This is a genomic window from Synechococcus sp. BS55D, assembly GCF_004332415.1.
Classification (GTDB): Bacteria; Cyanobacteriota; Cyanobacteriia; order PCC-6307; family Cyanobiaceae; genus Synechococcus_C.
Genome location: NZ_PHQT01000004.1, coordinates 162674 through 216301 on the forward strand (window position 1 = coordinate 162674; position 53628 = coordinate 216301).

Annotated in this window: 59 protein-coding genes and 3 tRNA genes (2 of these 62 only partly in view); 22 read left to right on the forward strand and 40 right to left on the reverse strand. The window is 62.1% G+C overall.

All coding sequences use genetic code 11. The features are described 5' to 3' along the window. A protein-coding gene (locus tag CWE16_RS10145; RefSeq protein WP_131595160.1) for an aminopeptidase P N-terminal domain-containing protein crosses the window boundary here: on the forward strand, positions 1–958 show its 3' portion. 404 nt of this gene lie to the left of the window's left edge; the window shows 958 of its 1362 coding nt (coding positions 405–1362); the start codon falls outside the window, past its left edge; the stop codon is at positions 956–958. On the opposite strand, the gene CWE16_RS10150 is transcribed toward CWE16_RS10145, so the two are convergent. Then, entirely contained in the window at positions 930–1838 is a 909-nt protein-coding gene (locus CWE16_RS10150) for a TIGR01548 family HAD-type hydrolase (protein WP_131595162.1), read from the reverse strand. The genes CWE16_RS10145 and CWE16_RS10150 overlap by 29 nt on opposite strands. Between CWE16_RS10150 and CWE16_RS10155 the strand changes: the two genes are divergently transcribed. Beyond that, positions 1837–2322, forward strand: coding sequence for a 30S ribosomal protein PSRP-3 (locus CWE16_RS10155; RefSeq protein ID WP_131595164.1), 486 nt, complete (start codon positions 1837–1839; stop codon positions 2320–2322). The genes CWE16_RS10150 and CWE16_RS10155 overlap by 2 nt on opposite strands. A gap of 190 nt (positions 2323–2512) precedes the next feature. Here the strand turns inward: CWE16_RS10155 and atpC are convergent, their stop codons facing one another. Beyond that, the gene (gene atpC / locus CWE16_RS10160; protein ID WP_131595166.1) at positions 2513–2914 is read right to left on the reverse strand and encodes an ATP synthase F1 subunit epsilon; all 402 of its coding nucleotides are present in this window, start codon (positions 2912–2914) and stop codon (positions 2513–2515) included. Between the two features lie 75 nt (positions 2915–2989). Next, positions 2990–4453: a F0F1 ATP synthase subunit beta gene (gene atpD / locus CWE16_RS10165; protein WP_131595168.1), complete on the reverse strand. Its 1464-nt coding sequence runs from the start codon at positions 4451–4453 to the stop codon at positions 2990–2992. A gap of 238 nt (positions 4454–4691) precedes the next feature. Here atpD and groES point away from each other — a divergent pair, with 238 nt between their 5' ends. The 3 genes from groES to CWE16_RS10180 all read left to right on the forward strand — a co-directional run bounded on the left by groES (position 4692) and on the right by CWE16_RS10180 (position 8247). Beyond that, complete coding sequence (gene groES / locus CWE16_RS10170) at positions 4692–5003, forward strand: co-chaperone GroES (RefSeq protein WP_131456874.1); 312 nt, start codon at positions 4692–4694, stop codon at positions 5001–5003. An 88-nt stretch (positions 5004–5091) separates the two neighbouring features. Then, positions 5092–6726: a chaperonin GroEL gene (gene groL, locus CWE16_RS10175; RefSeq protein ID WP_131595170.1), complete on the forward strand. Its 1635-nt coding sequence runs from the start codon at positions 5092–5094 to the stop codon at positions 6724–6726. A gap of 171 nt (positions 6727–6897) precedes the next feature. Then, a complete protein-coding gene (locus tag CWE16_RS10180) occupies positions 6898–8247 on the forward strand; it encodes an ammonium transporter (protein ID WP_236629685.1) in 1350 nt (449 codons plus the stop codon). A 28-nt stretch (positions 8248–8275) separates the two neighbouring features. Here CWE16_RS10180 and secG read toward each other — a convergent pair whose 3' ends face one another. Then, on the reverse strand, positions 8276–8506 hold the full coding sequence (gene secG / locus CWE16_RS10185) for a preprotein translocase subunit SecG (protein ID WP_131456878.1): 231 nt from the start codon (positions 8504–8506) through the stop codon (positions 8276–8278). Positions 8507–8515: 9 nt separating this feature from the next. Continuing rightward, positions 8516–10177 (reverse strand): 2,3-bisphosphoglycerate-independent phosphoglycerate mutase, encoded by a 1662-nt coding sequence (gpmI, locus tag CWE16_RS10190; RefSeq protein ID WP_131595172.1) that lies wholly within the window; start codon positions 10175–10177, stop codon positions 8516–8518. Positions 10178–10257: 80 nt separating this feature from the next. Here gpmI and pyrR point away from each other — a divergent pair, with 80 nt between their 5' ends. Then, the gene (pyrR, locus tag CWE16_RS10195; RefSeq protein ID WP_236629686.1) at positions 10258–10824 is read left to right on the forward strand and encodes a bifunctional pyr operon transcriptional regulator/uracil phosphoribosyltransferase PyrR; all 567 of its coding nucleotides are present in this window, start codon (positions 10258–10260) and stop codon (positions 10822–10824) included. Between the two features lie 10 nt (positions 10825–10834). Here the strand turns inward: pyrR and CWE16_RS10200 are convergent, their stop codons facing one another. The 3 genes from CWE16_RS10200 to CWE16_RS10210 all read right to left on the reverse strand — a co-directional run bounded on the left by CWE16_RS10200 (position 10835) and on the right by CWE16_RS10210 (position 13711). After that, positions 10835–11056, reverse strand: coding sequence for a ferredoxin-thioredoxin reductase variable chain (locus tag CWE16_RS10200; RefSeq protein WP_131595174.1), 222 nt, complete (start codon positions 11054–11056; stop codon positions 10835–10837). 54 nt (positions 11057–11110) lie between these two features. Further along, complete coding sequence (locus CWE16_RS10205; protein WP_131595176.1) at positions 11111–11953, reverse strand: hypothetical protein; 843 nt, start codon at positions 11951–11953, stop codon at positions 11111–11113. Positions 11954–12046: 93 nt separating this feature from the next. Beyond that, the gene (locus tag CWE16_RS10210; protein WP_131595178.1) at positions 12047–13711 is read right to left on the reverse strand and encodes an Hsp70 family protein; all 1665 of its coding nucleotides are present in this window, start codon (positions 13709–13711) and stop codon (positions 12047–12049) included. Between the two features lie 39 nt (positions 13712–13750). Between CWE16_RS10210 and CWE16_RS10215 the strand changes: the two genes are divergently transcribed. The 4 genes from CWE16_RS10215 to CWE16_RS10230 all read left to right on the forward strand — a co-directional run bounded on the left by CWE16_RS10215 (position 13751) and on the right by CWE16_RS10230 (position 15281). Further along, the gene (locus CWE16_RS10215) at positions 13751–14035 is read left to right on the forward strand and encodes a hypothetical protein (protein ID WP_131456890.1); all 285 of its coding nucleotides are present in this window, start codon (positions 13751–13753) and stop codon (positions 14033–14035) included. Between the two features lie 26 nt (positions 14036–14061). Continuing rightward, positions 14062–14289: a DNA-directed RNA polymerase subunit omega gene (locus CWE16_RS10220; RefSeq protein WP_131456892.1), complete on the forward strand. Its 228-nt coding sequence runs from the start codon at positions 14062–14064 to the stop codon at positions 14287–14289. After that, entirely contained in the window at positions 14286–14666 is a 381-nt protein-coding gene (locus tag CWE16_RS10225) for a DUF1818 family protein (protein WP_131595180.1), read from the forward strand. Before CWE16_RS10220 ends, CWE16_RS10225 begins: the two co-directional genes overlap by 4 nt. Positions 14667–15014: 348 nt before the next feature. After that, the gene (locus tag CWE16_RS10230; protein ID WP_201737995.1) at positions 15015–15281 is read left to right on the forward strand and encodes a DUF2811 domain-containing protein; all 267 of its coding nucleotides are present in this window, start codon (positions 15015–15017) and stop codon (positions 15279–15281) included. Here the strand turns inward: CWE16_RS10230 and CWE16_RS10235 are convergent. The 8 genes from CWE16_RS10235 to CWE16_RS10270 all read right to left on the reverse strand — a co-directional run bounded on the left by CWE16_RS10235 (position 15269) and on the right by CWE16_RS10270 (position 21245). Then, positions 15269–16018: a hypothetical protein gene (locus tag CWE16_RS10235; RefSeq protein ID WP_131595182.1), complete on the reverse strand. Its 750-nt coding sequence runs from the start codon at positions 16016–16018 to the stop codon at positions 15269–15271. The genes CWE16_RS10230 and CWE16_RS10235 overlap by 13 nt on opposite strands. Continuing rightward, on the reverse strand, positions 16002–16448 hold the full coding sequence (locus CWE16_RS10240) for an EVE domain-containing protein (RefSeq protein ID WP_131595184.1): 447 nt from the start codon (positions 16446–16448) through the stop codon (positions 16002–16004). Before CWE16_RS10240 ends, CWE16_RS10235 begins: the two co-directional genes overlap by 17 nt. Positions 16449–16490: 42 nt before the next feature. Beyond that, a complete protein-coding gene (gene murD, locus CWE16_RS10245) occupies positions 16491–17891 on the reverse strand; it encodes a UDP-N-acetylmuramoyl-L-alanine--D-glutamate ligase (protein WP_131595186.1) in 1401 nt (466 codons plus the stop codon). A gap of 28 nt (positions 17892–17919) precedes the next feature. After that, positions 17920–17991: transfer RNA gene (locus CWE16_RS10250), tRNA-Val, on the reverse strand. 88 nt (positions 17992–18079) lie between these two features. After that, positions 18080–18880 (reverse strand): photosystem II S4 domain protein, encoded by an 801-nt coding sequence (locus tag CWE16_RS10255; RefSeq protein WP_201737992.1) that lies wholly within the window; start codon positions 18878–18880, stop codon positions 18080–18082. After that, on the reverse strand, positions 18880–19431 hold the full coding sequence (locus CWE16_RS10260; protein WP_131595190.1) for a hypothetical protein: 552 nt from the start codon (positions 19429–19431) through the stop codon (positions 18880–18882). The genes CWE16_RS10255 and CWE16_RS10260 overlap by 1 nt, the downstream gene beginning before the upstream one ends. Before the next feature lie 65 nt (positions 19432–19496). Further along, positions 19497–19736 (reverse strand): DUF2839 domain-containing protein, encoded by a 240-nt coding sequence (locus CWE16_RS10265; protein WP_131456908.1) that lies wholly within the window; start codon positions 19734–19736, stop codon positions 19497–19499. A gap of 60 nt (positions 19737–19796) precedes the next feature. Continuing rightward, positions 19797–21245 (reverse strand): helicase, encoded by a 1449-nt coding sequence (locus tag CWE16_RS10270; protein WP_131595192.1) that lies wholly within the window; start codon positions 21243–21245, stop codon positions 19797–19799. An 82-nt stretch (positions 21246–21327) separates the two neighbouring features. On the opposite strand from CWE16_RS10270, the gene CWE16_RS10275 reads away from it, so the two are divergent. Further along, positions 21328–22227: a prephenate/arogenate dehydrogenase gene (locus CWE16_RS10275; protein WP_131595328.1), complete on the forward strand. Its 900-nt coding sequence runs from the start codon at positions 21328–21330 to the stop codon at positions 22225–22227. Here CWE16_RS10275 and crtD read toward each other — a convergent pair. After that, complete coding sequence (gene crtD, locus CWE16_RS10280; RefSeq protein ID WP_131595194.1) at positions 22217–23740, reverse strand: C-3',4' desaturase CrtD; 1524 nt, start codon at positions 23738–23740, stop codon at positions 22217–22219. The two genes, CWE16_RS10275 and crtD, sit on opposite strands and share 11 nt — an antisense overlap. Positions 23741–23775: 35 nt before the next feature. Here crtD and CWE16_RS10285 point away from each other — a divergent pair, with 35 nt between their 5' ends. After that, positions 23776–24660, forward strand: coding sequence for a fructosamine kinase family protein (locus CWE16_RS10285; protein WP_131595196.1), 885 nt, complete (start codon positions 23776–23778; stop codon positions 24658–24660). A gap of 4 nt (positions 24661–24664) precedes the next feature. On the opposite strand, the gene CWE16_RS10290 is transcribed toward CWE16_RS10285, so the two are convergent. Then, on the reverse strand, positions 24665–25051 hold the full coding sequence (locus tag CWE16_RS10290; protein WP_131456916.1) for a CAAD domain-containing protein: 387 nt from the start codon (positions 25049–25051) through the stop codon (positions 24665–24667). 20 nt (positions 25052–25071) lie between these two features. Between CWE16_RS10290 and CWE16_RS10295 the strand changes: the two genes are divergently transcribed. Continuing rightward, complete coding sequence (locus tag CWE16_RS10295; RefSeq protein ID WP_131595198.1) at positions 25072–25578, forward strand: M67 family metallopeptidase; 507 nt, start codon at positions 25072–25074, stop codon at positions 25576–25578. A 4-nt stretch (positions 25579–25582) separates the two neighbouring features. Next, positions 25583–26746 carry a molybdopterin-synthase adenylyltransferase MoeB gene (gene moeB / locus CWE16_RS10300; protein ID WP_131595200.1) on the forward strand — a complete coding sequence of 388 codons (1164 nt, stop codon included), beginning with the start codon at positions 25583–25585 and terminating at the stop codon, positions 26744–26746. Between the two features lie 6 nt (positions 26747–26752). Here the strand turns inward: moeB and CWE16_RS10305 are convergent, their stop codons facing one another. Further along, entirely contained in the window at positions 26753–27913 is a 1161-nt protein-coding gene (locus CWE16_RS10305; RefSeq protein ID WP_131456922.1) for a cob(I)yrinic acid a,c-diamide adenosyltransferase, read from the reverse strand. 86 nt (positions 27914–27999) lie between these two features. Here CWE16_RS10305 and larE point away from each other — a divergent pair, with 86 nt between their 5' ends. Further along, positions 28000–28842: an ATP-dependent sacrificial sulfur transferase LarE gene (gene larE / locus CWE16_RS10310; protein WP_236629687.1), complete on the forward strand. Its 843-nt coding sequence runs from the start codon at positions 28000–28002 to the stop codon at positions 28840–28842. A 106-nt stretch (positions 28843–28948) separates the two neighbouring features. Here larE and speD read toward each other — a convergent pair whose 3' ends face one another. Continuing rightward, positions 28949–29431: an adenosylmethionine decarboxylase gene (gene speD / locus CWE16_RS10315; RefSeq protein WP_131456924.1), complete on the reverse strand. Its 483-nt coding sequence runs from the start codon at positions 29429–29431 to the stop codon at positions 28949–28951. 30 nt (positions 29432–29461) lie between these two features. Continuing rightward, positions 29462–30553: a DNA replication/repair protein RecF gene (recF, locus tag CWE16_RS10320; protein ID WP_236629700.1), complete on the reverse strand. Its 1092-nt coding sequence runs from the start codon at positions 30551–30553 to the stop codon at positions 29462–29464. Between the two features lie 103 nt (positions 30554–30656). On the opposite strand from recF, the gene CWE16_RS10325 reads away from it, so the two are divergent. Continuing rightward, a tRNA-Arg gene (locus CWE16_RS10325) sits at positions 30657–30730 on the forward strand. A gap of 26 nt (positions 30731–30756) precedes the next feature. Here the strand turns inward: CWE16_RS10325 and CWE16_RS10330 are convergent. From CWE16_RS10330 to CWE16_RS10365, 8 genes are all read right to left on the reverse strand, one after another. Further along, the gene (locus tag CWE16_RS10330) at positions 30757–31218 is read right to left on the reverse strand and encodes an N-acetyltransferase (protein WP_131595204.1); all 462 of its coding nucleotides are present in this window, start codon (positions 31216–31218) and stop codon (positions 30757–30759) included. After that, a complete protein-coding gene (gene ppc / locus CWE16_RS10335) occupies positions 31219–34203 on the reverse strand; it encodes a phosphoenolpyruvate carboxylase (protein ID WP_236629688.1) in 2985 nt (994 codons plus the stop codon). 32 nt (positions 34204–34235) lie between these two features. After that, the gene (gene gshA, locus CWE16_RS10340) at positions 34236–35378 is read right to left on the reverse strand and encodes a glutamate--cysteine ligase (protein WP_131595208.1); all 1143 of its coding nucleotides are present in this window, start codon (positions 35376–35378) and stop codon (positions 34236–34238) included. Further along, complete coding sequence (locus tag CWE16_RS10345; RefSeq protein ID WP_131595210.1) at positions 35375–36907, reverse strand: anthranilate synthase component I family protein; 1533 nt, start codon at positions 36905–36907, stop codon at positions 35375–35377. The genes gshA and CWE16_RS10345 overlap by 4 nt, the downstream gene beginning before the upstream one ends. Before the next feature lie 36 nt (positions 36908–36943). Continuing rightward, positions 36944–37375: a photosystem I reaction center subunit II PsaD gene (locus CWE16_RS10350; RefSeq protein ID WP_131456936.1), complete on the reverse strand. Its 432-nt coding sequence runs from the start codon at positions 37373–37375 to the stop codon at positions 36944–36946. A 94-nt stretch (positions 37376–37469) separates the two neighbouring features. Further along, the gene (locus CWE16_RS10355) at positions 37470–38843 is read right to left on the reverse strand and encodes a sensor histidine kinase (RefSeq protein WP_236629689.1); all 1374 of its coding nucleotides are present in this window, start codon (positions 38841–38843) and stop codon (positions 37470–37472) included. After that, the gene (rodA, locus tag CWE16_RS10360) at positions 38840–40060 is read right to left on the reverse strand and encodes a rod shape-determining protein RodA (RefSeq protein ID WP_236629701.1); all 1221 of its coding nucleotides are present in this window, start codon (positions 40058–40060) and stop codon (positions 38840–38842) included. Before rodA ends, CWE16_RS10355 begins: the two co-directional genes overlap by 4 nt. 56 nt (positions 40061–40116) lie before the next feature. Beyond that, on the reverse strand, positions 40117–41211 hold the full coding sequence (locus tag CWE16_RS10365) for an Mrp/NBP35 family ATP-binding protein (RefSeq protein WP_131595214.1): 1095 nt from the start codon (positions 41209–41211) through the stop codon (positions 40117–40119). Between the two features lie 119 nt (positions 41212–41330). Between CWE16_RS10365 and hemF the strand changes: the two genes are divergently transcribed. Next, positions 41331–42458, forward strand: a complete 1128-nt coding sequence (hemF, locus tag CWE16_RS10370) for an oxygen-dependent coproporphyrinogen oxidase (protein WP_131595216.1) — start codon at positions 41331–41333, stop codon at positions 42456–42458. Here the strand turns inward: hemF and CWE16_RS10375 are convergent. The 3 genes from CWE16_RS10375 to CWE16_RS10385 are packed head-to-tail and all read right to left on the reverse strand — an operon-like array spanning position 42385 to position 44213. Beyond that, complete coding sequence (locus CWE16_RS10375) at positions 42385–43215, reverse strand: N-acetylmuramoyl-L-alanine amidase (RefSeq protein ID WP_131456944.1); 831 nt, start codon at positions 43213–43215, stop codon at positions 42385–42387. The genes hemF and CWE16_RS10375 overlap by 74 nt on opposite strands. Positions 43216–43226: 11 nt before the next feature. Then, positions 43227–43781: a cofactor assembly of complex C subunit B gene (locus CWE16_RS10380; protein ID WP_131595218.1), complete on the reverse strand. Its 555-nt coding sequence runs from the start codon at positions 43779–43781 to the stop codon at positions 43227–43229. A gap of 33 nt (positions 43782–43814) precedes the next feature. Beyond that, the gene (locus CWE16_RS10385; protein WP_131595220.1) at positions 43815–44213 is read right to left on the reverse strand and encodes a helix-turn-helix transcriptional regulator; all 399 of its coding nucleotides are present in this window, start codon (positions 44211–44213) and stop codon (positions 43815–43817) included. Positions 44214–44339: 126 nt separating this feature from the next. On the opposite strand from CWE16_RS10385, the gene CWE16_RS10390 reads away from it, so the two are divergent. Continuing rightward, positions 44340–44984: a ribonuclease D gene (locus CWE16_RS10390; protein ID WP_131457117.1), complete on the forward strand. Its 645-nt coding sequence runs from the start codon at positions 44340–44342 to the stop codon at positions 44982–44984. Between the two features lie 3 nt (positions 44985–44987). On the opposite strand, the gene CWE16_RS10395 is transcribed toward CWE16_RS10390, so the two are convergent. Both CWE16_RS10395 and CWE16_RS10400 read right to left on the reverse strand, forming a co-directional pair. Next, positions 44988–45257: a hypothetical protein gene (locus CWE16_RS10395; protein WP_131595222.1), complete on the reverse strand. Its 270-nt coding sequence runs from the start codon at positions 45255–45257 to the stop codon at positions 44988–44990. Positions 45258–45273: 16 nt separating this feature from the next. Continuing rightward, positions 45274–46500 carry a lipid-A-disaccharide synthase-related protein gene (locus CWE16_RS10400; protein WP_131595334.1) on the reverse strand — a complete coding sequence of 409 codons (1227 nt, stop codon included), beginning with the start codon at positions 46498–46500 and terminating at the stop codon, positions 45274–45276. Positions 46501–46554: 54 nt separating this feature from the next. Between CWE16_RS10400 and CWE16_RS10405 the strand changes: the two genes are divergently transcribed. Beyond that, a tRNA-Cys gene (locus tag CWE16_RS10405) sits at positions 46555–46625 on the forward strand. Between the two features lie 168 nt (positions 46626–46793). Here CWE16_RS10405 and CWE16_RS10410 read toward each other — a convergent pair. After that, positions 46794–47318: a hypothetical protein gene (locus tag CWE16_RS10410; protein WP_161567584.1), complete on the reverse strand. Its 525-nt coding sequence runs from the start codon at positions 47316–47318 to the stop codon at positions 46794–46796. After that, positions 47296–47499 (reverse strand): hypothetical protein, encoded by a 204-nt coding sequence (locus tag CWE16_RS10415; protein ID WP_131595226.1) that lies wholly within the window; start codon positions 47497–47499, stop codon positions 47296–47298. Before CWE16_RS10415 ends, CWE16_RS10410 begins: the two co-directional genes overlap by 23 nt. A gap of 66 nt (positions 47500–47565) precedes the next feature. On the opposite strand from CWE16_RS10415, the gene CWE16_RS10420 reads away from it, so the two are divergent. Beyond that, a complete protein-coding gene (locus CWE16_RS10420) occupies positions 47566–48525 on the forward strand; it encodes an aldo/keto reductase (RefSeq protein WP_131595228.1) in 960 nt (319 codons plus the stop codon). Here CWE16_RS10420 and CWE16_RS10425 read toward each other — a convergent pair. Together CWE16_RS10425 and purM are read right to left on the reverse strand one after the other, a co-directional pair. Continuing rightward, the gene (locus tag CWE16_RS10425) at positions 48513–49151 is read right to left on the reverse strand and encodes a histidine phosphotransferase (RefSeq protein WP_131595230.1); all 639 of its coding nucleotides are present in this window, start codon (positions 49149–49151) and stop codon (positions 48513–48515) included. The two genes, CWE16_RS10420 and CWE16_RS10425, sit on opposite strands and share 13 nt — an antisense overlap. A 118-nt stretch (positions 49152–49269) precedes the next feature. Further along, positions 49270–50307, reverse strand: a complete 1038-nt coding sequence (gene purM / locus CWE16_RS10430; RefSeq protein WP_131595232.1) for a phosphoribosylformylglycinamidine cyclo-ligase — start codon at positions 50305–50307, stop codon at positions 49270–49272. A 346-nt stretch (positions 50308–50653) separates the two neighbouring features. On the opposite strand from purM, the gene CWE16_RS10435 reads away from it, so the two are divergent. Continuing rightward, positions 50654–51217 carry a septal ring lytic transglycosylase RlpA family protein gene (locus tag CWE16_RS10435; RefSeq protein WP_131595235.1) on the forward strand — a complete coding sequence of 188 codons (564 nt, stop codon included), beginning with the start codon at positions 50654–50656 and terminating at the stop codon, positions 51215–51217. A gap of 29 nt (positions 51218–51246) precedes the next feature. Continuing rightward, complete coding sequence (locus CWE16_RS10440; protein ID WP_236629702.1) at positions 51247–52770, forward strand: bifunctional pantoate--beta-alanine ligase/(d)CMP kinase; 1524 nt, start codon at positions 51247–51249, stop codon at positions 52768–52770. 1 nt (position 52771) lies between these two features. On the opposite strand, the gene CWE16_RS10445 is transcribed toward CWE16_RS10440, so the two are convergent. After that, positions 52772–53266 carry a low molecular weight protein-tyrosine-phosphatase gene (locus tag CWE16_RS10445; protein WP_131595239.1) on the reverse strand — a complete coding sequence of 165 codons (495 nt, stop codon included), beginning with the start codon at positions 53264–53266 and terminating at the stop codon, positions 52772–52774. A gap of 99 nt (positions 53267–53365) precedes the next feature. Continuing rightward, positions 53366–53628, reverse strand: the end of a protein-coding gene (locus CWE16_RS10450) for a HEAT repeat domain-containing protein (RefSeq protein WP_131595241.1). The gene runs 394 nt beyond the window's last position; the window shows 263 of its 657 coding nt (coding positions 395–657); its start codon lies off the right edge, out of view — the gene reads right to left on this strand; the stop codon is at positions 53366–53368.

The following is a 53628-nucleotide window of genomic DNA, read 5'->3' on the forward strand; positions in this document are numbered from 1 at the left end:
TGCCGAGGGCATCGCCTTTCGAGTCGGTCGCCATGCTGCCGTTGAGCCCCTGGTGCTGAGGGCTTGGGCCGACCAGCTCGATCGGGCTCCCCGAAGCGGAGCGGCAGCCCTTGGTCTGGTGGCTCCATGCCCCCTATTGCATCGCCTGCGTTTGCGTAAAGAGCCCCAGGAGCTGGAGCGTCTGCGGGAGGCCTGCCGGATTTCAGCGGAGGCCCATGAGCTGGCCCGCGCTGCTGTGGCACCGGGTATGGGCGAGCGGCAGCTTCAGGCTCTGATTGAGCAGCATTTCTTGGCAGCCGGTGCCCGAGGGCCTGCCTACAGCTCGATCGTGGCCGGTGGAGACAATGCCTGCGTTCTTCACTACATCGCCAATAGCGACGTCCTGCAGGACGGTGACCTGCTTCTGATTGATGCCGGATGTTCGCTGCCCGATTACTACAACGGAGACATCACACGCAGCTTCCCGATCAACGGGCGCTTCACGGGCGAACAGCGGGCCCTTTATGAGTTAGTGCTGGCCGCTCAGGAGCGGGCGATTGAGGCGGTGCGGCCTGGAGTGAGCGCAGAGCATGTCCATCAGACCGCCCTGCAGGTGCTGGTGGAAGGATTGCTGGAGCTTGGTCTTCTGGTCGGTGAAGCGGACGCGATCATCGAACAGGGGGCCTATCGCCATCTCTACATGCACCGCACCGGTCATTGGCTTGGCCTCGATGTGCATGACGTCGGTGCCTATCGACTCGGCGAACATCCTGTGGAGCTCGAGCCAGGCATGGTGCTCACGGTGGAGCCGGGGTTGTACGTGAGTGATCGTTTGCCCGTGCCGGAGGGTCAGCCGGCGATCGAAGAGTGCTGGAAGGGGATTGGCATTCGGATTGAGGATGACGTGGCGGTCACTGCGATGGGGCGGGAGGTCCTGACCGCTGCTGCTCTCAAGAGCACGGCTGCGATGGAACGTTGAGGGGCAGATCGCGGCACCATTCCAGTGCTGCAGCCGTGTGAGACAGGACCACATCAGCACCTGCCTCCCTTAGGCGGGCTTCGTAGTGATGCCGGGCGCGTTCCTGGCCGACGGCCTGCAGGTGAGGGGGGGCAACGGCAAGGCTGAAGAAGCGTTGATCACTCCAGCGCCGTCTGGCCTCTACGACGGTCTGCACATCGGCGACGGTGTCACCGAGGTAGGCGATTGGAGGCGTGTTCTGGCCAAGGGGTTGTTCGATCAGGGAGCTCGCCAGCTGGAGCAGGCCGGTGGGATCTGGCTTGTCGGGGGCATCACCCATGGCGATCAGGGGGGGGGATGTCAGTCCAAGGCGGGTTTCGAGCAGGAAGCGGGCCGAGGGGGGTTCGGCACCACTGACAAACCCCCAGCCCACGGCGAGGTCGCTGAGTTCTGCAAAGAAGCTCGCATCCACCAGAAGCGGTTCATCCTTGATGTACCCGTTCCAGGCCTCAGGAGAGGCCGCTCCCGAGGCGCTGGTCGCCTGATCGCCGAAGTAGAAGCCACTGAACACGTCGATCAATGCCTCTCGCTCTGGCAATGGTGTGACGGCGTGCCGTCTGAGCAGTTCGAGACTGGCGTCCCAGTCGTTGTTCCAGAGACCTTCTCCTTTCATCGCATCGATCACTGAGGGCTCCGGTCGCCAGCCGCTGTAGTGCTCCACCGTCGACTGCAGGGCGCGCCGGTAACTGCCCGCTACATCACGAATCACGCCGTCCAGATCAAACAGCAGCAGGCAGCGGGCTGGGGAGCGGGCTGGGGCTTCAGGGGTGGTCAGGGCGGTTGGGCCTCGGGCGGCTGGTAGGTTAGTTGTTTGTCCTGAATTCTTGAGCGCTGACACCATGACGGTTTCCGAAGGCGCTGCCGCCGACCAGGAGGTCGCCACCGCAGCAGCAGCAAGCGATACGGCTACCCCTGACCAGGAGCCGACGGAAGGCCGTCCTGTGATGCGTGGTGGCAGCGCTGCCCTGGCGACCGCCACGATTGATGCTGATGGAGTGCCCTCCGGCTACACCCCAAAGGCCGATGAAGGTCGTTTCCTGCTGAAGATCCTCTGGCTCCCTGACAACGTCGCTCTGGCCGTTGATCAGATCGTTGGCGGTGGCCCCAGCCCCCTGACGGCTTATTTCTTCTGGCCCCGTGAGGATGCCTGGGAAACGCTCAAAACCGAGCTGGAAGCCAAGAGCTGGATTACAGACAACGAGCGAGTGGAAGTGCTGAATAAAGCCACCGAGGTGATCAACTACTGGCAAGAAGAGGGCAAGGGCAAGAGTCTTGACGAAGCCAAGCTCAAGTTCCCTGATGTGACCTTCTGCGGTACCGCTTGATCAAGATCGGTTTTTTGTCTTTGATTTGACGCGATCTGCTGCATCAAAACCCTGCCTTTGGCGGGGTTTTTTGTGGCCCTTATGTTGTTGATTGCCTGGGCTCGGAACAAAAAAAGACCCCCTGAAAGGGAGTCGTTTGACAATTTCTGTTCAGGTCATCGCAGAGTTCAAGACTCAGGGATGGGGCCGATCACTTGCTGGCTTGCAGGCGAGCGCGAGCACGGTCCAAGCTCTGCTGAGCTTTGACTTTTTCTGGGGAAGCAGGCTGACCTTCGAAGCGATTGACTTCGGCCCGTGCTGCGTCCAGATCGGCTTCCGCCTTGCCGGCGTCAATGTTGCTGCCCAGTTCTGCAGCGTTTACCAGAACTGTGACGTCATCAGCTTCCACTTCGGCGAATCCGCCCATCAGAGCGATGGATTGCCAACCATTGGTGCTGCGCACCCGCAGCACGCCCACCTCCAGAGCGGCCAGGAGGGACACGTGTCCAGGAAGGATGCCGAGCTGGCCGGTGGTGCTGGGGAGGATCACCTCATCAGCACTGCCATCAAAGACGCTCTGGTCGGGGGCCAGCACGCGAAGGGTGAGGGACATGAACCTTGGTTCGGAGGGGAGAACGGACGACTTTGAGCAAGTGATTGGGGGGTACTCAAGACACCCCCCTCAGAATCACTTGGATTCGGCGTTGATCTTCTCGGCCTTGGCCTTCGCTTCCTCGATGTTGCCCACGAGGTAGAAGGCCTGCTCGGGCAGGTGATCAAGTTCACCAGCAAGAATCTGGTTGAAGCCGGAGATCGTTTCCTCGAGCTTCACATACTTGCCGGGCATGCCGGTGAAGATCTCTGCCACGAAGAATGGCTGGGACAGGAACTTCTCGATCTTGCGGGCACGATCCACGGTTTGACGGTCATCTTCAGAGAGTTCGTCGAGGCCGAGAATGGCGATGATGTCCTGAAGCTCCTTGTAGCGCTGCAGGGTGGACTGGACAGCGCGGGCGGTGCGGTAGTGCTCATCGCCGACAACCGCGGGCTGGAGCATGGTGCTGGTGGAATCCAGGGGATCCACAGCCGGATAAATGCCCTTAGAGGCCAAGGCACGGTTGAGAACCGTGGTGGCGTCGAGGTGGGCGAAGGTGGTGGCGGGAGCTGGGTCGGTGAGGTCGTCGGCAGGGACGTAGACGGCCTGAATCGAGGTGATTGAACCTTCGACGGTGGAAGCAACACGTTCCTGCAGGGCGCCCACATCGGTGCCCAAAGTCGGCTGGTAGCCCACAGCGGAGGGCATGCGGCCCAGCAGAGCAGACACTTCAGAGCCGGCCTGCACGAAGCGGAAGATGTTGTCGACGAACAGCAGAACGTCTTGCTTGTTCACATCGCGGAAGTGCTCAGCCATGGTCAGAGCCGAGAGGCCCACGCGCATGCGTGCGCCGGGGGGCTCGTTCATCTGGCCGTAGCAAAGGGCCACCTTCGACTTGGAGAGGTCCTCGGAGTTGATCACCCCGGACTCCTTGAACTCCTCATAGAGGTCATTGCCCTCACGGGTGCGCTCACCCACGCCACCGAACACGGAAACACCGCCGTGCTCCTTGGCGATGTTGTTGATCAGTTCCTGGATCAGCACGGTCTTGCCGACGCCGGCACCACCGAACAGTCCAACCTTGCCGCCCTGGCGATAGGGAGCCAGGAGGTCGATCACCTTGATGCCGGTCTCGAACACCTTGGGCTTGGTTTCCAGCTCTGTGAGCTTGGGAGCTTCCCGGTGGATCGGAGCCGTGGCAGTGGCGTTCACAGGACCCTGCTCATCGACAGGCTCACCAAGCACGTTGAAGATGCGGCCGAGGGTTGCTTCGCCAACGGGAACGGAGATGGCAGCGCCGGTATCGACGGCTTCCATGCCGCGAACGAGTCCATCAGTACCGCTCATGGCGACGGCGCGAACGCGGTGGTCACCCAGGAGCTGCTGAACTTCAGCGGTCAGGGCGATTTTCTCACCGGTGGTGTTGGTGCCTTCGATCCGCAGAGCGTTGAGGATCTTGGGCAGTTTGCCGGCCGGGAATTCCACATCCAGAACCGGGCCGATCACCTGACGGACAACACCCTTGGAACCGGCGGAGGCGGGAGCAGCAGCGGCCATAAGAAAGGAGGAGTTTGAGGGAACGATGGACACAGACAAGGCCCGGAGGCATTCCCTTCCTGAGCGGCGCAACCATACCACCGCAATGGCGGCCTCAGGAGGGGTTCGGTCAACCGCACGCCGGGTGGCTGGCGGGGGCGGTCGTCCAGGTCATAGGTTGGCACTCGTCGACCTTGAGTGCTAGCTCGTGTCGATGTGTGGCGCTTCGCGTCCCCTGTCCCTGCTTTCGCATTCACCCATGGCAGCTGTTTCCCTCAGCGTCTCCACCGTTAAGCCCCTTGGAGACCGCGTCTTCGTCAAAGTTTCCGAGTCCGAGGAAAAAACCGCCGGCGGCATCCTCCTCCCTGACACCGCCAAGGAAAAGCCCCAGGTGGGCGAGGTGGTCCAGGTGGGTCCCGGTAAGCGCAATGACGACGGCTCCCGCCAGGCTCCTGAAGTCGGCGTTGGCGACAAGGTGCTCTACAGCAAGTACGCCGGTACCGACATCAAGCTCGGTGGTGATGAGTTCGTGCTTCTCTCCGAGAAGGACATCCTCGCGATTGTGAACTGAGCGTTCCCAAGCCTCCTGGCCTCAGCGCCCACGTGCTGAGTTCAGTTTTGATTGATCGTTTCCACTTTTATCTTTCTCTCTGCCTCCCATGGCCAAGCGCATCATTTACAACGAGCAGGCTCGCCGCGCTCTGGAAAAGGGCATCGACATCCTTGCGGAGTCCGTTGCTGTCACCCTCGGTCCCAAGGGCCGCAACGTCGTTCTCGAGAAGAAGTTCGGCGCTCCTCAGATCATCAATGACGGTGTCACCATCGCCAAAGAGATCGAGCTCGAGGACCACATCGAGAACACCGGCGTTGCTCTGATCCGTCAGGCTGCCTCCAAGACCAATGACGCCGCCGGTGACGGCACCACCACTGCCACCGTCCTGGCTCACGCCATGGTCAAGGCTGGTCTGCGCAACGTGGCCGCCGGCGCCAATGCGATCACCCTCAAGAAGGGCATCGACAAGGCTGCTGAATTCCTGGTCGGCAAGATCAAGGAGCACGCCAAGCCGATCAGCGACAGCAACGCCATCGCTCAGGTGGGCACCATCTCCGCCGGCAACGACGAAGAAGTGGGTCGGATGATCGCCGATGCCATGGACAAGGTTGGCAAGGAAGGGGTCATCTCCCTCGAGGAAGGCAAGTCGATGACCACCGAACTGGAGGTCACCGAGGGCATGCGTTTCGACAAGGGCTACATCTCCCCCTACTTCGCCACCGACACCGAGCGGATGGAAGCGGTGCTCGAGGAGCCCTATATCCTCCTGACCGACAAGAAGATCGGCTTGGTGCAGGACCTGGTGCCCGTGCTTGAGCAGATCGCTCGCACCGGTAAGCCTCTGCTGATCATCGCTGAGGACATCGAAAAGGAGGCCCTGGCCACCCTCGTGGTGAACCGCCTGCGTGGTGTGCTCAACGTGGCTGCTGTGAAGGCCCCTGGCTTCGGCGACCGCCGCAAGGCCATGCTCGAGGACATCGCCGTTCTCACCAACGGTCAGCTGATCACCGAGGACGCCGGCCTCAAGCTGGAGAACGCCAAGCTGGAGATGCTGGGCACCGCTCGCCGCATCACCATCAACAAGGACACCACCACCATCGTGGCCGAAGGCAACGAAGTGGCCGTGAAGGCCCGCTGCGAGCAGATCCGCAAGCAGATGGACGAAACCGACTCCACCTATGACAAGGAGAAGCTGCAGGAGCGTCTCGCCAAGCTGAGCGGTGGCGTGGCTGTGGTCAAGGTGGGTGCTGCCACCGAGACCGAGATGAAGGACAAGAAGCTGCGTCTGGAAGATGCCATCAACGCCACGAAGGCGGCCGTTGAAGAAGGCATCGTCCCCGGTGGCGGCACCACCCTGGCTCACCTGGCTCCTGCTCTAGAGCAGTGGGCATCTGGCAGCCTCGGCGGCGAGGAGCTGATCGGTGCCAACATCGTGGCCGCGGCCCTGACCGCTCCCTTGATGCGCATCGCTGAAAATGCCGGTGTGAATGGTGCTGTGGTCGCTGAGAACGTGAAGGCCAAGTCCTTCAACGAGGGCTACAACGCAGCCAACGGCGAGTATGTCGACATGCTCGCTGCTGGCATCGTTGATCCCGCCAAGGTGACCCGATCTGGTCTGCAGAACGCTGCCTCCATCGCTGGCATGGTTCTGACCACCGAGTGCATCGTGGCCGATCTGCCTGAGAAGAAGGAAGCAGCTCCTGCCGGTGGCGGCATGGGCGGCGGCGACTTCGACTACTGATCGACGGCTCCGCAAGGAGCAACGGTTCACCCCCGCTGCGGCGGGGGTTTTTTCATGCTCTGAGGATGTCCTCATGCATGAACGTCTCCCTCAAGATGCCCTCAACTGTTCATGGTGAACATTCGAGGGGGCCGTGCTCTGAAACGGTATCGCTGGTAACCGTTTCAACTTGTGCTGCAGTCCCGTTTCAGGCGTCTGCTGATTGCTGCTCTCTGCGTTCCGGCGCTGCAGGTAATCAGTGCCGCCCTTTTGCCGGCCCACGCTGGTGACGCCGCTCTCTCTGATGCCGATAACACCCTCATCTTGACGTCAGCAGCTCTTGTTCTGCTGATGACCCCTGGTCTTGCCTTTTTCTACGGTGGCTTTGTTCAGGGGCGGAACGTTCTCAACACGATGGCGATGAGCTTCGTGATGATGGGGATCGCCACCCTGGTCTGGGCCTCCTTCGGCTTCAGCCTGGCTTTCTCCGATGGTGGAGCCTTCAATGCCGTTGTCGGCAATCCCTTCTCCTTCGCTCTGTTCGAAAACATCCCTCCAATCTGGGATGGCTTGTCGATTCCAGGCCTGAGCTTTGCCCTCTTCCAGGGGATGTTTGCGATCATCACGCCGGCGCTCATCTCCGGAGCCCTGGTGGAGCGGCTCAGCTTCCGATTCTGGTGCGTGTTCACACCCGTTTGGCTGCTGGTGGTCTACGCCCCACTGGCTCATATGGTCTGGGGTGGAGGATTCCTTGGCAAGGATCTCGATTTTGCTGGTGGCACGGTGGTCCATATCAGCTCAGGTGTCACTGCCCTGCTACTCGCTGCTTTGGTCGGTGCCCGCAAGCAGTGGCCCCGCTCCGTTCGCCCTCCCCATGACGTGACTCAGATTCTTCTGGGCACCGGCCTGTTGTGGTTTGGATGGTTTGGCTTCAACGGTGGCAGTCAGTTGGCTGTGAGTGGCGCTGAGCTGCCCTTCACCACCACACACCTCTCTGCGGCTGCAGGACTCGTGGCTTGGTCGCTGGTGGAAACCTGGCGTGATGGCAAGCCCACTGTTGTGGGTATGGCCACCGGCGCGCTTGCCGGTCTCGTGGGGGTCACGCCAGCCGCTGGTTTCGTCAGCCCTGGCTCAGGCATGGCCATCGGTGCGATCACCGGTGTGCTCTGTTATGTCTCCGTCCAGGTCAAGGTGAAACTGCGCTTCGATGACTCTCTCGACACCTTTGCGGTGCATGGCGTGGGAGGCACGATCGGCGCCATGCTCACAGGCGTGTTTGCCAGTGCTGAACTGATTGCCAATCACCCTGCCGGACAGGTTCTAGCCGAGAAAGGCAGGTTGGCCCTGATTGGAGGGCAGCTTCAAGCTGTAGTGGTGGCTTATGGCCTGGCGGCGGCGGGAACTCTCGTCATTGCAGGCATCCTGCGTGGTCTTGGGCTTGGCTTCCGCGTGTCCGAACACGCTGAAAACCTCGGGATCGACGTCGACGCCCATGGCGAGGAGGCCTATGCGGAACGGGTGGGTTCACCTCAGTTCCAGTGAGTTGTCCTTGACTTCGCCCTGGCTGGCTTCAGCGAAGCCAGCCAGCACTCAAGATCACCGCGAGGGTGAGAAACGTTGCCAGGCAGGTCCAGGTGAGGCGATTCAGGGTGGCCTCGGCGCTACTGGCACTGGTGAACATCGAGCTGCCACTGGCTGCTAGCCCTCCCATGCCATCGCCTTTCGGGCTGTGCAGGAGGACCAGCAGGATGAGCAGCATGCCGCTGCCGATCCAGATCCAGGAGAGAACAGACGTAAGCATCAGGCAGAGTCAGACGGGTTGGGGCAGACGGGCGCTCAGAGTCGGCGCATCAATCGATTCAATCAGGCTGCAGCCTGACATCACCTCAGGTTTGGGGAGATCGAGAAGTTGAAGCAAGGTTGGTGCGATGTCAGCGAGCCCGCCGTTGTCTCGGAGGCGCAGGGCATTGCCAAGGCCAGGGACCTTGCGCTTCTCTCCCTCCACGAGGATCACGGGCACCGGGTTGGTGGTGTGGGCGGTCCAAGCTTGACCATCGGGACCTTGCATCACTTCTGCATTGCCATGGTCGGCTGTGATCAGAAGCGTGCCTCCCATGCGTCCGACGGCATCGAGCAGGCGACCGATGCAATGGTCGACCTCCTGGATCGCTTCGGTGGTGGCCCCCATCACACCGGTGTGGCCAACCATGTCGGGATTGGCGTAATTAATCACCACCAGCGAATACACGCCACGTTCGATCGCTTCGATGCAACTGTCCGTGAGGGTGGCAGCGGCCATCGCCGGCGCTTGGTCGTACGTGGCGACGCGTGGCGAGGGCACCAGGTGGCGGTCCTCTCCTGAAAGGGGTTGCTCAATGCCACCGTTCATGAAGTAGGTGACATGTGGATATTTTTCGGTTTCAGCCGTGCGGTACTGGCGCAGTCCGTGATCGGCGACCACCTGGCCGAGTAGCTGATCGAGCGACTCGGGAGGGAAGGCCACCATCACGGGAAGATCCGCTTCGTATTGCGTGAAGGTGACGATCTTCAACCTGGGGCGTTGGGCGCGCTCAAAACCCTCAAAGGCATTGACGCACAGGGATTGAACAATCTGCCGAGCGCGGTCGGGGCGGAAGTTGAACATCACAAGCCCGTCGCCGTCGTTGAAGAAGCTGGGGGTGAGACGCACCGGTTCGAGGAACTCGTCGGTGGTTCCCTGGGCGTAGCTCGCGGCCAGGGCCTCCGAGGCTGTCATGCCGCTGATCTCGATCGCGGGATCCGTGAGCAGGGAGTAGGCCTTGCTGGTTCGCTCCCAGCGATGGTCTCGGTCCATGGCCCAATAGCGGCCGCAGAGGCTGGCGATCTCACCAACACCGGACAGGAGGATGGCGCTCTCGACGGCCTCGATGAATTGGGGGGCACTCTGGGTGGGGGTGTCCCTGCCATCTGTGATGGCGTGAATCGCCACCTTGCTCAGGCCTTCGGAGGCTGCCCAGCTCAAGAGCCCGCAGAGATGATCCACATGACTGTGGACGCCGCCGTCGGAGCAGAGGCCAAGTAGGTGGAGGGTGCCGTTGCTGTTGCGCAGCTCCGCAGCTAGCTCCCGGAGAGCGGATCGTTCCCCGAGCTTTTCGTTGCGGACGGTTTCGCTGATCCGAACGAGTTCCTGGCGGATGATCCGGCCTGCTCCGATGGTGAGGTGCCCCACTTCGGAATTGCCCATCTGCTCGTCCGGGAGTCCCACATGGGCTCCGCTGGCTTGGATCAGTGCGTGCGGGTAGGCATGCCAAAGGGCATCCATCACCGGCGTCTCGGCGGAGACAATGGCGTTGTGCTCTTTCCCTTCGCGGTGTCCCCAGCCGTCAAGAATGGCGAGAACGACCGGTGCGACGGCACCGGATCGCTGGAAGCTCTCATCACTGCTGTTCGGCACGCTCTCTCCGCAACGTTCAGTTCTTAAGGGCTTCTCCATATTCAAGTTACCTCCAAGGGCTGCGGTTCGACCCAGTTGGTGTTCGGTCGGTCAGCTTTCGACCATCCGGCCGCCATAAAATGAGACCCGCTGAGCGCTTGGCTATGGGCGGTTCTGCCGATGCCGGAAGGATTGAGATCCTCTCGGCCCAGGAGCTGGCAAGGACCCTCGCCAGACTTGCTTCGCAGGTGCTGGAGACCGTTGACAGCACGGATGACCTGGTTTTGTTGGGCATTCCCACACGCGGCGTGCAGCTCGCCCGAGTTCTCGCCCGCCAGCTTGAGGATCTCTCCGGCCGAACAGTTGCTCAAGGAACGCTTGACCCCACCTTTCATCGCGATGATCTCGAGCGGGTGGGAATGCGGTTTGGACAAGCCACGGACCTCCCCATGGGCGTTGAGGAGCGGGTTGTGGTGCTTGTAGACGATGTGATCTTTACCGGTCGCACCGTGAGGGCGGCCTTGGAGGCGATTCAGGCCTGGGGCCGTCCGCGTCGGGTTCTGCTTCTGGTGATGGTGGATCGTGGTCACCGTGAGCTCCCGATCCAGCCTGATTTTTGCGGACGCGTTGTGCCAACCCGACGCACGGAAACGATCGAGCTGCGCTTGATGGATCTTGACGGTGAGGAGGGGGTGTACCTGCGCTGAAGGGTTCCCTTCAGCTCACCGCGGTGAGCTCATCACCGCGGAAGTGGGTCTTGTAACGGCCAAAGGCGACGATGACCGGCAGGGTGGGACTGATCGGCCGACCTTTCCAGTCATCCAGCACGTTGACCACTTCCCCTTCACTTCCCTGGAGATCGAAGGCTTCACCACGATGTTCGGGATGGTTAAACACCACGACGTTGGCTGAGACCGTTACCTTGTCGCCCGCTTGCATGAGCCACGTCGTTGCTGGGGCGCATTGTGTCATGCGCCTGAGCGCTCCGACGCATTACCTTCTGCGGCACAGGCTTTCGGGCCCCTCTTCCTCAACGCTGCCGCCAACATCGGCGCAGCCGGCTAGGAAAGCTTTCCAGGGTTCCAATCCCATTCGGATGCGTTGTTGAACAGCAGCATCCAGCTCCGACTCAGGAACGGTATGGGCCGGTAGGTCGCCATGACTGTGATGGTCCTCCCGGTCCCTCAGCGCATCGATCGAGGCTTCCACCGCCTGTCGCTCAGGCAGAGCTTTCCTCTGCCACCAGGGGTGGTCGAGCTGGTTGAGAACGGACAAGGCTTCCCACCAGCGCTTGCGCTCTACAAGCTCAATCAGCCGTTCGTGATTCAGTCGGTTGCGATTCCAGGTCTCCCGGAGGTTGTCACTCAGGCGGGTGCCGGGACGGCCATCCCCCTGCTCCACAGGGGTGAGCTTGCTGATCGCCCCCTCCAGATCGCCTTGACGAAAAAGCGTCAACGCTTGATTACGGAGTTGATCCCGCCACACCATTAGCCGCTGCTGATCCTCTTGCCGATCACCTGGAGTGCCGACACCAGAGTTCACGAGCTGCTCTTGAAGGCGAAGGGCGTCCGCCAACTGTCCAAGCTCCCAGAGTCTTTGTGCCTGCTGGCGGCGACAGTAGGCCTGCTCTAGGGGTGCCTTCTGGCCCAGCCAGCGCAGAGCCGCCAGTTGTTCGCCGTAGCGCAGGCAGGCGTCGAGATCACCGCGACGGGCCGCCTCCCGAAGACGCAGGGGAAGCTGCTGTTCCCAGAGGTAGGCCGCGCCGCAGAGCAGGGCAACGCCGCCCAGGGTCAAGCCGAGCCAGTAACGGGGAAGGGTGTGGCGACGAAGCGCCAAAGCAGGGCCGCAGGTGCTTGATCGTTCTATGAAGAAGCCAGGCCAATCCATGCCGTTTGTGGACGGTGTCGAAGGCGCATAACGCGCTGCTGCTTAGCGAACCGTCCCCAGTTGACGAGGTTGCAGCTTCAGGCCGCTGCGCAGGTCTTCTCCCTCCACGAGCAGAACGCACTGAGCATCGATGGAGAAACGCAGGCGCAGGCAGTCCTGACCAGCCTTCCCCGCGGGCTCGAGGGGTAGGTGCGGGGAGGGGGCGCTCCATGGGCGCACCGTGGCGGTTGCGCTGCCCTGCTGCAGGGTTGGCAAGCCGTTCACGTAAACCACGTCATGCCGGCCGATGGCCTCTGGTTCCCCGAGCACCAGCTCCAGTTGACCTTGACCCTCGCATCCGGCAGCCAGGACGAGCTCAAGCGGACTCCGGGTCGGCCAGGTCTGACCGGCGACGAATAAGGGGTGCCAGTGATGGCTTTGACTGCGGCGGTCCCAGCAACGCAGCGACACCCCCCTCTGAAGAACGTCCCTGACCTGCACGCCAGGGGTGAGAGAAAGGGCTCCGGAAGCCACGGCCACAACAGGAGGTGGTGTCAGCAGGCGGACTGGTGCAGTTCTCTGCCGCAGCCAGTCCAGCAGCAGGGGGAGTCGTGCCCCACCGCCGACCGCCATCACCCCATCGAGATCCTCGAGAGGGCAGCCGTGTCGCCGTCCTCCTGCGAGCGTCTGCTCCAAAAGATCATCGAGAGCCTTCAGCAGGCCCCGTTCTTGGATCAGCGACTCGAGCTGCAATCGCGTCAGGCGAAGCTCCTGCTGGCGCCCTTCATTGCTGAGGGTCGCGATCTCGCTGAGGGGCAGGTCGGCGGGATGGTTGCAGTCGCTGAGCCGGCATTTCAGGCGTTCGGCAGCATTGAGCAGAGGGGCGATCGCAGGATCGTCCTTCTGGAACTTCCCTGGGGCCAGGTGGTCAACGATCCAGCGATCCAGATCCCGTCCTCCGAGAGCTAGACCGGCCTTCCCCAGCACCTTGGCGCAGCGCAAGGACTGGCGACTGCTGGCCAGGTCCCTGCCGCGGAAGCGCAAGAGCTGGGCGAGAGGTGCCGCACGCCCTTCCCCTCCCTCAAGAGCGACGAGTGCCATGTCAATCGTGCTCCCCCCCACGTCCACCACCAGCAGGCGAGAGCCTGGCGCCATCCCGGCCCCCAGGGCCGCTGCGGTGGGCTCATCCACCAGGGCGATTTCATCAACCGGTAGCTGGCTGCAGGCTCTCAGAAGCCAGGTTCGGTAGCCCCGGTAGTGCTCCACCGGGGCCGTGACTACGAGCCGTCCGACCCTCAACCCAATGGGCAGCCTCCGCCAGATCTCTCGAAGCAGCCACTCACCGGCGGAGTCCGCAGACATTGGTTCGCCTAAGGGCTCGTCGTTGGACTGATCGGAGTACTCATCCGCTGGATCCAGCTCAGGACCAGCGATGAGGCGCTTGAAATCTCTCAGTAATCCTGGAGACTGGCCGTCGGCAAGACCACTGTCGAGCACCTGCCGGCCCACAAGAGGATTGGGGTCATCGGCGCTGCGAGCCCAGATCAGGCTCGGTATCTCCCCTGGATGGCGAGTGATGGGTGGGAGGTCGAGCAGGTTCGGGGTGGTGCCGCCATCCAACTGAAAGGCGACCACGGTGGTGGTGCTTCCCAGGTCGATCGCCAGCGTTCCAGTCCACTCTGAAACCTGAAGGTTTTCTTCGTCCGCCGGGGGTCGGTCCGCTGCCATGGGCAGGTTGGAAGAACGATGAGACTAAGGGGTATCAGGATGGATCGCTTGCAGCGGTTGGTGATGTCCTTCTACAGGGAGGACCCTGTGCTGGAGCAGCGGCTGGAACCTCTGCGGGCCAGCAGGATGTCGCGCAGCTGGGGAAGTATTCGGATCGAATGCGTTGACGCGGCGCATCTTGAGGAGATCAGCGCATTGCTGGAGATGCTGCGACAGCCCCTCGCCGCCATGGGGCTGGGGCGTCAGATTGTTTTGCGAGTTCCTGGCAGCCTGCAGCGCACCTATCCGATGCATGTGCCGTTCCACAGCGACATGCTCACTTAGAGTGATGAATTGTTGTCAGGTCAATCGTGATCGGTGCCGGTTTGAGCTCTCAGGATCTGGCCAAGCGCGGTGAAAGTCTGATCCGCCAATCAAGCAATCGCTATCTCACGACCGTTCGGATTGCGTTCCGGGCCAAACAGCGTCGTTTTGACGACTTCGACGGGCTGCTTGAGGAGTCCAGCGTCAAGCCGGTGCAGAGGGCCATCATCGAGCTGAGTGATGAGCAGGATCAGCCTGACTTGCTCCCTGGATGATTCAGCAGGAAGGGCCTGGCTGGCGCCTGGCCCACGATCCCACTCGTCTCCGTTATCCCGTGTTGATTGGAGGGGAGGCTTGGGCATTTGAGCTAACCGAATTGGAGTGGCAGGGCCTGGTGGCCTTGGTTTCGGAGCTCACCAATCAGCATCAGGCGCTGGTGGATCAGCTGCTTGAAGAAGAGGCGATCACGCTGGAAATGGAGAGAGCGCCCTGGTGGGGCTGTCTGGAGGGCCATCGGGATCGATGGGCGCTGCAGGTTCTGCTTGAGGCTGACGCGACCGGCGGAAGGGGCGTGGAAGGCCATTGGCCTGCGCCGGCTGCTCAGGCTGTGACGGCGGCGATGAGAACGATCTGGGATTCAGGCTCGAGATAAGTTCTTCTGATCATTTGAGCGAAGGGGGCTTCCTCCACCGCCCTTGGCCCGCATTGAACAGTTTTTCCACAGGCTCTCTCCTGTTGCGACCTGCTCTCGCGGAGTTTGTGGAAAACCCGATGAATCGGGTTGATCCCTCTTGACGTTGGTTGCCTTGGTTGTGATGGGCCTTTTCAGGCGGCATCGCTTCTCCTGAAAGGGCTTGATAGCTAGAGTCTCATGGGGAGAAGGGGTGGGAAGGCTGGCTGAGGCTGCCCTTGACGTGGTCCTCGTGGTGTGGAGAACTGGTGGTCGATCGGTGATTCAGAGATGCAGCCAGAAGCAGCGCAACTGATGCAGTCAGAGCTCATGAGCCCCTCAGGTTGTGGATCATCTGCATCCGATGCCTCTGGAGTCATGGACGCTGCACTGGTCAGTTTTCAGGCTGAATTGCCCCTGCCTCTGCAGGAGGCCATGACCCGCTTCATCGAGAGTTATCCCAACTGGGATCAGTACCGTCTCGTTCAGGCGGCCCTTGCCGGCTTTCTGGTTCAGAACGGCGTCGAGTCAAGGGCGATTACGCGCCTGTATGTCGGCAACATGTTCAGGCGTCAGTCGCTGCTTCAGCAGATTTGAGTGCGGCAGCTGGCCATCAGCACGAGGGCGCTGAGGGGAAGGCTGAATAACAGCCCAAGGCAGGCACCCATGAGCCCCAAGGCATTGAGACCGAGCAGGAGGCCGATCAGGGCAAGAATCTTCAGGCGGTTCGCCTGAACAATGCGGCGGCTGTGGTCCATGGCTGCAAGGGGGCGATGGTGATGGTGCACGAGCAGCGGCAGTGCTAACACCTGTCCCATTCCCCAGAGGGCTGTGGCCAGGCTTCCCAGCAGCACACTGGCTCCCGCCAGGACAGGGCTCTGACCAAGCAAGAGCCAACTGATCAGTCGAATGCTGCTGAAAGCGCCGATGAAGATCAGTGCTTCGATCGTCAGCAGCGCCAGTCCCTGACGCCATAGCCAGAGGAGCCGAGGGTGGTGGTCAGGCCTAGCGATCCTGCAGGGTGACCTCTCACTGGATGCGGCTGGTAGAAGCTGATCCGCCAAGTCGAGGAGAGCCATCAGTGGCCCTATCGGCAGTAAAAGGCTGGCTGCTACCAGCAGATCCCCAAGGGCGACGATGAGCGGCAGGTCGCTAGTCCGCAAATCGCTGGCGAGCACACCTGGCCCGACGGCAGCCAAGAGTGTCAGCGCTGAAAGCCCCAGGGAATGCCAGGGGGCCTGGCTGAAGCCGATCCAGGCCCTGGGCAGCAAGGTGGCCAGGGGAAGAACCTCACATCCTGGGGAAGGGAGGACGGTCTCAGTGGAGCGTTCCAAGGCGGCTCAGCAGATCGGTGGCGATCGGATCCGCTACAGGCAGGATCGACAATCGATTGCCGCGGCGTACGACCGTGAGCTGCTCTTCGTTGTAGGTCTCCCTCAGGGCGTCGAGGCTCAGCAGCTCGGCAAACACTCCCACATAGCGGAGCCGCACGCAGTCCCAGCGAGGAGCCTCCTGTTTGGACGCCGGGTCGTAGTACTTGGAGCTGGGATCGAACTGGGTCGGATCGGTGAGACCGGTTTCAACCACCTCCATCAGGCCAACAATGCCCGGAGGTTTGCAATTGGAGTGATAAAAAAAGGCTTGATCGCCGATGTTCATGCTGCGCATGAAATTACGGGCTTGATAATTGCGGATCCCGTCCCAAAGGGTCTCCCGCTCGCGTGCCAAGTCCTGGATTCCATAGACGTCAGGCTCGCTTTTCATCAGCCAGTACGCCAAAGGGGTCACCGCATGCTCTCAGGAAGATTAGGGGGAGAGACGGGCGCTGATCAGGGTGCGGAAATGATCGCCACGCGCTTCAAAGTCGCGGTATTGATCGAAACTGGCGCATGCCGGGGACAGCAACAGGCTTGCGGCCTTCTGTCGGCGTCCGAGTTCGATCGCCAGCGGCACCGCTGTATTCAGATCAAGGGTGCTCTCCACCACCCCTGAGTAATCACTGCTCTTCAGCAGACTCTTTAGCTCTTCGGCTCCACGGCCATAAAGCACGGCTGCGCAGGCGTGCTCCTGCATCAAGCGCAGCCATTCCCTGGCATCTCCTTGTTTGGTCTGCCCGCCTGCAAGCACCACAATCGGGCCCGGTACGGAGCGCAGGGCGACGACGGCAGCGTCGTAGTTGGTGGCCTTGCTGTCGTTGAACACGTCCATGCCCTCGAGCAGCCCAAGCCGCTCGAGGCGGTGGGGAACCCCAGGGAAGCTGCGCAGTCCGGCCTCAATCGTGCCCGGATCGAGTCCCACTTCCAAGGCAGCGGCCGTGACCATGAGCATGTTCTGACGGTTGTGGGCCCCTGGCATCGCCAGCGCTGAGGCGGGAAACAAGGGGCCTGAGGGGGCTTGCACTGTGCCGTTCTCATCACACCAGAGGTCAGCAGGTTCGGCGCCCTCACCAGGCCCTGCAGCACTGATCCAGATGCCATGGCTCCAGGAGGCGCGATGGGCCAGAAGGTCGGGATCATCGGCATTGAAAATCCGCACCTGAGAGCGTTCCAGCAAACTCCGTTTGATGGAGCGGTAAGCCTCTAGGGTCCCGTGGCGCTCGAGATGGTCGGGCGTGAGCGTCGTCCAGATGCCGATCCGGGGAGCGACCGTGGCCGCCGCTTCGATCTGATAACTGCTCATTTCCATCACGACCCAGTCAGGGCAAGGCAGCTGCTCGCTTTGGAGCAAAAGGGCGAGTTCAGCGGCCGAGTTCCCAACGTTGCCTGCCATCGGTGCCGTCAGGCCGCCATGGCTCAGCACGTGCTGCAGCAGCTGGGTCACAGTTGTCTTGCCGTTGGTGCCGGTGATCCCGATCCAGGGGGCCATCTGCAGGGCATGCCAGGCCACAGCCATCTCGCCAAGCACGGAGACACCGTGAGAGCGGAGCTGATTGAGGGTCGGGTGATCCCAAGCGATTCCAGGGCTCACGACCACGGCAGCAAGGCCGTCATCGGGGGAGGCTGCGTTGAGCCAGGGCGTGAAGCTCTCGGGCGTCAGGGGACGCCCAAGCTGCACGTCAATCCCTTCGGCCCGTAGGAGTTGCGCCTTCTCCTCCTGGCTGGCTCCCTGATCCCGCTCCAGCACCGTGACAGCGAGTCCCTGAGCCCTGAGCAGACGCGCGGCTCCGACCCCTGAGCGCCCCAGCCCCACCACAACGGTGCGCGCCATTCCTGTGTCCTGTCTCCGTTGAGAAAAGTGGGCGATACTGGAATCGAACCAGTGACTCCTACCGTGTCAAGGTAGTGCTCTACCTCTGAGCTAATCGCCCTCTCGACGCATCAAGCATTTGCGTGAGGCGTAGCAGCGGGTCGTTCCGCTGAGAGAGTGAACCTAGCAGCCGGAGCGATCCGTTCCCCTCAGCGTCGCTCCATGTCGACGCGCCAGCGATCACGTTTGGTCAGAGTCAGCGAGAGCACCTCCACGCTTCCCCTGTCCTGGAGCTGTAGGCAATCGCCCACCTGTAGATCGCGGCTTGCCTGGCGAACGGGCTCCCAGTTCAGCCGGAGCTTTCCTGCGCGAATCTGCTGGCTGACCTTGGAGCGTGAAAGCCCGAACCCTGCAGAGGCGATCGCATCGAGTCGGCAGGAGGCTTCAACGCTGCTTAGGCGTTTGACCGCGCGCAGGGCGGGAAGTTGAAGGGCTTCCGGCGCCATCGACTCGCAGAGGATCTCCACATCGCGCACCACCCCTCGCCGCCCATCAAGCAAGGCTGCCCCCTCGGGGGTACAGAGCAGTTGAGCCCCCCGATCTCCGCGGATCCAGATATCCCCGAGCATCCCCTCCTCAACGCCCATCCCTTCCAGAGCTAAGTGAATGTCAGCCGGAGAGAGGGGGTCAAACAGAAAGTTGCCTTCCACTGATAGGCCGTGGATCGGCCCATCCGTCGCGAGGGATGGGCTGCTCGTCTCTGCGGGCTCTCCGCCGCTGCGCTGGCAGCGCAGGCGACAGCGCTCCGCGGCTGGGTAGCCCCCTTCCCGATCCCAGCACAGCTCAGTCAAGGACGAGAATCGGGCGAGCGCTTCGTTCTGGAGGGGGGCAGAAAGGAAGGGACTCCAGCCTGGCTGCCAGGTGCGCAACACCTCATCGGCTAGATCGAGAAGTGGCTCCAGTTCGGCCCTATGGCGACTGCCCTGCAGGAGTGGTTCGCGGGGCAACATCAGAGCTCGCTCAGGCGCACCACCTGGATCGGACGAGCACTCTGCAGGAGCTGCCAGGGGGGCTCGATACCCGTTGGGGTCTCCAGTAAAAGAAGCCAGCGTTTCTCCTGATGGCGATTGCGAAGGATGCGCACCCCGTCTTCATTGTCGGAGGGCACGCTCGCGGCGGCGGCGTAGCTACCCATCAGGCCGGAGCCCATCCCCAGGAGGCCGCCGATCATCGGTTGCGCCCAGGGGCCGAGGGCGGAGAAGGTTTCCAGCGTGGTGATCTGGGTAAAGGTGAGCCCAGCTAGAAAGCCAAAGGGCATCAGCCAGCGGGCCATGCCCCGTTGGCGTCGTTGCCGCGCCAGGTTGGGGTTGAGCAGCTCTACCCGATCGATGCGTTCGCACTGGAGTCCGGTGGCCCCATCTCCTTCGTCTGGCAACTCCCCGTCCCCACCTTCCGGCGGTACCAGCACGCTTTGAAGCAGCGGTAGGGCCTGGGCTTTGAGCTTGGTTTGCAGAGACGCCGCGTCACTCCAGTCTTTCAGTACCAGCACGCAGACGGGCATGTCTCACCTTTGACTGGCCTCGATTGTCGCCTGTCTACTGCTGCGCTGTCTTTGTAACAAGTGGATCAAGGCATATCGGCCAGGGTCCACCAGCCTGCAGCGGGTCCGATGAAGCGCACCACCACCCAGAACACCACCAGGGCACCAATCCCAATCCAGGCACCGCGGGTGGTGATCGATACGAACTGATTGGTTTGCTGTTTGGTGAGGGGCAGCCAAGGTGCTACCCGCTCTTGGTCTGCAGGGTTTGCGCGAGGCTGGCGGGGCGGCAGGCCCTGGCTGGCGCGGCGTCGGGCTTCTCCCATGCAAAGGCGGTTGGTTCTTGGGCGAGCCTAAGTGGGCTCACGCAGGCTTGATTGCGTTTTTTAGTCAGGCAGGAGCCGGTGTAAGGGGGTCCACGGTTGCAGGGCCTGAAACACCTGTTCGCCCCAGCTTCGACCCCGCAGTCGTCCGTCCAGCACTGCAAGACGACCGCCGCTGCGGCGAAGCGGAGCAATCGCCGGGGCCATCAGGCTGAGGGCTTCTGGAAGCAGAAGTTCCCTGAACCAGTCCCGCCCCTGCTGCTTGAGAGCTTCCACCCGGGCTGCCGTTAGGGGGCTTTCCAGGCTGGCGATCGGTAGCAGTGCCACGATCAGCTGGTCGGGAGCCGGCAGCTGCGATTGATGCGTCAGCCACCACTCCCAGGAGCAGCAGATCACACCATTGGCTTCCGGGGCGGTCGCCTGCTCCAGGACGCGGCTGCCGAATTCTCCCGCCAGTTCGCTGGTGAGACGCTGGCGCATCCGTGGGTCATTGAGGAGCACGATCGTCATCCCGGCGCGTCCGAGAATCAGTCGTCGGGACTGTTCGAGCAGGTGTTGTGCGTACACCTCGGTGTTCGGCAGCGGTTGTCGGCGGGGTGCAAAAAGAGGGACCGGCTCCAGAAGCGACGGCTCGCGCAGATGCACATCAACCTCGGCTTGGAAGCCGGCACTGCGTAATTCCGCCTGCAAAGGTCCGCTGTTCCCATTGCTGCTGAGAAGCAGGATTGGATGGTCCTTCAACAGGGCATGCAGCTGGTTCAGGGGCTCCAGGGCCTGGAGGTGCCAGCTCCATTGCAGCAGGCGGTGGTCAAGCTGAGCCCAGCTGGCCCAATGCTGCGGATCGGCCGCCAGGACGCGTGCCCATGGTGCTGGCAGTGGTTGAAGAAGGCTCAGCAGGTCGCGCAGGCTTTGGAGCTGACAGCTCTGCAAGCGCACGCTGGCATCACTGTGGGTCGCCTGGCCAAACAGTTGGCGACTGAGGCGTTCATACAGCTCCAGCAATGCTCCGTCGGCACAGGGCTGAGCCCGACGAAGACTTTCCCAGTCCGACGCCGTTACGGTCAGAGCCATCGCCCGTCGAAGTCTTTGGCTGAGCTGATCAGCCTCAGGGATGATCAAAAGATGGTGGGCCGGTAGGAGGCCGAGTCGTTGGGCCTCGACCAGCTCTTGGGTATTGAGCAACCAGAGCTGATCGCCCTGCGGTGCCTCTAGTCCCTGCCAACAGGGCAGCTGCAAACCCTCCGCTTGCAGCCTCGGGCGCTCCACCTGGAGTAGACGCTGGCGCTGCTGGTCCTCAAGGACCAGCACGCAGTGGCGGCTCTGAAGACAGAGGGGAACCAGGAGCCCAAGCCACCATTGATCCTGGCTGCAGGGGCTGAGTTGAATGAGGGCGTGATCCCGACGCCGTAGCCCTCGGGCGATCAGGCGACTCAGAGTCAGGTGATGCGGCCACGCCGAGCGCTCCTGCAGCAGCAGTTGCTTGAGTTGCTGATGGGCGTGTGCTTCCAGCATCAAAGGAGCCTAGGCAGAGCTCTGAATCGAGATGGTTCAGGCTGATCTCTCGATCAACATGGGGACATCGACAGTCCCTGAGATGCAGCAGCAGCTGGTTTGCCCCCCCCAAGTCCCTGGCAGGGTGGGCATTGTTGGCCTGGGGCTGATCGGCGGATCGCTCGCCTTGGATCTCCAGGCCCTTGGTTGTGAGGTGCTCGGCCTCTGCCATCGTCAAGAGACGCTCGAGCGGGCCCTGGAGCGGGGACTTGCCCAACGGGTGAGTACGAACCCAGCCGATCTGGCCCGCTGCGAGCTGGTGATCCTTGCCCTTCCAATTGAACGCTTGCTCGACCCTGATCCCGCTCTGGTGGCGGCCTTACCGAAGCAGGCCGTGATCACGGATGTGGGGTCGGTCAAGACGCCGGTGCTGGAGGCCTGGCGTGCCCGCCATCCCCGTTTCATCGCCTGCCATCCGATGGCGGGCACGGCTGAGGCGGGTGTTGAGGCAGGTGTGCGCGATCTCTTCCGCGGACGTCCCTGGGTGGCCACACCTGACGCGTCCAGTGATCCCGAAGCGCTGGCCATGGTGGAAGGAATGGCACGCGCCCTCGGTAGCCACTGGCTGACAGCGGATCCAGAGCGTCACGATCAGGCCGTCGCACTCATTTCCCATGTGCCGGTGCTTGTGAGTGCGGCCCTTTTGCGAGCTGTGGGGACGGAGCGTGATCCAGCGGTGCGGGCGCTCGCCTGTCAGTTGGCCTCCAGCGGGTTCGCCGACACAACGCGCGTGGGGGCAGGCAATCCGGTCCTTGGCACGGCGATGGCCTCTCGTAACACCGCTGCGGTGCTGAGAGGTCTGGCTGCCTATCGCTGGAGCCTCGAGCAATTGGAGGAGGCGATCCTGGAGGGGAACTGGCCACAGCTGGAGCGTGAACTGGAGCAGACACGGTCGCTCAGGCCTGCATTTCTGACTGCACACGATGAGCTCATTAATCCTTGAGCTTCAGTGGTCGCCCCCGTTGGGCTGTGAGTTGACGACAGGCCATCAGGGCAGAGAGGGTCACCCCAGCGGTGCCCTCTCCTGGATGGATCGAATCGCCACATAGCCACAGATTGGCCAGCGGGGTGCGGCTGGCCAGTCCGAAGGGGCCGAAGCGGCGCGGGCTCTGACCAAGCCCTCCGACAATCCCATTCGGACGTCCCGTCCAGTGGGCGAACGATCGGGGAGTGGCCAGTTCCTGATGACGCCAGGCCTCGGGAGAGAAGCCGAGCCACTGTTCCAGGGTGTGGCTGATCGCTTCCTGGCAGCCCCGCTTGTGGGCTTTGTAGTCGGCCTCGGGCCTCTGGCACCAAATCCCTGGGTCTGTGAACACGCTGGCGATCAAGGTGGCTTCCCCTATCGGGGCGCGACCATCGCCTTCCTGGCTCACTGATACAAAGAGCGATCCGGGCGACTCTCCGTCGCGCTGTAGATGGCCTGGGCAATCCGCTGGTAAGGCGTCTCGGCGCACGGCCCCGTAAAGCACCAAGGCACCACTGGGGGCATCCAGTTGCATCAGTTGCCTGCGATAGCCCAGTGGCATGGCCTTCGCACCCTCGTCTTCCCTGATCAGGGTCGGCAGGCACTGGGGCGGCAGGCTGCACACCACATCGGCGGCACTGAAGCTGGAAGGGCTTCCGTCGCGGCATTCGGTTTGGACTCGCCAGCCTGAACCTTTGCGATGTCTTGTCAGTCGTGTGACCCGTTGCCGAAGCCGTAGGCAGCCCCGATCTCTTTGAAAGGCCGATGCCAAGCGATCGCTGAGGACCTGCATGGAGCCATGGAGATGCCAGAGCCCTTGAGGGTTCTGAGCCATCTGCAGCACGGTCGCTCCGTAGAGAGCAGCAGTGCGCTCCACTGGCTCCTGGGAGTAGAGCCGCAGCTGGAGGTCAAGAAAGCGGCGCAGGCGTTGGTCCTCAGAGCAGCCGCTGATGCGCAGGAGATCGCCCACGGTGAGCAGGCTTAAGGGGGCGCTGGCCATGGTTGCTGGGCCCAAGGCTCCAAGGGTCTGGAGCAGATCCCAGCCAGAGCGGATCGGAAGAACGGGGTCTCGGCCGGCAAAGGCCCAGTTGCTCTGATGCAGCTGGCTGCAAAGAGACCAGAAGCGGTCGCTACCAGGGAACTGGCGCTGACGTTCGGCCTTCCAGCGCTCCGGGTCACGCCAGAGCCGAATCGGATCGGAGCCGTCGGCCAGGTCGACCACACAGCCGGGATCTAGCGGAACCGCCTCCGGTGGTTCGAGATTCAGATGCTTGAAAATGCGTGCATGGCTGCCGCCTGGCTCCAGCCCTGCCACCTGGGTGGCACCGACGTCAAAGGTGTACGGGCCACGGCGGAAGGTTCCTGCACAGCCACCCAGCTGATGGTGGGCTTCCAGCAGCGTGACCTGCAAACCATGGCGTGCCAGAAGCGCCGCCGCTGTGAGACCGGCGATGCCACCGCCGATCACAATCACATCCTGCTGTTCCTCCATCGCGGCATGCTGGCAAGCCGGGAGCAGAGGTGCGGATGCAGGAGGAGCTAGCTCGATTGGTGAGGGGGATGGGGCCCCATGCGGGGGGCGTGGATCTGGAGCTCTGTCAGCCGGTGGGTGGTGGATGCAGTCAGCAGGCTTGGCGGTTGCAGCTCAGCGATGGTCGCCAGCTGTTCGCCAAGGGAGGGGATCCAGTCATGCTTGAGGCTGAACGGCTTGGCCTGCAGGCCCTGCGCCGCTGGAGCGATCCCCTCGATCTGCTGGTGCCCGAGGTCCTTGCGCTCCTCCATGGTCAATCCAACCGTGCTTGGCTGTTGCTGCCCTGGCTGGATCAGGGCGTTGGCGATCAGCGTCGGCTCGGGCGTGGCCTAGCCCGTCTGCATCGGGCTTCCGCAGCGCAAGGGCCTGATCGCTTTGGCTGGGAGAGCGACGCCTACATCGGTCTGGGTCCTCAACCAGGAGGATGGCGACAGTCCTGGGGCGAGGCCTTCGTTGATTTGCGTCTACGCCCTCAAATGGAGCTCGCCAGGAGCTGGGGGCTGGAGATAGCTCCACTGGAGTCGCTCTTGCACGGTTGGATCCAACGGCTTGATCGGCACGGGGCGAAGCCGGCACTGGTCCATGGCGACCTTTGGAGCGGCAATGCCTCCGTGCTGGGAGATGGGCGGGGACTACTGATTGATCCAGCCTGTTGGTGGGCGGATCGTGAGGTGGACTTGGCGATGACCCACCTGTTCGGAGGCTTTTCAAGACGTTTCTACGAGGCTTACCAACAGGAGTGGCCTTTGCCTGACCTGGCCTCTGAACGGGTTGAGATCTACAACCTCTATCACTTGCTCAACCATGCCAACCTCTTCGGAGGGGCCTACCGGCAGCAGTGCCGGCAGACCCTTCAACGGCTCGAAGGCATCGATGGCTGAAGTGTCAGCCTAGATATTCCTTGCGCAGGGTCTGTACCCGGGTGATCAGGGCCTGGCGCTTGTCGCTGGTGGTGAGATTTTTCCAGCTCCACTGACCGACCACAACCACGCCGAGCAGTTCCAGCAGGCCGGGCACCACGGGCAGAAGATTGATGGTGTCGAGAATGCCTTTGATCAGGATTTGGGCAACGATCACAGCAGCGAAGATGCCGACCACCTTGCCGATGCGACCAGCTTGGCTCCAATCCACCTGATCAAGGGTGGAATTGATTTTGCCCAGCACCTCGCCATAACGCTCAGTGAAGTTGAAGCTATCGCCGCCGTTGGCCGTCTCGCTGCTGGTGTCGGTGCTGGCGCTCGCGTCCTTCACCGCGGTGCTGTCCTCGCTCATGAACCTTTGACGGATGGAAAATGTGGTTTGAGCGTATCGGTCAGCTCACCGAATGGCCAGAACGGGTGTGCCTCGGTTGGGATTGCCTGATCGTTCTGCGTTCCAGCCTGCGGGCAGCGTTGCCGAATGAGGGCTGTGCACTCTTGCTGGGCACTGCCCATTCGGTGAACCCCAGAACGTGGTGGGTGCAGCAGATCTGGCCTTGCTGCAATGTCTGGCGGCCGGGGCTGGAGGCCCTGCCTGAGCTCCCGGAGGCTGTCCCGACCCGTCGCAACCGCTTTGCCCTCGACCCTAGAGAGCAGTTGCATGCCCAGCGCTGGGCTCGAGAGCGTGGGCTTCAGGTGCTTGGTACGGCCCACTCGCATCCAGGGGGGCAGCCGAGGCCATCGGATCAGGATCAGCGTTGGATGGTGCAGCCGGGTTTGATGCTGATCATGGGCAAGGATGCTCGAGTTGAGGCCTGGTGGATCGCTGCCGGAGCGGCCACCCGTCTGCCCCTCGTTCACACTCATGGGAACGACGGCTGATCCCATGCCCAATCACGACGTCGGCCATCCCGAACTGAGTGATGAGGAGCGGTCCAGGTATGCACGCCACCTCGCACTGCCAGAGGTGGGACTGGAGGGCCAGCTGCGCCTGAAGCGGGCCTCGGTTCTGTGCGTGGGCAGTGGTGGCCTGGGCTCGCCTCTCTTGCTCTATCTCGCTGCTGCCGGGGTGGGCCGAATCGGCATTGTCGATTTTGATCGGGTGGAAGCCTCGAATCTGCAGCGCCAGGTGATTCACGGCAGCGCCAGCATCGGGCACTCGAAAACTCGCTCGGCGGCGGCCCGGGTTCGGGATCTCAATCCCCATGTGCAGGTGGAAGAGCACGACACCATGCTCTGCTCCGACAATGCCCTGGACGTTGTGCGTGCCTATGACCTGGTCTGCGATGGCACTGACAATTTCCCCAGTCGCTACTTGGTGAATGACGCCTGCGTCCTCCTGGGAAAACCCTGCATCTATGGGTCGGTCCAGGGGTTCTCAGGTCAGGTGAGCGTTTTCAATCGCACGGCAGAAAGCCCGAACTATCGCGATCTTGTGCCGGAACCACCGCCCCCTGGTCTCGTTCCCTCCTGCGCTGCTGGTGGCGTTGTTGGCGTGATGCCTGGACTGATTGGTCTGATTCAGGCCACTGAGGTCATCAAACTGATTACAGGAATCGGCGATCCGCTGGATGGTCGCCTGCTGTTGGTGGACGGTCTGGCCATGCGCTTTCGGGAGCTGCGTCTCGCCCCAGCTCCTTCGCGACAGCCGATCACCGGCCTGATTGACTACCAAGCGTTCTGCGGCACCACTGGCGTCGCCTTTGCCCAGGAGGAGCAGGTGGAAAGCATTTCCGTGCAAGAGCTCAAAGCGTTGCTCGATTCCGGAGCTGATCTGCTTCTGATCGACGTCCGCAATCAGGCGGAGGTGGAGGTTGCGGCGATCCCAGGGGCTGAGCTGTTTCCCCTTGCAACGATTGAAAGCGGCGAAGCCTTCGGGGCGATCCGAGAGCGGGCGGGCGATCGACCGATCTATGTGCATTGCAAGCTGGGCGGTCGTTCCGCTAAGGCGGTGACAGCGCTGAGCCAGCAAGGAATTGTTGCCATCAATGTTGATGGAGGAATTGATGCTTGGTCCCAACAGATCGATCCTGCTGTTCCCCGTTACTGAGGTCTCTTAGTAATCCACGCCGCGTTTGAGATCAACGCCCTGTTCGGCGTAATGCTTGTGGCACACCATCTCGGAATGAACGCTGGCCAGATCGAAATAGGCCGGAGGATTTTTGCAGCGTCCGGTGATGATGACCTCCGTTTCCGCAGGCTTGCGCAGCAGGGTCTGCACGATTGGCTCCACTGGTAATAACTCCAGATCGACGCTCGGATTGAGTTCATCGAGGATCACAGTTTTGTAGAGCCCGCTGGAGATAGCGGCACGGGCGATTTCCCAGGCCCGCTCTGCTTCCACGTAGTCGATCGGTTGCTGTTGGCCCCGCCAAACAATGGCATCGCGCCCGGAGCGCAGATGGTCCACAAGATGGGGATAACTCTCACGTAGAGCGGCGATTGCCGCGTCCTCGGTGTAACCGCTGCCCCCCTTGAGCCATTGGAGGATCAGCACCCTGTGGCTCTTGTCCTGACTGATGCCTCGGCCGATTGCCTGTAGGGCCTTTCCAAGGGCGCTGGTGGATTTGCCTTTTCCCTCGCCTGTGTAGATCTCGATCCCCCCTTGGGGTTCAATCGTGATCACGTTGCCGTCCGTGGGCGCCGGCCGCCGATGGGCACGCATCTCGGAGTGGAGATCAGCGATTTGCACAAGCTGGCGCGGAGCCGCCCGGCCGGTGACGATGATTTCCATGCCCTCCGGGCGCTCCCTCAGACTGCGCATGACATCGTCGATGTCAAGCAGGCCCAGCTCGAGCACGGGGTTGAGTTCATCAAGCACCACCACGGAGTAAAGGGCACTCGCGATCGCTCCTTTGGCAATATCCCAGCCGCGCTGTGCTTCCTGACGATCGAAACGGGTGACCTCATCAGCCCCGAAGTAGTCGCCCCGACCGGTACGCACCTGGTCGATGAGATGGGGGAAGCCCTGCTGCAACGCTTCGATTGCCGCATCTTCGTCGTAGGCCCGACCAGGCCCTTTTAGGAAACGCAGCAGTAACACCCGGGTGCGGCGCTGCTCGCAGATGCCCAGGCCAATGGTGCGAAGCACCACACCAAGAGCGGCCTGGCTCTTGCCCTTTCCCTCTCCGTCATAGACGTGCAGCTGTCCATGGCTGCGCTCTTGACTGTCAGCGGCCGTGACGATGCCGATGGCTGGCCTTCGATTCCCTGCCATGGCGTGTCGGATAGCCCTTGGAGCTTACCCAGGGTGACCAGCTTGCCGCCCTAGCCTGATCCCAACGATTGGCATCACTGAAACGAGTGGATCAGACGCTCACACTGTCTGCTGATGAGCGCAGCAAGCTTGAGGAGCTGCGCCAGTGGATGCGGCGTCATGAGCGCCTTTGCGTGGCCTACTCCGGAGGTGTTGACAGCACCCTCGTGGCGGCGATCGCCTTCGAACAGCTTGGTTCCATGGCTCTGGCGATTACAGGGGTTTCCCCGGCCCTGGCCCCCCATTTGCGCGCTGAGGCCAGGCAGCAGGCCGTTTGGGTGGGAATCGAGCACCGGGAGGTGCAAACCGCAGAGCTGGATGATCCCGCTTATTCCAGTAATCCCCAAGACCGCTGCTTCGCCTGCAAGCGAGAACTGCATCGCCATCTAGGTCTCATCGCCGCGGCAGCCGGGGCTGCCCAGGTGGTGGATGGGGTCAATCATGACGATCTTGGGGATCACAGACCAGGAATCGATGCGGCGCGTCTGGCCGGCGTGCGTTCCCCGCTGGCGGAATTGGCCATCGACAAGTTGATGGTGCGCAGCCTCTCCCGTGTTCTTGGTTTCCCCTGGTGGAATAAGCCAGCCCAGCCCTGCTTGGCCTCCCGCTTTCCCTACGGCGATCCGATTGCCGCGGCGCGTCTGCGTCGGGTCGGGGCGGCCGAGGAGTGGTTGCGCCATCAGGGATTCCCGGAGGTGCGCGTGCGTAGCCATGGCCAGGCGGCCAGGGTGGAAGTGCCTGTGGACCGAATCGCTTCCTTGGTGGAGCCTCAGCTGCGCAGCGCCCTCGTGGAGGCACTGATGGGCTTGGGCTTCACATCGGTCAGTCTCGATCTAGAGGGGTTGGTCAGCGGCAAGCTCAACCGCGATCGGTCCCAAAGTCGCGATTAAAGCCCTTTGGAATGGACTCGTTGTCTGATCCGTGATGGATCAATGCCATCAGCCTTTCAGAGGCGACCTTCGCAAGGCACCTCTGATTCATGGGGCTGACTTTGATTCAGGCCGCTGAAAGACTCGGCGTCCGTTCGCTATCGACCAAGGCTGCCGGGGTCTCCCGCAGGAAACTGCGAAGGGCATGGCGACCTGCCTTGAGCTCCTTGCGGAGAACGTCGCAAGCCCGTTCAGGCATGGTGTGATCACCACACGTGAAGACATCGATAGCGGCGTAGCCACTTTCGGGCCAGGTGTGGATGGAAATGTGAGATTCAGCCAGGAGAGCTAGCCCCGTCACGCCCTGTGGTTCGAACCGATGGGTGATCAGGTTGAGGAGTGTGGCACCAGCACGTTTCGCTGCTGTCGTGATGGTGGTCCTCAGAAAGGCTTCGTCGTCGAGCTTGCTGGTGTCGCAGTCGTAAAGCTCGAGAATGCAGTGTTTGCCCACCATGTCGGTGGCACTGGGTGTGGTGGAACTGTCGGCTGGCGAGGAATCGGCGCCGCCCCATCCCGGGTTGGGATGCAGGCAAGACAGGGTCTGCTCCATCAGGGCTTCAAAAGAAAACAGCTCTCAACCTTACCTCAGGTTCCCGTTGGATGCCAGATATTCAGCCTCGACGATCTGGGCGTTCTGATGCCATTGCCCTTCAAAGGCATCGAGATGCGTGGCGCTCACCAGGCACTGGTGGGAGGTCCCGACCGCTTCAAGGAGAGCCAGCTGGCGTACAGGATCCAATTCAGCCAAGACATCATCCAGCAGCAGGAGTGGTGGCTCCCCCCACAGCTCCCCTACCAGCTGCAGCTCCGCCAGCTTGAGGGCTAGCACCAAGGTGCGCTGCTGCCCTGCGCTGGCGAAGCGACGCGCTGAGGTGCCGTTCAGAAGGAGATCGATTTCGTCGCGGTGGGGGCCAACCCTGCAGGAGCCAAGGCGTGCTTCCTCTAGCCGTTGGATCCGTAGCTGGTGCTGAATCGCTTCCCGCCAGGGTTCCTCCGCCTCCTCTCCCTCCAGCTCGCTGCCGGGCCGGTAGTTCAGCTCAAGGCTTTCGTGGTTGTCGCTCAGGCGTCTCTGCCAGGCAGCGGCTAGAGGTTGGAGTCGGCTTAGGGCCCGGCGGCGCCGGCGATGAATCCTGGTGCTCACCAGGGCCATCTGTTCATCGAAGGCATCGAGCAAGGGATCGAATGCAGGTCCTTCACGGTGCTGTCTCCAGAGCTGGGCTCGCTGGCGCAGGAGGCGCCCATAGCGACTGTTCAACTCGCTGTAGATCGGCTCAAGCTGCAGCACCACCCTGTCGAGCCACTGTCGGCGAAGCGCCGGTTCCCCTCGCACTAAATGGAGATCCAACGCACTGAAGCCGACGCAGCGCAGGGGGCCGATCAGATCCAGTTGACGTTCCAGCACCTTGCCGTTGCGGCGGGCCTGGCGACCACCTCGCCGGCGCAGCTCGAGCTCCAGCTGGTCCTGGTCTGGCGTGATGGCTCGCAGCAGAGCCCTGGGCTGATCCCACTGAACCAGATCCTGATCCTGGCTGGAGCGATGGGAGCGCAGGCTGCCGAGTAGTTCAACCGCTTCCAGCAGGTTGGATTTTCCGATCCCGTTGCTGCCGATGACGAGCAAGCGGGGTGATTCGATCTCCAGCTGCAGATGGCTGTAGTTGCGGAAACCCTGCAGTTCGAGCCGGTGAAGCCGAATCGGTCCGGGTGCGACGTGTCGCTAAGGTAATCGGATCGGGGAGGTCTGCGGATCCACCCCCTGCAGCGGTGTTTGCCGTTGTGGGCATGTAGCTCAGTTGGATAGAGCATCAGATTCCGGTTCTGAGGGTCGGGGGTTCGAGTCCCTCCATGCTCGTGGTCAGTTTTGCGGTCTTCGCCTCGTCAGCGGAGCTTGAGTCCCATGGCTCGGATTCCGCCGGGGTCCAACACGAACCCTTGATTCTTGAGTGCGGCAAGCGCTGAGGACGGTGCCGCGATTGAAATACTGCAACCGGGTAGATCTCGACGGAGGATCGCCAGGGAGCGATGCACTAAGACGACAGTCAACTGAGCCTGATTCGCCCCAGGTCGAACCGCCAACGTCCATAGGTTGGCATTGAGAGCACGATCGCTGGTGGCGCGCACGAAGCCGAGGAGCTGACCATCGATCTCTGAAACGATGCTCAGGCTCCAAAGACTCCGTTCCAGGGCTGCTCCCCAACGCTCCGGAGGCAGGCACGGTTCAGCGCAGGCTTGGAGCAGCTCATTGATGACCTCTGCTGAAGGGGGGAGGTCCTGATAGAGGGCACAACCGGCGGGAAGGCTGGGGACCGGTGTTTGCTGTCGGAAGGGAAGCAATGACACTCAGCCGGTGTTCCGCATCCCTGCAGCGATCCCATTGATGGTGAGCAGCGCCCCGCGCAGCAGCTCGCTGCGGCTGTAGGTGCGGCCATCGGGATCGGTGTTCGGGGCCTCGCTCATGGGTGGTTGACGGTTCTGATCGCGCAAGCGCCGAAGGAGTGCGACCTGCAGGAAACCGAGGGGCACGATCGTGCGGTTGCGTAGGTCCACTGAAAGCTGCAGCGCGGGATCACCGTCCAGGAGCCGATCTTGACCGGTGATTTCGAGCACGAGCTGTCGCGTGAGGTCGTGCTCTGCCGCGATGGTGGCGTAAATGCGTTCAAAGGCTTCGCGGTGGTCGGCTCTGCCCAGGCTGGACACGTAATGGTGGGCAAGGTCAAGGTCAACCTTGGAGAGCGTCATCTCCACCTTGGAGATCAGCATCCGGAAGAACGGCCAGCGCTGGTGCAGCCGGCGCAGCAATTCCAATTGTTCAGGATCGGAACTCACCTCCTCAGCGAGTGCGGTGCCAACGCCAAACCAGCTGGGCAGAAGGAAGCGACTTTGCGTCCAGCCGAAGACCCAAGGAATCGCCCGAAGGCTAGAGAGATCCTTCGCACCGCTCTTGCGCCTTGCCGGTCGGCTGGAGATCTGCAACTTGCTGATTTCCTCGATCGGCGTGACTTGCTGGAAAAAAGCCACTAAGTCGGGATTGTCGTGGACCAGAGCTCGGTAGTGGCTGCGGGACCGGCTGGCCAGCCGCGCCATCAATTCATTCCAGCTGGGGGTGGCATCCAGTTGATTGGTCACCAGGCTGTTCTGAACCACAGCCGTGCTGACCGTTTCCAGGTTGTAAAGCGCCAGTTCGGGAAGGCTGTATTTCGAGGCCAGGACCTCTCCCTGCTCCGTGATCTTGATGCGGCCCTGCAGAGTGCCACTGGGCTGAGCCAAGATCGCCTGGTAAGCAGGGCCACCTCCTCGTCCCACGGAGCCCCCGCGGCCATGGAACAGGCGCAGGGCGACGCCGTGGCGGCTGGCCAGATCTTGGAGGGCGATCTGGGCCTGATGGATTTCCCAGTTGCTCGAGAGGAAGCCTGAATCCTTGTTGCTGTCGGAATAACCCAGCATCAACTCCTGGAGGGGCTGGGCTTGTTCGCCAACCCGGGGCAACAGTTGTCTGTAGAGCGGATTCTCAAACAGCTGGCCCATCACTTCCGGCGCCCTCTGCAGGTCCTCAACCGTTTCAAACAGGGGCACGACAAGCAGATCGGCGTGATGAGCAGCCGGATCCACCAGGCCCGCTTCCTTGGCCAAGAGAAGCACCTCCAGGAGATCGGAGACGGTGTGACTCATGGAGATCACGTAGGTGCGGCAGATGCGACTGCCGAACTCCTCCTGAAGGCGATGGAGCATCCGGAACACCGCGATCGTCTCCGCGGTGGTCGAGGACCATTCCACGGCTGGAGGGATCAGCGGGCGGCGTGTCTGCATTTCCGAGAGCAGCCATTGAACCCTGGCCGCTTCATCCATCTCGCCGTAGGCGGTGGGAAGTCGCAGATAGCGGGTCAGCTCATCGAGGGCATCACTGTGGCGCGTGCTCTCTTGGCGAATATCGAGACTGGCCAGGGAAAACCCAAAGATGTGCACCTGGGTCAGCAATGTGTCCAGTGGTTCGCAAGTCAGCTCGGTGCTCACCAGGCTGTTACGGATCAGCTCGAGATCACTGCGGAATTCAGCGACGGAGTCGTAGTGCAGCGCTTCGGCGCTGTTCCCGGCGGCGGCACCAGTCGGGCAAGGAATCAGTCCCTCTGGAGGGGTTCGCCAGCCTGCATCCGAGAGCTGTTGATTGCGTTGCTGTGTGAGCCGCAAGCGTTCCAGCATGTAGCTGAGCTTCAGTCGATAGGGCTCCAGGCGGTAGCGAGCTGCCCGCTCCTCATAGATCTCGGGAAAGCGCAACCGGTCCATTTCCAGCGATTCCAGGAGCGGTGCACTCACCTGACTCCACTGCATCGAAATGCTCAGCTGGTCGCGCAGGTCCTGCACCGCTGAGACGTAGCGATCGAGCATCAGCTGGCGCTGATAGCAGGCGGTGCGCCAGGTGATTTCAGGTGTCACCGAGGGATTGCCATCCCGATCGGAGCCCACCCAGGAACCAAAGGTGCAGAAGGCTGAGGGTGGCAGGCGTACATCCGGATAGCTCTGTTGGAGAGCCGAGCTGATCCGACGCCGGAGCTGGGGCATGGCATCGAAGAGCACCTGCTGGAAGTAGTGCAGGGCGTAATCAACCTCGTCGAGCACCGACGGCTTGAATTGATGGAGCTCGTCGGTGCGCCACCAAAGACGGATCTCCTCTTCCAACTGTTGGCGCAGGCTGGCTTGATCCCCTTTGCTGACCTCGGCACTGCCCTGCAGCTGTTGGAGCAGGGTTGCCACCCGCCTCTGCTTGTGGCGCACGGTGTGCCGAACAATCTCCGTGGGGTGGGCTGTGAAGACCAGGCGGATATCGAGGTTTTGAAGCAATGCCTCGAGCTGGGCCGGTGGCACGTTCAAGCGCCTGAGTCGCTCGAACAGTTCCTGGAAGGTCGCTGGTTCGGTTTGGCTCGCAAGGGGCGGCGCAAAAGGATCGATCCGATCGGGCTGATCAGCGGAGCGGCTGATGCTCGCCAGGTAGCTGTCTTCCTCAATCCTCTGCTCGAGGATGTTCACCAATTGGAAATAAAGGGAGAACGCCCGGGCCGCGGCGATCGCCTCGACCAGATCCATCTCGCGGATCAGCTGAACGACGCCGTCACTCGCGGAACTCTGGGGTTCGCTGGCGAGGGGAGCACTCAGTTGCTTCATCTGCAGCAAGCGCTCTGCTTGCTCAGGAGGGCACTCACTGCGCAGAACGGTTTCCCAGAGGTCCTCCACCAGCTCCAGGCGCTGCTGGAGCAGTTGATCTCCGCCCGGCGCTGGCGATGCCAAACCGCTGGGGTCGCACTCGGTGTTGAGGGCGGAGGTCGAAGGCATCAGGGGTTGGCCGTCTGCGGGTCTGGCCATGATCATCCCAAAACGCCTGAATCGCTGCTCATGGGGAGCTCTTCGCTGGCCATCTCGGCGATGGCGGTGCGCATCACCTCTCGGATGGGGGTTCCGCTGGCATGGGCCTTGAGCCAGCGCATCGCCTGATTGCCGTCCTGCAGCACCTTGTCGATTGGTGCCAAGCGGGAGCTGAGGCCCAACCTCATGGCTTGGGGTTGGACGGATGCCAGCAAGAGACGCAGCCAGTCCTTGCCGTTGATCGGGCGGCCGTCCTGCCAGTGCCGTAGTTCGGCATCAAGACTGCATCGGGCTGCAGCAGTTTCATTGGCATCGCAAAGGTCGGCCAGCTGATCCAGTGTGAGGGAGCTGCTTTGCAGTGGGTCCAGTCCTTCCGCTCCTTCCAGTAGGGCGAGCACACGAAGCTCAAGCAGTGTGGTGACCGCCAGCAGCAGGTCTGGATCGCTGATCAGGTCGCAGATGCGCAGTTCGAGCCTGTTGAGTTCATGAGGACGTCGTGGACCGTTGGGGCGCACAGACGTCCACAAATGGCGAACGTTGTGCATGCTTCCCGCCTGCAGCTGCTCCTCCATCCACTGCACGTAGTGGGTCTGGTCACGGAACAGAGGCACCTGGGGTGGTGTGAGTGGGAATTGCAGCCAACGTTGGGAATGGGCTCCGGTGACGGCGCCTCCCAGGAAGGGGGAGCTAGCGCTCAGCGCCAGCCAGAGGGCTGCTTCGCAACGCACAAGGCGCAGGGCCCGAAACAGATCATCGGCGGCGGCGATGCCAAGGTTGATGTGGATGCTTGCGGTCACCACACGGGTGCCATAACAACGTTCGATCAGATCGTGATAAGGATTGTCAGGGTCCGTACGTTCGAATCGACTCGGGTCTCCCAGGCTCAGGCAGCTTCCGGGAAGCAGGGTGAGCTGGCGAGGAGCCAGCCACTGACGCAGCCGGCGTCGAGGGCTGATCAGGGCTTCCCGCAGGGAGCTGTAGTCGGCCTCTGGTGGCGTGACGTATTCGAGGTTCCGCTGGTCAGGTTCGGTTACGAAGCCCTCCAGCTCACGGCATGCCTGACCGGCGACCCCGACGTTCTCTCCGTCAGGCCGGCCTGTGAACAGTTCCACCTCGAAGCCCTTCAGGAGTAGGGGATGGCTCATGGGGGCGGATCCCCGAGGCAAGCGATGGCCGCCAGCATGCCGCGGGCCTTGTTGAGAGTTTCCTGGTATTCAGCTTCGGGTTTGGAATCGGCTACAACACCCGCGCCGGCCTGCACCTGAACCCGCCAGCCCCCATCCGGATCAGGGCGAACCACCATGGTGCGAATTGTGATGGCGGTATTGAGGGCTCCGGCCAGATCCACTGCGCCATAAACGCCTGAATAGGGCCCACGTGCCTCAGGCTCCAAGGCATGAATCAGCTGCATGGCCCGGATCTTGGGTGCACCGCTCACCGTGCCAGCAGGAAAGGCTGCCATCAGCAGATCCCAAACGTCTCTCCCCGAGGCAAGGAGCCCTTCCACCTCGCTGACAATGTGCATGACATGGGAATAGCGCTCGATCACCATCAGGTCGCGCACCTGCACTGAGCCGGGCTGACAAACTCTGCCCAGATCGTTGCGGCCCAGGTCCACCAGCATCACGTGCTCGGCCCGCTCTTTGGGGTCGGCGAGCAGCTCTTCCTCCAGTTGGCGATCTTCCTGCTCGTTGCGCCCTCGAGGGCGGGTGCCGGCGATGGGCCGCAGGCTGGCTTGGATTCCTTCCGGAACGGGCTCGGCTTTCACCATCACCTCAGGACTGGAGCCAATCAGTTGCCAGTCCCCGAAGTCGAAGAAGGCCATGTAGGGGGAGGGATTGACCATCCGCAGGCTTCGATAGAGCGCTAGGGGCTCATGGGGTACGTGCGTTTCCAGGCGCTGACTCAGCACCAGCTGGAAGACGTCGCCGGCGGCGATGTGCTCGCGGCCGTGGCGGACGGCCTGTTCGAAATTGTCCTGGCTGCGATTGCTCCGGGTCTGCGGTGATGTCTGTTCACTCGGTCGCCAGCGCAAGGGGCGAATCGGGGGCAGTGGGGCCGCCATGCGCTCCTCGAGGCGCTGGATGCGCTGCAGGGCGTCCTCCCAGGCTTCTTCAGCGTTGGCGGCGCTTGCATGGCTTCCGCTCAGATTGCCGTAAGCAACAGCAGTGATGAGGCGCTTGGCCTGGTCGATGATCAAGATGCTGTCCATCAGCATCCAGACTCCATCCGGTGGGTCATCGAGAGCTGATGGATGAACCGGGACCTTGGGTTCGATCCAGCGGATCAGCTCATAGCCCCAGATGCCGTAGAGCTGGCCAAGGGGCGGCAAGCCAGGAATCGAAGCGGTTTTGTAAGCCTCCAAGCTGCTGCGCAGCAGCTCGAACGGATTGCCTTCAAAGCGCTCTTCTTTCCCATCGCGCCAGCACTTGGTGAGTTGATGCCCTCGGGCTGTGAGGGTCCACAGAGGATCGCAGGCGATCACGCTCCACCGGCCAAGGGTTTCACCGCCCTCGACTGACTCAAGAAGAACACCAGGAGGACGCCCCTCCCCCACTTTCAGCCAGGTGGTGAGAGGGGTCTCCAGGTCGGCAGGCCAGCTTTGTGCAACAGGAATGAACCTGGCACCAGCGGCAGCTGCCTCGAAGAAGGCGGCGCGGTCAGGGCTGAGCATGAAGGGATTGTTGCAGCCGACCGTTGACCGCGGGGCTCAGGCGTCGAAGGTGTTGCGACCGCTGAACTTCAGGGTGGCGGGATCTGGATTGGCACCGATCCGACGGGGGTTATGGCCCACCATGGCGCGGCCGTCGTTCACTTTTTCAGGGAAAACGCCGTCCTTGGGATGGAGGAACTCAGTGTCACCACCGGGGAAGATGCGATAGATCTTGTAGTCCTCGATCCGGGGCTTGAACTTGGTGCGCAGCTGGGTGCCAAGGGCAAGACACTGCTCTTTGCGAGCGAAATACATGATGTTTTCGCCCTGGTTCATCATCGCCGCGCCACCGGTGGGAAGCTCAAAAGCCTGGGCGGAGGAGCTGGTCCAGGTGATGGCGTACTTCTCTTCGGTCTCTGCGGCGTTCAGAAGTCCACCGGTGCTGCCGATGAACTGGGGGAGCTGACCGTTCAACGCCGTTGCTGTCATGGCTGTCCTCGAAAAATCGGCATGCCGTTACGGCTGGAAAGTAGCACCGTGATTACGGTCTGATCTCACCTCTGGTGGGCAAGCTTCACACCCGTCAACATTGGCTCCTCCCTGCAACGGGGAAGAACACCGTGAGGCCGCGATCCCGCTGCTGGGCGAGACGACCCCCAAGGCTGGCCAGCAGTCGACGCGTAGCCGCCTGACTCAGTTGGAGGCTGCCGGTGCCTGGGTTCCAGCTGAGAACAGGCCCGAGCTCAGCTGTGGGCTCGGCGGTTCCAAGGCCTCGCCCCTGCTCACTGGGGTTGTAACCGCGGATCTGTAGTTTCAGTCGAGCTCCGGCAGGGCGCAGTTGAAGCACGAGTTGACCGCCCTGTTGCAACCCCCGACTGCTGCGGTCGATCAGTCCTCCGAGCATCGGTTCCAGTCGGCTTGGGTCACTGAGCACCGCTGGGAGATTCGGGCTGATCTCAATCTGCAGAGCCAGACCTCGCCGCTCTAGGAGCATCTGCCATCCAGGAGCCAGATGCTGGAGAACGGCGCCTAAATCTGTCTGGGCCAATTCTGCTGGCTCAGAGGGTTGTCGCTGCAGTTCGGCAGCGTGGAAAATCAGTCCGAAGCGGTCGATCTGCTCGGTGCATTCACTGTCGATCTGCTGAAGTCGTTCCATGACCACCGGTGCAAGATCGCGGCGTCGTAGCAGGGATCTGATCAAGGTGCGGATTGTGGCGAGCGGTGTTCTGACTTCATGGGTGATCGCTTCCAACAAGGAGAGTTCCGCTTCGGCTCCGCCCTCGTACTGATCGCCCTCGATCGGCTCGTTGCTGTCCCCTCGCCCAGGCTCATCCCTCAGGGTCTGAAGGGTCAGACTGGGGGCCATACGCGCCAGGCGCTCCGCCACCACTGGCCAGAACTGCTCGCCGTAGGCACGACTGCTCTGCAGAGAGCCCAGGGCTCGGATTGCTTCATGGAGCGCATCGGCCTGATCTGGCGCATCCGCGCGTAGGCGTTGTTCCAGCAAGCTCAGGATGGCGCCGAGGGTCTTTGGGTCACTGCGCATGAGCAGCTGTCTCTGGTCCGGCGGGCCTTGCAGGGCCAGTGCTACCTGCAGCGTTGGCTGGATGACGACCAGCAGTGGATCGTGGCCATCGTCTGGGTGCAGCGGGAGCTGTTTGTAGGGATCACCGGGCGCTGCTGTCGGTCCAGCCGGACCGAGCTGGGGTAAACCCTGGGGATTGGGGCTCCAGACCCAACCGCGCATCGCCTTCAGCAGGGTGGGGTCATAGAGGGCAGGGAGGGGGGCCGCCAGCCACAGTCCACCCGTGGTTGAGCTTTGCTCCTGCAGTTGCTCCTGGAGGGTGTCGAGCGCGGCCCACCAGAGACGGCGTGCACTGGCATCGTCAGATCCGGAGGGGGGGACGCCTTCGGCCATGCAGGCCTGAATGGCCTTCAGTGATGGGGAGGTGGTCACCGGTTCTGGGCGTTGCGTTCCCTGCGAGCGACCGAAAGACAAAGGCCGAGCGCGATGAAGTTCACAACCATGGCGGATCTCCCATAACTCATGAATGGCAGGGGGATGCCTGTCACTGGGCCAAGGCCGATGGTCATGAAGATGTTCACCACCACTTGGAACATCAGCATGGTGGCCACTCCGATCACGATCAGCGATTCGAAGTCGGTGCGGGACCGGTTCGCCACCTGAAGCATGCGCCCCATCAGCACGGCGAAGCCCACCACCACCAGCACCGTGCCGACGTAGCCCGTTTCCTCACCAAGAGCGCTGAAGATGAAGTCGGTGTGCTGTTCGGGAATGAAGCGAAGTTTGGTGAGCTGGCCCTGCAAGAGCCCCGTGCCGAACCACCCTCCAGATCCGATCCCCACCGTGCTTTGCAGGAGGTGGTAGCCGCCGCCTAGGGGATCTTTGCTGGGGTCTAGAAACAGCACGAGGCGATCACGTTGGTAGTCCTTGAGCCCATGCATCCACAGCCAAGGGGTGATCAGGGACACAGCTCCCTGGATCGCCAGGACGGCTCCAGCTGCCAGTCGCTTCCACGGGAGGGACCGGTAAGCCACCAGCATCATCAGCGGCACCCAAGCCGTGAGAGCCCAAGGGAGGAGGCCAGCCAAAAGTGCCGTGCCCAGGGGGGCTAAGAGCAGCACGAGCCATGCAAACGGCATCCCCGACCAATAGAGCATCGTGAGCAGGAGGGCTCCGAACACCAGGGAGGTGCCGAGGTCGGGCTGGATGAAGACCAGAAGCCAGGGAAGGGAAATCACCCCGAGTGGGCGGAGAAGGTCAACCGGTCGCTCCACAGGGTGCCGGTCAAGCACCGCAGCCAACAGAAGAATGGCTGAAAGCTTGGCGAATTCCGACGGCTGCACGTGCACTCCAGCAATGCTGATCCAGCGCTGGGCTCCGAGAGCGGATGTGCCGATCAGGCGTACAGCGATCAGGCTGATCACCGTGAGGCCGTAGATGGGGATCAACAGCGGTTTGAGCCGTTCCAGGTTCAACCGCGCCAGAAGCAGGGCAATCCCGACCCCGAAGGCCGCTGTAATCCAGTGTTGGTACCAGTCGGCGTATTCGGCCTGACGCTGGGTGCTGGCGATCAACACCCCCGCGATGGCGACAAGGGCCAGGGGGATCCACCAGAGGACACGCTCGGTGTCCCTGCGTCGGCTTCCCATGCCCGGTAGGCGCGAACGACGCCTCCGATTAGCCCATGGCAAGCCGCTTTGCATGATCAGTTGCTCTGGGCGATCAGGGGAAGGACCGTCTCGGCCAACTGAATGAAGACCTGAGCACTGGCAGATTCAGGTTGGTTGATCACAATCGGCCGCCCTTGATCTCCGCCTGAGAGCACGGGCATTTCCAGGGGGATTTTGGCCAAAAGATCGGTCTCGAACTCATCAGCGAGCCGTTGGCCGCCCCCTTCACCGAAGAGGGCGTAGCGGCGTTCCGGTTGATCCGGAGGGATGAACTCGCTCATGTTTTCGATCACCCCCAGCACGGGGATCGACATCTGCCGGAACATGGCCAGGCCGCGACGGGCATCCTGAAGTGCCACCTGCTGCGGAGTGGTCACAATCAGAACTCCGGCCATTGGAACGGCCTGCGCGAGGGAGAGCTGAGCATCACCGGTGCCGGGCGGCAGATCCACCACAAGAACGTCCCGTTCACCCCAGTTCACCTGATAGAGGAACTGACGAATGATGCCGTTCAGCATCGGTCCTCTCCAGATCACCGGCTGGTCTTCGTCGATCAGTAGGCCCATCGAAACCATGGCGAGTCCACAGGTTTCGATGGGGGTCATGCGTTGCTCGCTGCCGCTCCCCTCCACCTGCGGCGTCTGGTCCGCCACGCCAAGCATGGTGGGAGCGTTGGGTCCGTAGATATCAGCATCCAGAAGCCCCACCTTGAGCCCCTGGCGCGCCAGGGCACAGGCCAGGTTCACGGCCACGGTGCTCTTGCCGACACCGCCCTTGCCACTGCTGACAGCGATCACCCGTCGAACGCCTGGAATCGCTTGTCGCTCTGCCACTTGACCGTGGCCGGCATGGCCGATGCCACCTGGCTGCGTTCCAGAGTGCTGGGGTGGTGGCGATCCCACTTCGATCTGCACATCGCTGATGCCGTCGATTTCCAGCAGCCTGGTTCGACTCTCCTGCACGATCCGCTCGCGCTGGCTCTGGGCAAATCCGGGCAAATTCAGCCGAATCACCGCTCGAGGTGGGCTGACGCGGATGCGGTCAATCCAGCCAAGTTCCAGGGCTGAACGTCCGCTGCCGCTGTCGACGATCGCTGTCAGAGCCGTTGTCGCCTGTTCTGCCGTGGCCATACGTCGCTGCCGTCGGGCCGGATCCTAGGAGTGTGTTCCCATGACAGACCTTCACGTGCACTTGTGCAGGGTGCCCGCAGGCTGAAATGGTTCAAGCCAGTTCCTGCGGGATGCCACCCATGGTTCGTTCACTGCTGCGTCGCCTCAGGGGCGGATCCTCCGAGACTGGACAAGCGTCCATCTCCTCGGATGCCGCGGCCTCTAAGCCTGCGAACAGGGCTCTTCAGCGCCCGCCCGCCGACTCCAGGGATCGTGCCAGGGCTCTGGTGATGGGGCTGCAGGACGAGATCTGTGCGGGCCTAGAGCGCCTCGATGGCCTTGGCCGCTTTCAGGAGGAGAGCTGGGATCGACCGGAGGGTGGCGGCGGGCGTTCGCGTGTGATGCGTGAGGGCCGCATCTTTGAGCAGGGCGGGGTGAATTTTTCGGAGGTCCATGGTCTGGAGCTTCCACCCTCGATCCTGCGCCAGCGTCCTGAGGCGAAGGGGCATCCATGGTTTGCCACCGGCACGTCAATGGTGCTTCACCCACGAAATCCCTATGTGCCGACGGTGCACCTCAACTACCGCTATTTCGAGGCCGGCCCGGTCTGGTGGTTCGGTGGTGGCGCTGACCTGACACCTTTCTATCCATTCCTGGAGGATGCCCGGCACTTTCATCGTCAGCACAAACAGGCTTGCGACTCGGTCAGCCCTGAGCTCTACAACGTGTTCAAACCCTGGTGTGATGAGTACTTTTTCCTCAAGCACCGTGGAGAGACCCGGGGCATCGGCGGGATCTTCTACGACTACCAAGACGGCAATGGTCAGCTCTATAAGGGCCAGGATCCAGAGGGTCCTGCGGCCCATGCCGCCACAGCAATTGGTTCCGTTCCTCTCGGCTGGGAGCAGCTGCATGATCTGGCCCGCGCCTGTGGTCAGGCCTTCCTGCCGGCTTACAGCCCGATTGTCGAGCGACGCAACAATCTTCCCTATGGCGATCGGGAGCGTCAGTTCCAGCTCTACCGACGGGGTCGCTATGTCGAGTTCAACCTGGTGTGGGACCGAGGAACCATTTTTGGCCTTCAGACCAATGGCCGCACAGAATCGATCCTGATGTCACTGCCGCCTCTTGCTCGCTGGGAGTATGGCTACAGCGCACCCGAGGGTTCAAGGGAAGCGTTGCTGACGGATCTGTTCACGCGTCCTCAGAACTGGTTTGACGATCCATCCCTCGAGGCGCGCTGTCAGCCCCATCAGGCCGTGAACTGAGCGGGGCCTCGGGGGGCGACTGCGGAAGTGCGAGGACCAGGGCTTCGGTGATTCGGCGGGCGATGGTGCTCAGGCTCGCCTGTCGCCCTTCAGGAGAGCGAAGCCCTGCCTCAAGAGCTCCCTCTAATTTGCCGATTTCAAGAATGCTGATCCCTCGACGCGGTGCTCCTAAGCCCCCGCGGAATCGTTTGGGATAGCGGCCGAAGGCGATGGCAAGACTTTCGTCGAACCGATTCAGTGGGCGATTCAGGGCGGGAATCAGGCCCGATCCGAAGCCATCGGGTCCATAGGCGTCGAAGTGAATTTCGAGCGCATAGCCGCCTGCAGCACTGTGGCGGCGACCTGCCGACCAGTTGGTCCGCGGATCGTCCTCGTCGTGGATCGTCAAACTCGCTGGCGAGTAAGCACGGATGTTCAGACCTCGCTGGCGTCCCAGGGCGACAACCGCATCGCGGACCGCAAGGTTCCAGTACAGCTCGTCACGCATCCGGCCATCCATCGGCTCGGCCCTGTGGAGATCAACAGCGGCTCCGGCGGTGCCAGAACCCTCGATCCCCTGGGAATCGGCATGGCCTGCGAGCACGAGAATCGGCATCCGGGGCTCGACGCCAGCTCGTCCCTGCCATTGGGCCTCAAGGCTGACTTCAGGGCCTGTCAAAGGGTCCACCCCTGGCGGCAGAGGCGCATCTGCCGCGGTCGCCAAGCCCAGCATCGTGAAGGCTGATGTCAAGCCCACCAGGGTGAGGGAGCGCAGCATGGCCTTGTTCCTCAAATGGGAGAGGAGAGCAGAGAGCCGTCGCTGGCAAGATCCAGCGGCCCTGCCAGGGCCAGTTCGAGGGCGATCAGCTCATCCCGGTGGGCGCGCAGCCGTAAGGTGCTGCCGCCATCCGCATCGCCTCGCATCAAGCGGATCTCGAGGGATTCGGGGCGGCGAGCTCTGCGCTGATAAACAAGGCCCGCCAGTGGACCAAGCAGGGCCAGTCCTAGGGGCCACCAGCCCAGCATCGGGCTCAGTTCCCTGAGCACAAGGCCTAGGCAGCCTGCTCCGATGGCACCAAGCGTCGAAAGCAGCAATGCCAATGGTGTGCTGGCCTCCACGGTCGCCTCAAAGCGCAGCACCTGTCGCTCGGCATCGCCACTCTTCTGGCTCCAGCCTCGTCGCTCCAGCCATGTGCTCACCCCGTCCAGCACCTCGAGGGCAGGACGGGGTGACTGCACGTCCACAACTGTGGTGCGGTCTTTGCTGGCTGCCCTGAGGAAAAACACCAGGCCGATGGCCAGCAGGAGGGTCAGCAGCAGTGTCGAGGTCTGAAAGGAGGGCATCCGACGCCGTTCTGTCGCAGCTGCCCATCCGTTCTAGGTCGCCGCCGGCAGCTGGGGTTGGCAGAGATGGTCCATCAGCCAGCGCTGCCAAGGACCCATCAGCCGCTCGGCTGATTCACGCGCCTCGCTGTTGAGGTGAAGCATGCTGCGGGGGCGTCCGCGGCTTGGACAGCGCTTGCTGTAGTGGTCGAGCATGCCCTGGTCATCCAGAAAGCTCAGGGCCTGATGCAGGACGGTTTCCGACAAGCGCAGCTCGGGATGGTCATGCTCCAGTCGATGCAGCAGCCCTGAGGGGTAGCTGTCGTTCTGCAGAAGGCAGTCGAGTACCCAGCACACGGCGAGTTCCAGATCCAGAAAACGCGGTGGCGGCTGACGGAAGTAACGCTCGATATCGGCCAGGCAGGCGCGGGTGAGCTTGCGGCGGGTCTGCACGTCGGTCGTTAAGTCTCATTTGTGTCTAACTCGGTCTCATTCTGTTTTTCAAGTCTGGAGCGGAAAGTGTTTTCCGCTCGTGATCAAAGTGGTGGGATGTCTCGTCTCACGGTCTCTGGTTGGCTCATGGCTGAACTCGCTTCTCCCCCCAAGGACTTCTCGGTGTTTGATGGCGATCTCGATTCCGTCTGGTTCGAGCGCTACGCAGCGGCATCAAGGCTGGCGGTGGACACCGAGGCCATGGGGCTCATCCATGGCCGCGACCGGCTCTGTCTGGTGCAGCTTTGTGATGCTGACGACAACGTCTGTTGCATTCGCATTGCCCTTGGTCAGACGGAGGCGCCTCGCTTAAAGGCCCTGATGGAATCCAGCACCGTGGAGAAGGTGTTCCACTTCGCCCGATTCGATGTGGCCGCCCTCGCCAGCGGTTTGGCCATCGCGGTGAATCCGATCTTCTGCACCAAGGTCGCCAGTCGTCTGGCGCGCACCTACAGCCCAAGGCATGGTCTCAAGGAGGTGGTGCTGGAGTTGGTGGGGGTCGAGCTCGATAAGCAGGCGCAAAGCAGTGACTGGGGCAGGGTCGATCAGCTCAGTGACACGCAGCTGGCCTATGCCGCGAATGATGCCCGCTTCCTGCTGCCAGCCCGGGAGCGACTCGAGGAGATGCTGAGACGAGAGGGCCGTTGGGAGCTTGCTCAGCGTTGCTTCCAGTGCATTCCGGTGATGTCGGAACTAGATCGTCTGCGTTTCACGCAGACCTTTGAGCACTGAACCTCAGTCTTCCAGCATGAAATGTTCGTCCCCTGGGCTGGCCGCCAGCAGAGCATCGAGTCCGGGGTTTGCATCCTCGCCCTGTGAGGCCCTGGACATCTGTGCCTCGTCGAGTAGTTGTGAAGCGATGCGTTTGCGTGCTTCCACATCTCTGACTCCTTCCTGGGCTGCGGCGTACTCGACCTGGCGCCGGGCAGCTGCCTGACTAATGCTCAGGCAGCTGGCCAGTTCGGCGCAGAGCCTTAAGTAGTCACGGTCCTGAATGGCGGCCATGGTGGACGGGGCAGGATCATTCAGTATCCGCGATGAACTGATCCAAGATCCTGCGGGCGAGCGCTGTGCTTCCACCGGGACGCCCCATGCGTTGGCGCCCGATGCGGCCCAGTTCAGTCCGCAGGGAGGGGTCGTTGAGCAGAAGGCTCAGGCGTTCCTGGAGCTCGGATCGGGAGCGGCAGGGGAGGACGGCCCCCCCCAGCAGTCGGCTCTGTCGCTTGGCGAAGCCGCGGGTGAACTGCGGACCAGGACCGGGGAGAGAGAGGGCAGGGATGCCCAAACCAACCAGTTGTTCCGTGGCGGTCCCCGCTGTGGCTAGCCCCACCTCCGCCCAGCCTGCCCAGCGGTCGAAGCGACCGCTGCCAAGCAGGAGCAGATGCACGCCCTTCACCCAGCAAGCCGTCGCCTCCAGGGATGCAGCAGGGGGCGGGCAAGGCCGATAGCCGAGAGTTTCCAGCAGGGGAGCCAGTTGGGATTGATCCGGTTGGGAGCCCGTGGTCATCAAAAGGGCCAGGGGGACCGAGCTCGGGAATCCTTCCAAGGAGCGCAGCAGACGTTCGGCGTTCTGGAGGGCTTCCGGCATCCGACTGCCGCAGAGCAGCATCAGTCGCCTGCAACGCTCCAGCGCGGAGGGGGGCTCCGTGGCATGCAGCGCATCCATCATTGGGTTGCCCGGAGCTTCTGCTGGGACGCCACGGCGTCTCAGGCCTCTCGCGGTGATCCGGTCGCGCATGGCAACAAAGCTGCAGCGACGACTCCGCATCAGTAGCCATTCCCAGGGATCCCATTCACTGCCCTTGAGGCGGTGATAGTGATCGCTCAAGGCATGGCCAGGACCACTTCGCCAGGTGTAGTCACTTTTGGGGGTGCCGATAAAGCCAAAGCGCCCGCCAGCCGCCCAGGCCAGCAGGAGTGGTAACAGATCACCAACGGCTACCACTGCATTGACCTGCTTGCGCTCTCGACGCAGGCAGCGCCATTGGCGCCAGCTCAACAGGGGCAGGCCGGCACCCAGATCGGCGATCAGGCCCCGGAGGCTCTGATTGCTGAAACCGCCGCTGGGTAGTGCTGCACGGGGTCCGACCCGATGCAGCCAGCCAGCTTCTGTTGCAGCATCAAAGGCGCGTCCCACACCCACCATGGGCAGGACTCGCAGCTTCACCCCTGGGCGGAGCCGATGCAGCGCCTCGAGAATCCGCAGGGCAATGAGATCTTCACCATGTCCGTTGCTCAGCACCAGCAAGCTGCCTGAGGTCTCGCTGATACGATCCGCAGATGGGAGCGCGGCTCCCTGCACGGCGGCATGGCCAAGTGGTAAGGCAGAGGATTGCAAATCCTTTATCCCCAGTTCGAATCTGGGTGCCGCCTTTGCAACGATCCTTTGGATCGCGATTCGGCCCATTCGTTGGCTTGATGGCTTCAGCACCTTGGATGGGTCAGCGTTGGTCGTGGGACAGGGGCTCAAGCTTCTTGGAGCTTGCACGCTGAATCCTGTCAGATCTCCTCTGATGGGCTTTGACAAGCCTGGTGCGCAGCTCAAATGGCGGCGGAGGCACTCAGCCAGCCACCTTCCGGTAGCTGAGCCTGACAGCGCAGCATCGACTTCTTGATGCTGCAGCGTCCGCTGACTGGCCAGGCCCTGGGAATTCCCTCTGCCAGACCGAGTCTGTCGCTGCTGCTCTCAGCCGCGCTGGATACCGCGCCTTGCCAAGGCTGTGCCAGCAACTTGCAGACGCCGCTCTCGCAGTGCAAAGGCATCGCTTCTGCGCTGGTGATGGCGACAAAGCTCAGCTGTCGATTTGATCCTTTGTCGGGACCTGATCCTGTGAATCGAACAAAGAGCAATTCAGGCCCTTTTCGCACCAACTCCACCAGGGCGCAGGGACCCTGGTGGCCACCCTCCAGGCGGTACTCACAGCTCTTGCTGAGGGTTTGCAGCCTGCCGATGGCCGGCGGGGCCGGTTGGTTGGGAGTTGCAGGAAAGGCAGGTCCCAACCCCAGCAACAGCAGGCCTGTGGCGTTCGTCAGCAGCAGGCGGTTAATAGTCACTGTCTGCCACACACATGCCCAGGCAGCGAATGCCGTTCTCAGCTGTGCGTCCGCAATGGTCACAGAGAACGGTTGTTGGACTCGCCGACGTAGTGCTGGAGGTCATGTCCATGCCCTTCTGCTCGATCTGTTCAGCAACCGCTGGTCTGGGCGCTTGTCGAGACACGGAGTCGGAGAGAGGACTGAATGGCATGACGATTGCCAATGCTCCGAACACATCTTCAGATAGCGATCATGGCGCGATGTTGTGGGGAGTGGTGTGACGGGAATCGGTTTTGGGACCTGGTCTTGGGGGAACCAACTGCTCTGGGGATATCAGCCTGACCGGGATGACCCAGAGCTGGCCACGACCCTGCGCCTGGCGCTGGCCGGAGGCCTAGACCTGGTGGATACGGCCGATTCCTACGGCACCGGTCGCTTCAACGGTCGCAGTGAATCGTTGTTAGGGCAGTTTTTAGAGGCTCTTCCCAAGGAGGAGCTCTCCCGGCTCATTGTGGCCACCAAGCTGGCTCCCTTCCCCTGGCGATTGGGACGTCGAGGATTTGAACAGCCCTTTCAGGCCAGCCGAGAGCGCCTGCAGGGACACCTGGATCGGGTGCAGTTGCACTGGAGCACGGCCCGCTATGCCCCTTGGCAGGAGGGCCCTCTTCTGGATGGTCTTGCTGATCTGGTGGAGCGCCAGGCCGTACGGGAGCTTGGTGTGTCCAACATCGGACCGTGCCGTCTGCGTGCACTGCAGGCCCGTCTTGCCTCCCGGTCGATACGGCTGACCAGTGTGCAGGTGCAGATGTCGCTGCTGGCCCCTGACCCGATCAAGGCTGATGGCCTCATCGCGACCTGTCGGGAGCTCGGCATTGAGCTTCTGGCCTATAGCCCGTTGGCCTTGGGCGTCTTGGCCTTGCCTCCTGACGCCGAAATCCCACCAAGCACAGTCCTGAGACGCGGCCTGTTCAGGCGCTTGCTACCAGGAAGTGTCGCGCTGCGTCGGAAACTGGCTGAGATTGCAGCCAACCGCGCAGCCAGTCAGGCCCAGGTGGCCCTCAACTGGTGTCGGGCCCATGGGGCCAAGCCCCTGCCTGGATTGCGCCGCCCCGCTCAGGCTGCCGATACGGTTCAGGCCCTCAGCTGGTCCTTAACAGACCAGGAGCGCATCGAGTTGGATCAACTCGCTTTGGCGAATCGGGTGCGCATGCCTGCCAACCCCTTTCAGAGCGCCTGATCAGCAGGTTCTTCAGGATCAGGACTGACCACCACCGGCAGGCTGGTCACCGCCGTCTGGAGGGGGACGACGTTGCTGACGGTCGGCGCCGGTGCGGGCTCATTGGCCTCGCTGCGAGTGGATTGCTCGCAGGCGGCTAGTGCTTCCTGCAGGAGTGAATCGAAAGTAGCGCCAGGCAGCCGATGCCTGGCGATTTCCAAGAAGGTGCGAGGCAGTGACTCCCCAGCCGCACTGCGCACAGCGGGGTTGTTTTGGCGATGCTCCTGTTCGTCCTTGATCGCTTTTAGAAAGCGGTGGGTGACGTCTCTCTTGGTGCAGGCCTTGATCAGAGTGTCGCGATCGTTCGCTTCCAGGGAGAGGTCGCTCTCGAGTTCACTGATGCGCCGCTCCAGGCTGCTGAGGACTTCCTCTGCCTCCTTGCTGATGTGGGAGAGCTGCCCGTCTGAGAGGTAGGGCATGTCAGCCACAAAGACCTTGCCGTGATCCTTCAGCGCCAGGTAGGTCGGACGCGGACCCTGCCGATGGGGGACACCTCGCTCCAGTCCATGGCCCAGCGGGCGGCGGGGCGGCACGGGGCCAGCCGAAGACCGGCGTCGGGTCGTGCGTTGAGGCTTATCAAAAGGCATCACAAATAAGGATTTGTCGTCTCTGCTATCGCCTCTTCAGGCAACCAGCGTGGGTTAAGGCTAGTGATCGAAATTAAATCTGTGCTCTAGAGCACAGAGGATGTTGGATTCTGAAGCATTAAGCCGGCAGCCCAACCACCGGCACATCCGCACTGTCAGTGCTGCTGACGATTTCGCCGATTGTCCAGGCTTGTAGCCCCTTGGCCGCGCTGATGGCAATCGCCCGCTCGGCTTCGGCCTCTGGAAGGATGAGGCAGTAACCGATCCCGAGGTTGAAGGTGTGCCAGAGATCCCGTTCCGGGATCTCACCATGGTGTTGAAGCCAGCGGAACAGCTCTGGGCGCTCCCAGCTGCTGGCATCAATGGCCGCTTTGGTGCCGTGGGGCAGGCAGCGCGGGAGGTTCTCCGGAATCCCCCCGCCAGTGATATGGGCCATGCCATGCAAAGGGATGCTCTCTTGGAGCAGCGCCTGCACCAACGAGCCGTAGAGCGTTGTGGGCGCCAGTAGCGCCTGGATGAGTGGTTGCTCGCGCTCGCCAAAGCACGTGGATGCATCCGCATGGACGAGGCTCAGCACCTTGCGCACCAGGCTGAAGCCATTGCTGTGTACACCGCTGCTCGCCACGCCGACGATGCGATCTCCCACTTCAATGGATTGGCCGTTGATCATGGCGTCCTCCTCGACGACAGCCACGCAGAAGCCGGCAAGGTCGTAGCGGCCAGGAGGGTAGAAGCCAGGCATCTCCGCGGTTTCCCCTCCGAGCAGAGCGCAGCCACTCAGGCGGCATCCCTCGGCGATGCCTTCAACAACGGTGGCCATGCAGTCTGGGGTGAGGGCTCCAGTGGCCATGTAGTCGAGGAAGAACAGCGGTGAGGCTCCACAGGTGATCACGTCGTTGACGCACATCGCCACCAGGTCGATGCCCACGTTGTGATGACCATGGTGGTCCTGGGCCAGTTCCAGCTTGGTGCCCACGCCGTCAGTCCCGGACACCAGGAGCGGCGAGCGCATCCCTGCCGGGAGTCGCATCACCCCACCAAAGCCACCAAGGCCACCGATCACTTCAGGGCGGAACGTGGCTTCCACGCTTGTGCGAATTCGATTGACGAAGGCGCGTCCGGCCTCCACATCAACGCCAGCGGTTTTGTAGTCCATGAATGCTTCTGCGAGGTCAGTCCCCGCCGCCCATCTGTTCCGATCCTCTCTCCTCGACGTTCCGGGGGGCGGTCGACTCACTGTCCCCTAGGGCATGAGCCAGGCTTATGCCAGCCAAAAGCTCGGCTCATCGGTTGTTTTGGTTTGGGCGGTCGTTTTCCTCTGTGAGGGGCAGGAGTCTTGGCACGGGGTCTCTGGGGCTGGTCGCTCTTAAGGCCTAGCGGAGGGGGTGTCGCCCAGCTGGTGGTTCTCCTTACGTTCTGGACGTTCTTTGTTTGCAGAGGCTCGCGTAACTGGGTGAGTTCTTCTCCCCTTTGTCGACACGACATTGCGCCAGCCGCCTGGCATGCGTTCTTCTTTCGTCTTGCTGCTTCTCTCTGGAGTGATTTCAGGTAGTGCAGCGCTTCTGCCGGTCTTGGCCCGTGATCTCGAGGCTGATCCTGTGAGGGATGCCCTGGATCTGGCCCTGAATCAGCCCCTGCAGGATGGAACGGCTTCAGAGGCTTCCGTCTCGAACGAGTTATCGGAGCCCGCCAGTGCTGCTCAAGAGCTGCCTTCCGAGCCATCTCCTGCACCGGTCAAGGCTCAGCCTCCTGTCCCTCCAGCGCCAGCTGTCGTCTCTGTAAGCACTGGCGAAGCCAGCTGGTACGGCCCAGGATTCTTTGGCAATCGCACCGCCAATGGTGAAGTGTTTCGGCCGGGAACGATGACCGCAGCCCATCGGACCCTTCCTTTCGGCACGAAAGTGCGCGTTACGAACCTCTGGAATGGTCGTTCTGCCGTGGTGCGCATCAACGATCGAGGTCCATTTCATGGACAAAGGGTGATCGATCTCGCCCATGGAGCTGCCAATCAGCTGGGTTTGATTGCTAGCGGCGTGGCCAAGGTCAAGCTTGAGGTGCTGCGCTGAGTCTCCCTGTCCTCAGGACTCGTGGCGATCTGCAGCGATGGCGTGCAGGCAGGTCTGAGCCTGTCCACTTCGTGCCGACCATGGGCTCTCTGCATCAGGGGCATGCCCAGCTGATCCAGAGGGCCTGCACGCTCGGATCCGGCCCTCGCTCGGTTTTGGTAAGTATCTATGTCAACCCACTGCAATTTGGAGTGGGTGAAGACTTTGCTCAGTATCCAAGGACTCTCCAGGCTGATCTTCAGCTGGCAGCTGAAGCAGGTGCCACAGCCCTCTGGTGTCCTGATGATGGGCAGATTTATCCCGGGGGTGTGCAGGAGGCCTTCCGTCTTCAGGTGCCGGAATCGCTGCAGAACCGATTGTGCGGAGCCCACCGCCCCGGTCATTTCGATGGTGTCGCGACCGTGGTCTGTCGCCTTTTGGCCCTAACCAGGCCCGACTGGCTTGTGCTGGGGGAGAAGGATTGGCAACAGCTCACGATTCTTCGCCATCTGATCGCCGATCTCGGTTTGCCGACGCGGATCAGTGGTTGTGCAACCGTGCGCGATCCAGATGGGCTTGCTTGCAGTTCTCGTAACGCTTATCTCACGGCTTCAGAACGGGTCCTCGCTGCTCAGTTTCCAGCTCTGCTTCAGGCCTGTGCTCAGCAGCTTCGCGATCGGGGGACCGCCGTGGATCCAGTTCAGCTGTCAGGCGCCCTCGGCGCCACCGGCCTGGCGGTGGAGTATGTAGATGTCCTGGATCCGATCTCCCTTCAGCCGGCTCGGCCCGATCAGGCCCTACGCCTGTTGGCTGCGGCTGTTCGCTGCGGCCAGACCCGTCTGATCGATCACGTGTTTTTGATGACTCGTTCGCCCATCGTTGCCATCGACGGCCCCGCCGGTGCCGGCAAGAGCACTGTGACCCGTGCTTTTGCTGAGCGTATGGGTCTGCTCTACCTCGATACCGGCGCCATGTATCGGGCCGTCACCTGGTGGGTGCAGCAAAAGGGTGCTGAACCGGCCGATGCCCATGCCGTTGAGCAGCTTCTCACCAATCTTGAGATTGAGCTGGTGCCACTGCGTGATGGCATTCAGACGGTGCGGGTGAATGGAGAAGACGTCACCGACGCGATTCGAGACCCGCGGGTGACCGCTTCCGTTTCGCTTGTGGCTGCCCATGCCTGTGTGAGAGAGCTACTGACGCGACAACAAAAGCGCTTGGGTGAGCAAGGTGGCTTGGTGGCGGAAGGGCGTGACATCGGCACGGCTGTGTTCCCCGATGCCGAGCTGAAGGTCTTCCTGACGGCCACACCGGAGGAGCGGGCTCGCCGTCGGGCCAAGGATCTGGAGGCCCGAGGCCATGCGGTCCCCGATCTGGCAGTGCTTGAAGCCCAGATCGTTGAACGGGATCGGATGGACAGCACCCGTGACGTGGCGCCATTGGTGCAGGCGGTGGACGCGACGGAATTGATCACCGACGGCATGAGCATCGACGAGGTGATCGAAGCCCTCGTGGATCTGTTCCGGTTCCGGGTGGCCGAGGAGGCCTGGCCTAACCCAGCCGGCCAGGGATGAATCACTCTGGATGCTTCGCCGGGTTGGTCAGCGTTTCGAGCAGCCCCTCGCAGGCATCCTCTAGAAGATCGAGCACATGCTCGAAACCAGCTTCACCCCCGTAGTAAGGATCGGGTACGTCCCTGGTCTGATGACGACGGGCATAGCCGAGCATCGGCTGGATTGTTGCCGTAGATCGCCCCCCGGCTTCTCTGCTCAGGCTCTGCACGGCATCCAGATTGTCCTGATCCATGGTCAGGATCAGATCAAAGCTTGTGAGATCGCCCATGGCGAGTTGGCGTGCCCGGCTGGGTAGATGGATGCCCCTTCGGTTCGCGGCGGCCTGCATGCGTTGGTCGGCAGGTTGCCCCACATGCCAGCCGCCAGTGCCGGCCGAATCCACCACAAAGCGGTCGCCCAGATCGCGTTGGTTCACGAGATGGAGAAACACCCCCTCCGCTGCCGGTGAGCGGCAGATGTTGCCGAGACAAACAAACAGAACACGATGCTCGGCCATGGTGAGGGGAGGTCCGTTGCGTTGCTTCTCTAACCCACCACCATCTTGAGAACGGCGTTCCAGGGGGTGGCTGGCAGGACGAGAGCCACCAATCCTGATTCAGTGATTCACGCAGTCCAGCCGTTGCATTGACAGTTCAGCCCGCTGGCGCACCACGAGAGTTGGCTCACGCTGGGGATCGCCCAGGAGTTCCAAGGTCGGAGTGATCCGCTCCCTGAGATCGGACTTGCCCTCAGGTGTCTGCATCCGTCGTTCCAGACCCACGACGACGGCGTAACGCACCACCCACTCTCCATCGCGACTTCCCACTTCCAGTGCATCCACGCAGCTGTTGAGCTGTGCTGCTGCCAGATCCGGTTGTT

Bases quoted from the DNA above. Each gene is read 5' to 3' on its own strand.
- CWE16_RS10155 (WP_131595164.1), top strand. From the start codon at position 1,837: ATGACGGTTTCCGAAGGCGCTGCCGCCGACCAGGAGGTCGCCACCGCA.
- CWE16_RS10150 (WP_131595162.1), bottom strand. From the start codon at position 1,838: ATGGTGTCAGCGCTCAAGAATTCAGGACAAACAACTAACCTACCAGCC.
- atpC (WP_131595166.1), bottom strand. From the start codon at position 2,914: ATGTCCCTCACCCTTCGCGTGCTGGCCCCCGACCAGAGCGTCTTTGAT.
- atpD (WP_131595168.1), bottom strand. From the start codon at position 4,453: ATGGCCGCTGCTGCTCCCGCCTCCGCCGGTTCCAAGGGTGTTGTCCGT.
- groES (WP_131456874.1), top strand. From the start codon at position 4,692: ATGGCAGCTGTTTCCCTCAGCGTCTCCACCGTTAAGCCCCTTGGAGAC.
- groL (WP_131595170.1), top strand. From the start codon at position 5,092: ATGGCCAAGCGCATCATTTACAACGAGCAGGCTCGCCGCGCTCTGGAA.
- secG (WP_131456878.1), bottom strand. From the start codon at position 8,506: ATGCTTACGTCTGTTCTCTCCTGGATCTGGATCGGCAGCGGCATGCTG.
- gpmI (WP_131595172.1), bottom strand. From the start codon at position 10,177: ATGGAGAAGCCCTTAAGAACTGAACGTTGCGGAGAGAGCGTGCCGAAC.
- pyrR (WP_236629686.1), top strand. From the start codon at position 10,258: ATGAGACCCGCTGAGCGCTTGGCTATGGGCGGTTCTGCCGATGCCGGA.
- CWE16_RS10200 (WP_131595174.1), bottom strand. From the start codon at position 11,056: ATGCAAGCGGGCGACAAGGTAACGGTCTCAGCCAACGTCGTGGTGTTT.
- CWE16_RS10210 (WP_131595178.1), bottom strand. From the start codon at position 13,711: ATGGCAGCGGACCGACCCCCGGCGGACGAAGAAAACCTTCAGGTTTCA.
- CWE16_RS10215 (WP_131456890.1), top strand. From the start codon at position 13,751: ATGGATCGCTTGCAGCGGTTGGTGATGTCCTTCTACAGGGAGGACCCT.
- CWE16_RS10225 (WP_131595180.1), top strand. From the start codon at position 14,286: ATGATTCAGCAGGAAGGGCCTGGCTGGCGCCTGGCCCACGATCCCACT.
- CWE16_RS10230 (WP_201737995.1), top strand. From the start codon at position 15,015: ATGAGCCCCTCAGGTTGTGGATCATCTGCATCCGATGCCTCTGGAGTC.
- CWE16_RS10240 (WP_131595184.1), bottom strand. From the start codon at position 16,448: ATGAAAAGCGAGCCTGACGTCTATGGAATCCAGGACTTGGCACGCGAG.
- murD (WP_131595186.1), bottom strand. From the start codon at position 17,891: ATGGCGCGCACCGTTGTGGTGGGGCTGGGGCGCTCAGGGGTCGGAGCC.
- CWE16_RS10255 (WP_201737992.1), bottom strand. From the start codon at position 18,880: ATGTTGCCCCGCGAACCACTCCTGCAGGGCAGTCGCCATAGGGCCGAA.
- CWE16_RS10260 (WP_131595190.1), bottom strand. From the start codon at position 19,431: ATGCCCGTCTGCGTGCTGGTACTGAAAGACTGGAGTGACGCGGCGTCT.
- CWE16_RS10265 (WP_131456908.1), bottom strand. From the start codon at position 19,736: ATGGGAGAAGCCCGACGCCGCGCCAGCCAGGGCCTGCCGCCCCGCCAG.
- CWE16_RS10270 (WP_131595192.1), bottom strand. From the start codon at position 21,245: ATGCTGGAAGCACACGCCCATCAGCAACTCAAGCAACTGCTGCTGCAG.
- CWE16_RS10275 (WP_131595328.1), top strand. From the start codon at position 21,328: ATGCAGCAGCAGCTGGTTTGCCCCCCCCAAGTCCCTGGCAGGGTGGGC.
- crtD (WP_131595194.1), bottom strand. From the start codon at position 23,740: ATGGAGGAACAGCAGGATGTGATTGTGATCGGCGGTGGCATCGCCGGT.
- CWE16_RS10285 (WP_131595196.1), top strand. From the start codon at position 23,776: ATGCAGGAGGAGCTAGCTCGATTGGTGAGGGGGATGGGGCCCCATGCG.
- CWE16_RS10290 (WP_131456916.1), bottom strand. From the start codon at position 25,051: ATGAGCGAGGACAGCACCGCGGTGAAGGACGCGAGCGCCAGCACCGAC.
- CWE16_RS10295 (WP_131595198.1), top strand. From the start codon at position 25,072: ATGTGGTTTGAGCGTATCGGTCAGCTCACCGAATGGCCAGAACGGGTG.
- moeB (WP_131595200.1), top strand. From the start codon at position 25,583: ATGCCCAATCACGACGTCGGCCATCCCGAACTGAGTGATGAGGAGCGG.
- CWE16_RS10305 (WP_131456922.1), bottom strand. From the start codon at position 27,913: ATGGCAGGGAATCGAAGGCCAGCCATCGGCATCGTCACGGCCGCTGAC.
- speD (WP_131456924.1), bottom strand. From the start codon at position 29,431: ATGGAGCAGACCCTGTCTTGCCTGCATCCCAACCCGGGATGGGGCGGC.
- ppc (WP_236629688.1), bottom strand. From the start codon at position 34,203: ATGCCTTCGACCTCCGCCCTCAACACCGAGTGCGACCCCAGCGGTTTG.
- gshA (WP_131595208.1), bottom strand. From the start codon at position 35,378: ATGAGCCATCCCCTACTCCTGAAGGGCTTCGAGGTGGAACTGTTCACA.
- CWE16_RS10345 (WP_131595210.1), bottom strand. From the start codon at position 36,907: ATGCTCAGCCCTGACCGCGCCGCCTTCTTCGAGGCAGCTGCCGCTGGT.
- CWE16_RS10350 (WP_131456936.1), bottom strand. From the start codon at position 37,375: ATGACAGCAACGGCGTTGAACGGTCAGCTCCCCCAGTTCATCGGCAGC.
- rodA (WP_236629701.1), bottom strand. From the start codon at position 40,060: ATGGGAAGCCGACGCAGGGACACCGAGCGTGTCCTCTGGTGGATCCCC.
- CWE16_RS10365 (WP_131595214.1), bottom strand. From the start codon at position 41,211: ATGGCCACGGCAGAACAGGCGACAACGGCTCTGACAGCGATCGTCGAC.
- hemF (WP_131595216.1), top strand. From the start codon at position 41,331: ATGGTTCGTTCACTGCTGCGTCGCCTCAGGGGCGGATCCTCCGAGACT.
- CWE16_RS10375 (WP_131456944.1), bottom strand. From the start codon at position 43,215: ATGCTGCGCTCCCTCACCCTGGTGGGCTTGACATCAGCCTTCACGATG.
- CWE16_RS10380 (WP_131595218.1), bottom strand. From the start codon at position 43,781: ATGCCCTCCTTTCAGACCTCGACACTGCTGCTGACCCTCCTGCTGGCC.
- CWE16_RS10390 (WP_131457117.1), top strand. From the start codon at position 44,340: ATGGCTGAACTCGCTTCTCCCCCCAAGGACTTCTCGGTGTTTGATGGC.
- CWE16_RS10395 (WP_131595222.1), bottom strand. From the start codon at position 45,257: ATGGCCGCCATTCAGGACCGTGACTACTTAAGGCTCTGCGCCGAACTG.
- CWE16_RS10415 (WP_131595226.1), bottom strand. From the start codon at position 47,499: ATGCCATTCAGTCCTCTCTCCGACTCCGTGTCTCGACAAGCGCCCAGA.
- CWE16_RS10425 (WP_131595230.1), bottom strand. From the start codon at position 49,151: ATGCCTTTTGATAAGCCTCAACGCACGACCCGACGCCGGTCTTCGGCT.
- purM (WP_131595232.1), bottom strand. From the start codon at position 50,307: ATGGACTACAAAACCGCTGGCGTTGATGTGGAGGCCGGACGCGCCTTC.
- CWE16_RS10435 (WP_131595235.1), top strand. From the start codon at position 50,654: ATGCGTTCTTCTTTCGTCTTGCTGCTTCTCTCTGGAGTGATTTCAGGT.
- CWE16_RS10445 (WP_131595239.1), bottom strand. From the start codon at position 53,266: ATGGCCGAGCATCGTGTTCTGTTTGTTTGTCTCGGCAACATCTGCCGC.